The following is a 57,671-nucleotide window of genomic DNA, read 5'->3' on the forward strand; positions in this document are numbered from 1 at the left end:
TTAAGCTATTGAACCCTTACCAGTTTAAAACAAAGGGTGAGATGATAGTAGACTGCCAAAATCAGACTTTACTGAAAAAAGCTGCCGTTGATACAGTTTCCTGTGGTAAATGGAAACGCTCAGGTACTCAATGCGGCAGATGTGTGCCATGCTTGATTAGGCGAGCTTCTTTTAATACAGCTACTTATAATGATACTACACCATACCAATTCCCAATTTTAAACGATGTCATCAAAAACCCTAATAATAGAGACGATTTGATGTCTATGATTGTCGCTATTCAGAGTTTAGAAAATGCTTCGAATAAAAATATTTGGGTGGCAAGGTCTGGTTCATTACCATTGGAGAAAACTGAACGTCAGAGCATTATCGATACTGTTTTAAGGGGAATGGGTGAAGTGAAAAATTATTTACAAACTCAAAATTTGGATGTAACTGTCTAATGTACCCATTGATTGATCTGCATTGCCATTTGGATTTATATGAAAATCCGCATAAAGTCGCTTCTTTATGCGATGCTTCAAGTTATATCCTATCAGTCACGACAACACCTAAAGCATGGTTCGGTACAAAGGAACTTGCAGAAAACCATCAAAGAATTCAAACAGCTCTTGGTTTGCATCCACAGATAGCTCATGAACGTAGTGAAGAACTAGATTTATTTGACCTATTAGTGGACGACACAAAATATATAGGTGAAATAGGATTAGATGGCTCGCGCTCACTAAAACAATTTCAACCGATTCAACAGAAAGTTTTTGAGCATATTGTTATACAATCGAATAAGTCTACTCCTAAAATTTTAACCATTCATAGTCTTCAGGCTGTGGATAGCGTACTTAACTGTTTAGAAAAACATTTTTCTAATGGAATACCTATCCTACATTGGTACACGGGAAATGAGATTCAATTAAATAGGGCGATAGCTAATGGTTGTTGGTTTTCAGTAAATCAGAAGATGCTTTCAAACAGCAAAGGAAAACAGCTCGTCAGCAAAATTCCCAAAAATCGAATCATCACTGAAACTGATGGCCCATTTATTAAAAATAAAAATCAGCCAATTTTTCCTGGCGAAGTTATGCCAGTGATGGATAATTTATCTAAGCTTTGGAATGAACCAAAAGAACAAGTTATCGCTAGAATCTTTGATAACTTTAAAATCCTTATAAGGCAGGTAAGTTAATAAACTATTAACTTAGTAATTCTGAAAAAGTAAAATGAAATTTCTCTTACTTAACTTGATTTGTTACTCTCAATAACTCAATAAATTTTCATAAATAGGATTTAATAATGAATAACATGGAAATTTCCTTAGCTAATTCACAACAAGATATCATAACTGCTATAAATAAACTTGAAACAATCGGCTATGTTACAGAGTTTGATAAAATATTAAATAATTTAGCAATCGAACATTGGCACAACGGATATCTTGATTTATTAAGAGAAAATAGCTATCAAGGCAAAGTTCAAAATATAGGTGGCTTTCATGAAAAATATGGGGCATATTACGCATTATATAATCCAAATTTAGTTGTTATTTCCGAAGTCCAAGACTGCTTAAATAAACAACTTAGGTCATGGATTGATGATTTCTATAACTCGAAATAACTTTCTTATTAGCACTATATGACATTTCTTACATAGATTAGCACAGAACTTGAATCATATTAAAATCTAAGGAATTCCGTCAATTTGCGCGATAATCAAAGTGAACTATGTAAAAAAAGTAGTTTTAGAGTTTCAAAATTTTTTAGTTTATGAATTTAAAAATGGTAATTTAAAACATGTCTATCTTTGATAAAGTCTTTGAAAATAATTCTCTAAAGCAGATTAATAGCATAAACGAACTATATAATTCTCTTGATGCAAAAAACTCACATGCAGTATTGTATTTACGCCAGTTTGATACCGTTAGCCAAGCTAGAGCTGGTTTGAAAGACTATTTTGAGTTTTATAATTATGAGCGGTTGCATCAGTCGCTCGATTATCATACACCTGCACAGGTTTATTTAAACAATAGTTCGGTTAATCCTGTGTTTTATCAACTCAATTCTATCTTAATTTTGTGATTATTTGGTCTAGACATTGGGGAGTACCTTAGTGCTTCGCTTATCCCTCCTCATTTAAAATATCTCGCTCTAGTTTAAGCTGGGTGATTTCTTTTTTTAGTCGCTGTATTTCTCGTTGTTCTTCTGTTAGGGCGTTGCCTTTGACTAATGGGTTGCCTTGTTGTTCTGCTCGGTAGCGTTTAAGCCACTTTTCCAAAGTTGATTTGCCAACATTGTATTGACTGGCAACATCAGGAACTTTCTGTCCTTGCTCTTCAATCAGTTTCACGAGTTCAAGTTTAAATTCTGCTGAGTATTGATTTCTTACTTTTGTCATGAGATTATCCCTCTACTTAAGGCATTATAATCTCTTATTAACTGTCTAGGTTTGTTATACCACTACAGGGTTTATTAGACGCTATTTAATAGACAAGTTAATTGACAAAAATAGTGGCAGTTTGCCCCTGTCCTTCGTCTAAATGGAAGTGACCAAAAAACCGACGTTTTTTAGACAAGTAAAGGATACTTAAAAATACTCGACAAAAGTCCTTAACGCCCTATTTTTTCCGTTTTCTGTGCTAACCCCTTTTAATGCTTTAATCATCATATTTTTTTAGAAACTTAAAAATGAATTAATTAAGGAAAAATATCCCACTTAAAAAGTGATATATTTTATAGATAAATTTGAGTCGAAATAATATTGAGCGCATGTGAATCTTTATTAAGATAGCTCCCAAAAAATTAAATTTACGGATAGCTTTTAATCTACTATGCAAAAACTAAAAATTTTAATCGCCAAGAGTAGTGAATTCCTAAAAAACCTAGGAAATCAACACGCATCAGAAAACCAAAAAAATCAATTCGCAGGTACATCCAATTCAAGTAGTCATTCTCGGCCCATTGTCCAAGATGATGACTTTGCTAATTTTACAATTTCATCGCATTCTACGCATCATCAGTCTGAGATTGACCAACCCAATGAATTTAATTCCATGCCTGTTCAACTTTATCCCCGACCGACTCGCAGTGAACCACAATCTCAAGCTCAATGGTTAACATACGACGCTTCTTTAACCATCCAAGGTCGGACGATTAAAAAGGGGTTGATTTATCATACTTGGTCAATGCCAAGAAGTGGGCGGTTTACTATTGAACCTTCATTATTAATTAATAATATGGGGGTGAGTGGACATACAAATTTCACCGTGTCTTCTCAAAACGTCTATCAAGATGATACGCTAGGCTATTGGCCGAGTTACGTAGAACTATCTGCACAATGCAAAGGCGTGTATTTAGATTGGTTGGCGTCAAAACGGGACTATCCTAATATGCCAATCGGTTATGTATTCATCTATTTTTATGGACTTGAGTATCGGATTATCACCAATTTAGAGAATGATAACGTAAGCATTGATGAATTTGCTCAAATTTATGAGGAAGTCGAGCGTCTATTAGCGATTTACAGCCATAACCAGTCGTTTAAATACTATGCTACCAACTTCTTAACGCTCATGCAGTTTAGCCGTCCGCATTTATTTTCCGTGGACGAGAGTGAAGATGACGAGAATATGAATGCCGAATCATTTCGGTTTGAATTAGCCAAAACGGTCGTAGAAAAACGCCCTATTCCTGCTTCATTAGCCTTAGCATGGCTGAAATTCTCAGAAAATTATTCGTTAAAAACGCCCGCAAGACGCTGTGAAATTGAGTTTAAGCAATTATTTAACCACAGATATAAACAAGCTTTTGGCAGAGGTCTTGAAGTCAGTGAAAATAAAACTCGCCTTAAATTTGATTATCGTCCTGCTAGCAGACTCATGCAAAATGTCAATATCAATGTAGGTGACTTGCCAGACCCTAGTAGACTAACAACACCTATTAAACGACTGGCTGAAATTGCTGATGGCTGCACCGAGCTGTTAAATCCGCTCAGTCGTTATTTAGCCAAGGAAGGTAATCAAAAAACCGATTTATCGGCTTTGTTATTGATGCCTGAAGATCTTGTCGATGCCAAGCAACAGCCGATTTTAAAAGAATTTAGCCAATGGGCTAGGCAAATCATAGAACAAGGAGAAGGCTTGGTATGGGTGTCGGATTTTTGGGAACATGTGGGAAGAGATTTACCCAAAACGCTTGGCAAAAAAGACATTGATTTTATGCAAGCCATAGCCAATAAGGCAGGTTTTGCCATTGCGCCCGATGTCAATTTACACCAACAAAAACTTAAGACTGACGGTTATATCGTGCTATATCAGCCTATGCCAGATTTTATCAAACCAAGTACTACTTTTAACCAAGTCCTTGTGATGCTTAGAATCGGGGCATTGGTTGCTGTAAACGATAATCAAGTGTCAGAAAAAGAAGTGCTGACGGTGGTCAGTCTGATTGACCAACAAGAGCGTTTAACTGACAATGAAAAAATGAGCTTAAGAGCTTATTTACTTTGGCAACTGAATACACCCAATAATGCCCAAGGTTTAAAATCTCGTCTGACCGCATTGCCTACTAATGCTTTAGACATTGTCAAACGTTATATTTTGCGTATTGCAATGGCAGAAGGTCAAGTCGATAACGCAAAAATCAAACGATTAGAGAAACTTTATACCAGTTTAGGTTTTGACAGATCACAACTGACCAGTGATATCCACCAAATGCAAACTAATACATCTGGAAGTGCTGAAACCACTCTCAATGAGCAGGCTAAAATGCCACAGGCAGGGGGGATTAATCAGGATGTATTAGCCAAACATGAGCAAGATACCTTACACGCTCAAACTCTACTGGCCCAAATTTTTGCGAGCCAAGACAGTGAAGAGACTCTAGAGGCGATACCTCAACCAGAATCGGGTAGTAAACCTGTCCATGCTAACCAAACCTACAATGCTAACGGGCTTGAGAGCAGTTATGAACAATTATTCCAACAACTCATCAGCAAAGAAAAATGGTCATATGAAGAATTTACGGAGTTATGTAGACCCGCCAATATGATGCCTGATGCGGTCATTGAAGTGTTAAATGATTGGGCTTACGACAGCGTTGATGCCCCTGTCATTGATGCTGAAGAAATGATTTATATTGATTTTGAGATCGTTGAAGAATTACAAGCACTGTAAAACTAAAAATGAAGGATAGCCCATGAGCGAAAAACGTATACGCAGTAAAGAACGAGATGCCATTATCCAATCGTTAAAATCAGGGGTCACCCCAAAGATTGGCATTCAGCACATTCAAGTCGGACGAGTCAATGAGCTATCAGCACTCATCAAAGACATTGACCGTATTGCAGACGGTGGCTCGGCATTTCGCTTGATTATTGGTGAATATGGCTCTGGCAAAACGTTTTTTTTAAGCGTGATTCGTACCATTGCCCTTGAGCGAAAACTGGTGACGGTCAATGCTGATTTATCACCCGACCGCCGTCTGCATGCTTCTGCAGGACAAGCTCGCAATCTATACGCTGAGCTCATGAAAAATCTTGCCACTCGTAATAAACCCGATGGCAATGCTTTAACCAGTGTCGTTGAAAAATTTATTACCGAAGCACGCAAACAAGCCGATAGCCAAGGGCAAAATGTCGCTCAAGTCATTCAGCAACGATTAAACGCCTTAACTGACATGGTCGGCGGTTACGATTTCGCTCAAGTGATTGAAGCCTACTGGTATGGTCATGAGCAAGATAATGAAATCCTTAAAAATAATGCCATCAAATGGCTAAGAGCCGAATACACAACTAAAACCGATGCCAAAAACGACTTGGGTGTGCGTACTATTATCTCAGACAACTCTTTTTATGACAGTCTAAAGTTATTAAGTTTATTTGTGCGTCAAGCGGGTTATGCAGGGTTATTAGTCAATCTTGATGAAATGGTCAATCTTTATAAATTAAACAGTAGCCAGGCTCGCATGTCAAACTATGAGCAAATCCTGCGTATGCTTAATGACTGTTTGCAAGGCACTGCCGAGCACTTAGGGTTTTTGCTTGGTGGTACGCCTGAATTTTTACTTGACCCTCGAAAAGGACTATATAGCTATGAAGCCTTACAATCTCGTTTGGCACAAAATAACTTTGCCAAGCAAGCAGGAGTGATTGACTACTCATCGCCTGCGTTGCATTTAGCCAATTTAACACCCGAAGAACTCTATATCTTGTTAAAAAACATCCGTCATGTCTTTTCAGAAGGCGATGAAGGCAACTATTTAGTGCCTGATGAAGCGATTCAGCAGTTTTTAGCTCATTGCCAACAAACCATTGGTGAAGCGTATTTTAGAACCCCTCGTAATACCATTAAAGCATTTTTAGATATGTTAGCCGTGATTGAACAAAACCCACAAATCAGTTGGCAACAATTAGTTGGCGATATCCATATTGAAGAAGAAAAGCCTTCGGATATGGATATAGCGATTGATGATGAAGATTTGGATGATGATTTTGCTGACTTTAAACTGTGATGCTAGAAGATAGAGATAGCCATGTCATCTTATCAATGCCTTGATAGACGGATTCAGCAATGGATTTTTAAACAGGGTTGGTCAGATTTACGTCCCATCCAACAGGATGCGATTGACCCTATTCTCTCGAAGAATACTGACGTACTTATCAGTGCATCAACTGCCTCGGGAAAAACTGAAGCCTTCTTTTTGCCTGCTTGCTCCGCTATTGTTGATAATCAAGAGGGCATTGGTATTTTATATATCAGTCCATTAAAAGCCTTGATTAATGACCAATATCGCCGTTTAGAGAGCTTATCTGAAATCACCCAAATCCCTGTCACGCCATGGCACGGGGATAGCTCACAGAGTCATAAAGGCAAACTGAGAAGAAATCCAAGTGGTATATTACTTATCACCCCAGAATCGCTAGAATCGTTAATGATGCGCCAATCTGGTTGGGTAAAAACAGCATTTGCCAATTTAACGTATATTTGTATTGATGAATTTCATGCTTTCATCGGTATGGAGCGGGGACAACAGTTATTATCCTTGCTCACTCGTTTAGAGCATCTACTGGGACGCTTGGATAGACCAATCCCTAGAGTCGCCTTAAGTGCAACATTAGGTAATTTAGAAGCCATTCCTGATATTTTGCGTCCCAACCAAAATCAGTATTTCCCATGTAAAACAATCAAAGACGACAAAACATCTAGTCAGCTTCAGCTACAAGTGCGTGGTTATCTCATCAAAGAGCCTACTAGAGAGCTAAATCCATCAGAAAATACTCAACAAATCCTTCCGATTTCTTTAGACAAATTTGCTGAAAATACATCCGAAGCAATTATAGAAGACCCCGATTTATTGATTTCTGACTTATATAAATTCTGTCGTAAAGGCAATCATTTGGTGTTTGCCAATAGTCGTGGTAGAACTGAGTATCTATCAGCCAAGCTAAGTGATATGTGTGAAGTGAACCATGTACCCAATGAATTTTTTCCACATCATGGTTCTTTAGCAAAAGAATTGCGAGAGACGCTTGAGCATCGGCTGCAACAAGAAAAAATTCCAACCACCGCACTTTGTACCATGACGCTTGAGCTGGGTATTGATATCGGTAAAGTAGATTCTGTCATACAAGTGACGCCCCCGCACTCGGTTGCCAGCTTACGTCAACGTATGGGTCGTGCAGGGCGAAGGGGCGACCCTGCAAAACTTAGGATGCTAATCTCTGAGCGTGAGATTACCGTAGATACCGCTATCCCAGACCGTCTACGTTTGGGTTTAATTCAATCACTGGCTATGGTTGGCTTATTGATTAATCAATGGTATGAACCCGCTGATACATCACTATACCATTTCTCTACCCTAATTCATCAGATATTAGCCACCATTGCTCAGTGGGGCGGTATTCGGGCGGAGCAACTTTATAAATTACTTTGCCAATTAGGCATATTCCAAAATATTAATACGCAACACTTTAAACAATTACTGACTCATATGGGTCAAATGCAACTGATAACTCAACTTGGCAGTGGTGAAATAACGCTTGGTATCGTTGGTGAAAAACTAACTAGCCATTATAGTTTTTATGCCGCCTTTAAAACACCTGAAGAATATCAAATCATTTATCAAGGTAAACCTTTAGGTACGCTCCCTATTGATTCAATGATTGTTGAACAGCAATATATTGTTTTTGGGGGTAGAAAGTGGTTAGTAACATTCATTGATAGTGACAAAAGAATTGTCATCGTTGAACGTGCTAAAGGGGGTGTTCCGCCTTTATTTGGCGGTGGTAGTCTAAGTGTGCATACAATTGTTCGTCAAGAGATGCTGAAAATTTTTATGCAGCGGGATTACTGCATTGTGGTAAATGGGGAAAAAAGGGATTATATTAATCCAACTGCTAAAGAATTATTCAACGAAAGTATCGAGAATTTTTACCAACTTGGTTTGAATAACAATTGGCTAATTGAAGCAGGCTCAACGGTTTATATTTTTACTTGGTTAGGTGATAAAGCAAATAATGCCTTGGTCGCGTTACTAGCGCAATCTGGTTATATGGTTGGTAATGATGGTGGTGTAATTGATATACGTAAATCTGCAAATGATGAAGATAAAATTTCTGCCGCTGAAATCCAAAGGTGTTTAAAACGTATATTGAGGCAGGGACTGCCAACCGCTGAACAGCTAGCAAAACAAGTGCCGCTAAAGTCTCTTGAAAAATTTGATGACTTTTTACCTGAAAGTTTACTTTGTTTGAGCTATAGCGCAATTGCATTTGATTTAGATGAATTAAAACAGTGGCTAGAATTGGTTTGTAACGCTTAATAGCTTCATCTATAATTTCGCACAATTTATTTTATGTTAAATAATTTTTTAAAATCAAATAGTTACTGACTATCTTCTAAATATTAACAAGTGTTGTTATTGATAGTCATCAATGAATATTGCTATCTGCTTTAAGATAGTTTATTTAAGTTCTTCTCTAAATAATCTGCTAAAAAATTAACTAACAAATTTAGTTTGGCAGAGTTCGATGGTCGTTGAGTAAATACTGCCCAAATATCTGCGGGTTGATACCACTCGGGCAATAATTGAACGAGTTGTTCTGACGTTAAGTAAGGTTGGACATGCCACTGCGACCGCAGTAAGACACCCTTGCCTTGTAAGGCCCAGTCTAACGCAATATTGCCACTGTTAGTGGTATATTGATAACTCACAGGCACATTAATTTGCTCACTACCATTAGTCAGTAACCAATTGCCAATGGCTTGATTCCTTTCTTGAATCACTAAACAGTGATGAGATGCCAGCTCATTGATAGAATTAGGCGAAGCGTATTGAGCGATATAACTGGGGGACGCACATAGAATTCGGCGATTACTCTCGGGCAGCTTGCGAGAAACTGCCGTGTCTGACTACACTGATAAATATATACAAATCATTGGCATTGGGCCAAGGTAGCTCGGTATAGGGTAAATTGGACGTAAGAAAAGATTGATTGAGTAAGCTAGTTGACATTTGATTTAGTTTTGTTGCAAAAATTTCTGTAAGTGTAGCAAAAACTCATCGGCAATTTCTTCTTGAGGTGAATGGCCACAATCTAAAGCCATTCCTTCCACATTGACTGCCTTTTGCTGCCAGATTGCTAATACATCATACAGTTGACCCACAGTACCTTTACTACCCCACAGTACTAATAAGGGACATTGAATTAACTTGTCTTGGTCACTATCATCATCTGATAAATCAATAGTTGCTGCCGCTCGATAATCTTCACAAACGGCATGAATCATCTTTGGATTTTCATAACAACGTAAATAATCTTTGAAAATCTCATCCGATAAAGCATTGGGTGTTTTCAACTGCCCATCAATATGTTTTCTTAAGAAAAACTCAGGGTCTGCCCCAATTAGCTTTTCAGGTAGCGGCTGTGGCTGGATCAAGAAAAACCACCAAAAGTAACGAGTGGCGAATTCTTTATTTGTCATCGCATACATAGTAGCGGTGGGAGCAATATCTAAGAACACCGCTTTGGTCAATTGGCTCGGGTAATCTAGAGCTAGCCGATGCCCGACTCTAGCACCACGGTCATGCCCGACAAAGTAAAAATTGGTAATTTGCAGCTCATCCATTAGTAAAATGATATCGTGCGCCATAACCCTTTTTGAATACGCTCGATGCGTATTATCACTGGGCGGTCTGTCACTATCACCATAACCTCGAATATCTGGTAGGATAACGTAATACTGCTTGGCTAATATCGGGGCGACTTTATGCCAAGTTGCGTGATTTTGCGGGTGTCCATGTAATAACACTAGTGTCTCACCTTGACCGGCAGCAGCGAAACGCAGCGTAATCCCATTAGACAAATGGGCATCATATTCGGTAAAGCCCTTCACCAATGAAGGAGTATCAACTTGTTGAATTGTCACAGTTTGCTCACTTAAAATTAGTCAATCAGCCTAAACACGTTTTAGCCAAGGGTTAGCCATATAATGCTGGTGTTCAAACTGCTCAATGCTGGATAAATCAGTTAAGGTCCAGTTTATAAGGTCTTCGCCACTCATTAAGATATTCTTTTTAACCTGACTTATCTCAAATAACAAACTATCCTCGCAGGTTTGGATTTCACACGATTCTAATGAAACCGTAATTTGGTTTTTATTAGGATTGTTGGCAATGTGGGTTAATTTATCCAAAGTAGTTGGATCCAAGCTTACGGTTAAAATCCCATTTCGCAAACAATTATCATCAAAAATCCCTGCAAACGTCGTTCCAAATAATGCTCGAATGCCTAATTGCTGTAACCCCCATACGGCATGTTCACGGCTTGAGCCACACCCAAAATTCTTACCAACCACTAAAAAAGTAGCTGGCTGGTATTCGGGCTGATTTAAGATAAAGCAGGGATTCATACGTCCATCAGTTAGAAATCTGCGGTCATAAAACACACCTTTGTCCAATCCTTGACGATCAATGCCCTTTAAAAACTGTTTGGGCATAATAACATCGGTATCAATATTTGATTCAAGTAAGGGGGCAATAATACCTGTCAATCGATTAAATGTTTGCATAAGATTCTTCCATCCACATAAAAATACGCACGTCTTCTAGATGTCCTGCAATAGCAGCGGCAGCCACCATGGCAGGGCTCATCAAATGAGTTCTAGCCCCTGCCCCTTGTCGTCCTGGAAAATTACGGTTGGTACTTGATGCACAACGATCACCCGGCGCTAACACATCTTCATTCATGGCTAAACACATTGAGCAGCCTGACTGTCGCCATTCAAAGCCAGCTTTCATAAAGATGTCAGCTAAGCCCTCTCGCTCCGCTTGCAGACGCACTTGGGTCGAACCCGGCACAACCATCCCTCTGACATGCGGGGCAATTTTTCTGTCTTTTAATATAGATGCAGCTGATCTTAAATCTTCAATCCGTCCATTGGTACAAGACCCAATAAAAGCATGCGTGATTTTAATAGTTCGCAGGGGTGTATTTGGCTTTAAATCCATATAAGCTAGCGCCTTTTGCATTGCTAAACGCTTGACAGCCTCAGTCTCATGCTGTGGATCAGGAATTTGCTCATTGATTGACAAGGCTTGGTCTGGACTGATACCCCAAGTGACTTTGGGTTCAAGAGATTGGCAATTTAGTTCAATGGTTTTGTCATACTTGGCATCAGCATCACTTGCAAGCTGTTGCCAATGGGCAACAGCTTGATCCCATAATTTTCCTGTCGGCATTTGTGGTTTATCTTTAATATAGCTAAATACTTTGTTGTCAGGGGCAATGATTGCACCTCGAGCACCCGCTTCGACCGCCATATTGCATAGGGTCATTCGCCCCTCAATGCTAAGATTGCGTATAGTATCGCCAGTAAATTCAATAGCATAACCCGTCGCACCGGATGCACCGATTTGTTTAATCAAAGCCATGACGATATCCTTGGCAGTACAGCCAAAAGCCAATTCGCCTGTTACGGTCACCATCATGGTTTTTAAACAACGATATATCAGGGTTTGTGTCGCCAATAAATGCTCTATTTCAGACGTACCTATGCCAAATCCTAATGCCCCAAAGGCACCGTAAGTCGTGGTATGACTGTCGCCTGCGGCAATCACCATCCCCGGCATTACAAGTCCTTGCTCCGGTGCGACCACATGCTCTATGCCTTGTCTGACATCTAAGACATCAAATAGTTCGATGTTAAAGTCAGCAGCATTTTGTCTAAAATAATCAACTTGTTTTTGCCCACTAGCATCGCGCATGACTTTATCTCGTACAGGTTTAGTAGGATTCACATGATCGATATTGAGCAGAAAGTTTTTAGGATGGCGAACAGCTCGGTTTTTTTCTCTTAACCCCGTGAATGCTTGTGGACTGGTATATTCATTTAAAATAGAGCGGTCAATATACAATAGAACATGATCATCCCCGAGCTCTTTGATAATGTGAGATGATAAAATTTTTTCATATAGGGTTTGTGCCATCATAATTAGCCCTTTTACTGTTTGAATATCTTGTATATCAATATTTTCATAGTCAACGGGCTTATTCAATAATTTAAGTATTTACGAATTGGAAAAGCAAGTTTTCCATTTCAGATATAATATTGATGTATGCTGAAAAAAACAGACAAAAATATTTGGTAAACTAATAACCTAAACAGGAGTTTACCATGAGTAAGAAAAGAGTAGAATACAGCGACACCTTCAAAGCTGAAGCCATCGCTAAAATCAAAGAAAATAACGGCAACATCAGCCAAACGACTAAAGAACTTGGCATTCTTATGAACACACTAGCAAACTGGCACAGAAAAGCTGAAAGTGGTACGCTTACAGGCATACAAAATTATAGTCCTGAACTCATAGCTGCCTTCGATAAAATTAAAGACCTTAAAAAACAACTAAAAATCGCTCAAGAAGGGGTTAGAACAGAATTCGGAAAAAATAGTATGCTAAGGAATTTTGTCGAGTTTTAAGTCTTTTTAATCCTCATTATCTCGGAAGGGGGTAGTGTTCAAAAAACTGTGTCATTCCCATAAACTGTCAAATAAAACAGGAATGACAACATGCAAAACTTTGACTTTAACGAAGCCTTAAAAGCTATTCAATCTGGTAAACCCATCACAGGCAGTGATGGTGTCCTTGCCCCGCTCATAAAGCAACTCACCGAAGCGGCACTATCGGCTGAGATAGACAGCCACCTTGAGCAAAACCCAAGTAACAATCGCCGTAACGGCTACAGCAAAAAGACCGTCAAATCAGCCGTTGGCAGCTTTGAGCTTGAAACACCACGTGACCGTAATGGGGAATTTGAACCTGAGCGAGGAAATAGCGAAGCATCGCTTCGCCCGAGCGCAAGACGAAGGCTATGCCTGAGTGACTGGTTAAAAAGCATCAGACTAAGCTCACCCCTGAAATTGATAACCGCATTCTCTCTCTATTCTCGCATGGCATGAGCTATGGGGCAATCAAAGACCACATCTCTGAGATTTACCAATTGGAAGTCTCTGAAGCCACCATTAGCAATATTACTGATAGTCTTATCCCACAGCTTAAAGCCTGGCAATCAAGACCACTCGATAGCGTTTATCCGTTTGTCTGGCTCGATGCCGTCCACTACAAGGTTAAAGACGAAGGACGCTATGTTAATAAAGCTGTTTACACGCTGTTAGCACTGAATACCGAGGGTCACAAAGAACTCATTGGTTTGTACTGCTCCGAAAGCGAAGGATCTAATTACTGGCTATCGGTGCTCACTGACTTACACAATCGTGGCTTACAAGATATTCTGATTGCCTGTGTCGATGGGCTTAAAGGCTTCCCTGAAGCGATACAGGCTATCTTTCCTAATACCGAGGTACAACTATGTGTGATTCACCAAATCCGTAACAGTATTCGTTATGTCGCAAGTAAAGATCAGAAAGCTTTCATGCGTGATTTAAAGCCTGTCTATAAGGCAATCAATAAAGATTCGGCTGAACTGGCTTTAGATGAGCTTGATAGACTCTGGGGCAGTAAGTACCCTGCTGTGATTGCTTCTTGGCGAGACAAATGGCATTTGCTTTCTGCTTATTTCAAGTACCCCGATGCGGTCAGAAAGCCGATTTATACAACCAATGCGGTTGAAGCGGTACATCGCCAATTTCGTAAGCTAACTAAAACTAAAGGGGCTTTCCCTAATGAAACCAGCTTGCTTAAACTTTTATATGTTGGTATGTTAAATGCGTCGGAGAAATGGACAATGCCAATTAACAATTGGGGACAAACCATGATGCAGTTGTCTATCCATTTCCCTGGTCGGTTAGATGATGTGATTAATCTTTAATTCACTTGACACAGAGTTTTGAACGCCCTCGGTTGATGCCGTTGTCTCTGGCTATGCTGGCAATAGACCGTCCTGAGCTTATCGCTTCTTGGACTAGAAATTCTTTGAATTCGTCCCTGTAGGTCTTGCGTCTGGGTTTGTTGGTTGCCATTTTAATGTCCATTTACTGAAAATCATGGACATTATCTCGCTTTAGTTTACGGTGAAATAGGTGGGATGGTCGGGGGCTTACGGAGTGTCTAAAAAACCAGGGTTTAATAGACATTTTACTTTCACAGTTTTTAAATAGCTATTCTAGCGATTTTTTGTATAACAACTCATCTATTAAATATCTTACAATAAAGCCTTATACTTTGCTTTATAAACAATCGCAAGGGCACTTATGAAAATCGGCTATGCTCGCACATTGACGATTGACCAACACCCCCTTGATTTACAACTCGACGCACTAACTACCTGTGGTTGTGAAAAAATCTTTCAAGAGTAAATATCCTCAGTAAAAGATAAACGTCCTCAACTAGAAAACTGCCTTCAAGCTTTGCGAGCTGGTGATATGCTCTACATATGGCGACCTAATGGAATCTAAATTGATTTAAAAATACTCAAAGTCAGTAAGTCTTTGTTTTAGAAGGTGTTAAAATTCGATAAAATTCCTTACCGCCCTATTTTTTCCGTTTTCTGTGGTGACCCCTGTAAGCAGGTTTTTGAAGTTCGAATTATCAATCAAAAATTACGCCTTCATTTAAACGCAATTGCAAGCTATCAGTAAAGCTGACTGAAAAAGGTGTCGCGCCATTTAACTCAAGGCTATTGAGCCTTTGTGTCATTGGGTGACTGTTCGTTGAATCAACACTTAGCTTAAGATTACCTTTAGTGGCAATTTTAGCGCCATTTAATGTACGTGTATCTGCGGTTGCCCGTATTAACGCATCGTTTAACATTGAATATAAAACTAAGTCTGCCCAAGGGGCGGTAACTGAGACGCCGATCGTACCTGATAATGACAAGATGGATGTTTGAGGATTCTCTGGATGTTTGACAGAACTACTAAAATCCTTATCGTTTAAATTAAAATCAATATCGGTGACGAATTTCGGGTAGCCCCATAATTCTTTACCTGCACGACACGCAGTTTCAGTGGTTACCGGTAAATCACAAATCCACATACCGGTATTGCGTCGATCTGGTGGTAATGTCATTTCCATCAATGGATGAGCAGGTGTGTCTTGGTCTGCAGGATAGACAAGCATACTTGATGCAACTTCGTGATAAGGCTCACCATCAGTTAATTCACGATAATCATAGAAAGCTAGACTAAATAGCGCTTTATTGCCTATAAGCTTGGCAACCTTTAACTTTGGATTGTCCAATACACTGACTGCTTTGTCATAATCCACCATAAAAAAAGCAATCAGGCTTGACGCATCAAAGTACTTAATCGGCAGCTGAGCTTGACCTTGAGACATCTGTCTTGTGTGGGTGGCTTGTTGAAAAATGGGTCAGCATGCCATTTATTATTCACGTTTTTATTCATTATCATAGGTTAAGTACCTTTTTTATTATCAGATTGTTTTTAAGCGGTTTTATTTAAACATGACAATAGGAAAGTATAAAGTATTGTTGTGTAAAGCAATGCGTTCTACTCAATTAATTTAAAGTTTGGTAGGCATAACTAAATCTGATTGATGCATGCTGAAAAAAACGGAAGAAAATATTTGGTAACCTAGAATACTAAACAGAAGTTTATCGTGACTAAGAAAAGAATACAGTTAAACATTCAAAGCTGAAGCCATCGTCAAAGTCAAATAAAATAACATCAATCTACCAAGTTTTTTTCTCCATTGTTGACAGCAGAGGTCACTAGTTACCCCATACCTCATCGGCAATCTCTTTAATTAAATCGAGTTTTGCCCATTGAGCTTCTTCAGTCAAAATATTACCTTCTTCGGTTGAGGCAAAACCACATTGGGGGCTTATACATAACTGGTTAATATCTACAAACTGGGCTGCTTCTTTAATCCGCTCAATAATAACGTTTTTGTCTTCCAAGTCGCCTGTTTTTGACGTAACTAGACCTAGTACAACTTGCTGATTTTTGATATGTTGTAACGGTGCAAAATCTCCCGCGCGTTCACTATCATATTCCAAGAAAAAACCATCTACTCTGCAGGTACCAAACAACACCTCAGCAATAGGAGCATAACCACCTTCAGAAAACCAAGTTGAACGAAAATTACCACGACAAATATGCATGGTAATTTGCATATCGTCAGGTTTGGCATCTACAATACGATTGAGTACCGTCACATAATTTTTAGCAACCTTATCCAAATCAATACCACGAGTCTCGAATTCCGCTCGTTTATCGAGCGAGCAAAACTGCCCCCAACTTGTGTCATCAAGTTGTAAATTACGTAGACCTAACGCATAAAATTTGTTTAACGCTTTAATGTATGTGTTAGCAATGTCATCAAATAGCTGGCTTTCTTCTTGATAAAGGTCAATCGGCTGGTAATTTTCATCACGTATACAAGCCAATAAATGCAGCATACTGGGTGATGGGATGGTGAATTTGGTTGGGTAATTACCCGCACAATCCTTTAAAAGTTGATAGGCTTTGACAAAGGGATGGTCGTCACTAAAGTCGATTTTACCCACAATGGCAATGGTGTTACCCTTAGGTTTCGCACCCTTAAACGCAACAGGAAATTTTTCAAGGCTAATCATCTCAATGCCATTTAGTCCTGCTAAAAAATCTAAATGCCACCACACGCGGCTCAATTCACCATCGGTCACGGCGTGCAGTCCATGGCGTTTTTGTAGATTCACAAGATTTTAGATTTCGTCTTTTAGGATTTTGTCAAATGCCGCTTGGTTGATTTTGCCAGTTTGCAATTCGGTTTTGGCATTTTTTAGCGCGTCAGTGCGTAAAAATGACCCTACTACATCGTTACGGTATGGCGCTTGGGTTCGTGGAGTTGCCTGCGCAAATATTTGGCTCATAGTTGATTCGCTTTTGTTAAAAAACTTGAGGCGTGACTATAAGAGTTTTTAGCTAATCAGACAAACGCTGATTTTTCAAGGTAAAATGAATTGCGTTTAATGTTTTGACTACTAAACTGTGGGTTTGGTAATACATTTTAAGCATCCGTGCAGTTTTACTTAGCGTAGTCACTGGCTTGTTTTAGATTCAAGGAATTATATTTTATCCTATTACGACAGCACTATTGTTAACTGATTCATCTTCAAACTCAACCTGCCCAATACTTGTTATGTTAAAATAATATTTTTAAAATCAATTAGTTGCCTACTCCAATTTCAATATTATTAAGTGTTCTAATGAAAAATAACCTTATAAATTCCTCCGTTTTCTTCAGCATATATCAGTCAAGTCGTTGTAGCCATGTTAATACCGTATGGTTAAACAGTGTGGGCTTATCGACAGTAACCCAATGTGATGTCTTAAACCCGCTCACCTGATTGTTAGGTTGCTGCGTAATTTTAACAAGCCAAGCTTCAGAGTGAAACATGGTAGGTTTTTGTGTGCCATAGACGAACAGGTAAGGACAGGTAAAGTTAATCGATTGTAAGTTTTTAAAACCACCCTTTGCCTTTGTCCACGCCACATAATAAGGGTAGCCCATATTCGCATGGATCGTCTGAGATGCCGCAGGTGCTCCTAGGACTTTGCCTACTGTTCTGGCTATTTTATTACCAATGCTACCATTTAAACGAAAACCAATCACTAATGGCAGCTGATAGCCTGCAATCACCAGCTTATCTTTAACCGTTAAACTAGCATTAAACTCTTCACTATAGGCATCACCCACATCAATGCCAATTAAGCGGCTGACTTTCTTTGGATAACGTACCACATATTGATAGCCATAAATAGCACCCCAATCATGTACCATCAATATCACCGGCTTGTCAGGGCTGACATAGTCAATCACTTGACGAATGGTATCAATAATGTCTTCTAATGAAAACACCTTGGGGCGAGCCTGTGGCTCATCAAATAGAGGCAGCGTAAAGGTGACGCAACGATAGTCATTTTTAAAGAAAGCCACTTGGTTTTGCCACAGTGCTTGGGTATCGGGCCAACCATGTATCATCACCAAAGTTTGTTCGCCATTGCCCTCAATGCTACCGTTGACACCTGCTATATGAAAAGTCGTTGCCATAATTTTCCTAATTTATTGAATAGGTTAAAGTTTTTATGTACTGACCATACAAACACAAATAAAGGAAATAAACAAATTTTTGAATGTCTTTATGAACATTTTAGACTTAGAACTTAATTCAATTTGACTTCACCCATCATTCATTATGTTAAATACCAATCTTTCTTGTCTCACATTATCTCATTCTAAATCTTGGTACGTTATCATTTTTGCGCTCTTTTGGCAGTGTTTTAACTTCATCTTTGAGCTCATTATACCAGCCCAAACTCTGTGGACGGCTATTAACATAATCGGTTTTCTGTTGAGGCGATAATGGCTGCTTGGTCTCAGTATTGATTTTAACCACATTGCTAAATTGATTGCTTAGGCTATTAAATAATCGCTTGAGTAAATTGATGATCAACTCAATAATTGCTTTAACTGCATTGTGTAACTGGTTAAATCCGACTGCAACTTTGTTAATTCGCTCACTTTGTCCACTAAATCCGTTTTTAACGTTTCCAGCTCGCTGATTAAGCTTTCTAAGCTTTGCTGCTCGCTGTTGCTCTGCGATATACTGCTCTGTAATGTCTTTATCGAAGCCTCTAAATCTGTCAGTGACTTTTCGAACTCGCTTTCGTCGACGATTTGTATAACATCCAAGCGGGTCAAGGTTGATTGGATCTTGTCTTGCAAGTTTTGAAATTCTTCTTGTCCTTTTTTCAGTGTTTCTATCTCGGCGGTCTGAAGCTTGTCTAATTCGTTCAAGTACTCGTTGATTTGCTGGTTGTGTTGCTGGGTTTTTTGCTGTATCTGTTGGTCGAGGTGTACTAACAGTTGTTGATATAAGCTGGGCAACATCAATGCCAGATGTTTTTGTACCATCTTGTCGATTGTCTGCGGTTGCTGCTCTTTGAGTTGGTTGAGCGTCTGGCTCACTTGGCTGTACAAATCGCTCGACAGCTTGTTTAAGCTTTCGGTAATGAGTTGCTGGGTGGTAATGGGTTGCATGGTTATTTTTCTCTAATTGGGACGGTAATACGGGTTTTGGCTGATAAATAAAGTCGGATAGCCAAAACTGTTGTTCTGACACACGGCGTTTTTTGGATTTTTGGGAGTGATATTGATACCACCACCATACACCGCCTGGATATCCGTAAGGGCTTGGGCTTGATATTGAAGTGGTGTACGATTGATTTGTTGATTGAGTAAGCTTAGCTCCTTTTGACTTTGGTCGACCAAGATCTTGGTCTCTTGCCAATCCTTGTACTGGCTGTAATTCATCAGAGTCAGAATCAGCATCAGCAGTATCAATCCCCCCAATAGGCTGCCCATTACGATTCCTAGGCGCAGTTTGTTGCGTGCCATTTGCCCAATCAGCGCCCTGCTCTGTTGTTGGCTGTCCTCGATAGCTTCGATATCCGCTTGATGATTCGCCTCCATCTGCACCCGTAGGATTTGTTGCTGCTGTTGGTGATGCTGCAGGGTGGTTTGTGTTTCGTTGGTTATGGCTTGACGCAGTTGATTGCCCTGCTCCGTCAGGTGAGTTTGAATGTGCTGATAATCGTCGCTCGTCTGCTGCTTGAGCTGATCCATTTGCTCCAACATCCCAAGCAAGGCCTGTTTGGCGCTCTCCAAGGTCTGACAGGTCTGATTGAGCCAGCTTTGATGCTGCTTTAGATGACTGTCGCTTAAGCTTCGACTGCTCTTTTGATACTGCTCGAGCAGCTCGCAAATTTTCGTCATACCGCTGATAATATCGTTCTCGACGTTTTTCAAGCTCGCTTGGAAAAATTGTTTCTGCTGTTCTAAGCTGGTCTTCTCTTGTTCCTGCTGGGATTGGATTTGCTGCTTGGTTTGGGCCTGTGCGTTGTGCAATGTAGCTAATAATGGATTGGGTGATGTCTCGCTCATAAATGACACCTTTAAGTTTTATATTTTTTTTGGTGGGGTCAGGGTTTTTAATACTGATACTGTCTTTGCCTCTGCGAGAGATTTCGAAACCGAAGTCTTCAAGCAATTTTGCAACGTCATCTTGACAGGTTAAAGGCTCATCGGTTTGTTGTCGCAATGCCGCTTGAGTTAGTACCACATCGGTGAGTTGTTGTTTAAAATCCTCAATGCTTTGGTAGTGTTTGAGCTTATCGATAATTTTTTGCTTATTCGACTGATCCCAGTCTTTCAACAGATTTGGACCAATACTGGGAGTCACATCCCGACGGTTTTCTAAATCAGAAGGATTGATAAAACCATACTTATCATTGGTCAAATTTTTCCAGCTATTAACAAGGTTCAAATCACGATTGTGATAATAGACTTGTAGATGATTGCCCGATATCAACTCGACATTCGGAAAGACAAAGTTAAGCTCGACCCGACCTTTATCGGTATGTTCAACCCAATAACTGGTGTATTGATGCGGTTCAAGACCAACAAACATCATGGCTTCAAAGTCGGCCATGATGTCAAACTTTTGAGCTTCGGTGAGTTTGTCATCTTCATGAAAGCTTAGACAGCCTGAGGTATAAACTTTGGCAAATGGCAAGCCATTAATAATCTCAGTGACTTCATCAGCATCACCCAATAGTAAACGCGCTTTTTTACGAGGTTGATCGTTGGTACCCAGTAGATAATTTTTAACGGCACTGCCACCTAAGGTGCGTCTATCATCATCAGTGCCGCCTCGTTTAAAGAATTTCAATAGCACAGTATCACCCAGTCACGAGGTTATTTAGCTTGCCCTTTTTTAGCGTGAAACTTCCATTGGCATAGCAATAGAATCATCAATGTCTTCAGTCGCATGATCCTCACCTTCCCCCGCATTAAAGTAATTTTTTTTAATTTGATACTGGGCTTTTAACCCAGCCAATTGTTCAGCCATATTATCAATGGCTAGTGCTAAATTTAGGGTATCAATCGGACGTTTGGCATTGGCTTGCTCATGGGTATAGCGGACGAGTTGATTTAAATTTTTACCCATAGCGTGCAGTTGTTGTAATAGTCTTGGGTCAATCGTCGGAAAATCCCGTTCACGTCTTGTCACCTTTCCCTTAGTTAAAATTGCACGAGCATAGCGAGCCAAACTCATCCCTTCAGCTTTGGCTTCGAGCATAGAAAATTCTTCGTCACTAAAGCGAATATTAAGCCGCTTATCTCGTAGTTTTTTTGATGATTTTTTTACCGATACTTTGTCATGGCTTTGCTTTTTTTCGGCTGATTGTTGTGCCATTTTTAGTGCCTATCTATTTTTTATGAAGTCCATTTTTGGTTAAAGGGGGTTTGGGGTCTCCCCAATAAGCACCCATTTTAATCGCAACTATGTGAAGAGATAAATGGGTGCTGGGGGTTTCAAAAGGGGGTAAGCCCCCTTTTCCAGAACGCAGAGACAACCAATTTACGTTAGGAAATTTGGTGTCTCTGCATGTGCTGGCTATATTGATTTTTGCTCCTTTATATTGGTTAGGTTAGCATACTAATTTTTGGTTGTCATCTCATGAAATTGATGCGGTTTTGTATCTAAAGAAATGATAGTTTTTTAGTGGGTGATGATATTGTTTTGATAATAGCGGTTGATGTTTGATAGGTACCACTCTAGCATTTTATTTTTGATAGGGATGAGTAATTGGCGAAAATGAGCAGGATGCTTTTAGTGAGTTTGACTAAGCTGCTGAGTTTTTTTTGAGATTCTTAACGTGATTTTTCTGTTGGTGAATATTTTTTGGGATGATTTTTAATTTTTTAGTGATGTTTTTTTTGAAAAAGACAGCCAGTTCATTTTCGTTAGCTGTCTTTTTTAAGCAAGATATTTATGTTTTTTTATGATGGCATTCATAAAATGATTTTGACCGATAAGATTTTAGAAGGGACAATCATAGTCTTCATTATAGAATTGTTCTGCTGAAAAATTGATGTCAAATGGCTGTTGGATAAATTGGTGACAGTCATCGCATATCCAATTGAATTTTTGGTTCTGATAGTTATAGTTCGGTTCGTAGATTTGTCGCATGATGTTGCACTCTCTACAGTGGGTTTGGGTGTCATAGATTTTGAAGTGGCTGAACATTTCGCTAAGTAACGGTGCACTGATGTGATTTTTTGCTAGGTATTTGTAGTCCATATGATTTTCCTTTCTTTAGGTTAGGCTTGTGGTTTTAGCGGTTGTTAAGGGGACTTGTTCTATGCTATTTCTGGCATAAGTTTTAGAAATTTATGTTCAAGCTGGTGGTATTTTTCTTGGTCGTCGTTTACGTCTATGTCGTCTAATATTTCTGAAATCCATGTTTGAATGGCTTGGGTGTTGTTGCAGCGTTTGATGAGTCCTAGAAACAGGTAAAGGTTGTTACCTGGTTGTATCCGCTGTTCTTTGATTAGTTGGCTTGTAAGCTTATTAATTTGCTGTAGGCGGTTCTTTCTTTGGTCAAGTTGGTCATAGATGTGTTGGATGACGGGGTTCGGGTGCATTTTTGTGCTCCTTGAATTTTTTGTTGTTCGATTGGAAAATTATCTCAAGTATGGGATAATAGTTGAAATTGGGAATTTATATCTAAAAATAAAATTTATTCCCTAATTTAGGAACTATGTTAATATTATTTTATTCCTAAATCAAGTATTTATTTTCATTTTTAGGGATTTTATTGTGATAAAGATAAATTTGCCTGTTTTATTGGCACAACGTGGTCTTAAAGTTGCCGATATTGATAGAGATTTGGATATAAGTCGTTCGACCCTTTATCGTTTGTATAACAATGATGTGATAAAAATTGATATCGATGCCATTGATAAATTATGTAAGTATTTAGATTGCGCACCAGGTGATATTATTTTGTATGTAGATGATGACGAATCCCAGCACAATAAAAAAGAGCAACCCTATTAATTAGGTTGCTCTGTTCCCTACTACATAGCTGTATTTCAGTATCATACGCCATTCAATAATCCCAATGATGACTTCCCATCATTCCCTCCCACACCTTCACACACGCGAGTGCGTCGGTCGCTGCTCGGTGCGCATTGCTATGTTCTACTCCAAAGTGAGCCATAGCCTTGCTTAGGCTAAAATAGCGATTGGCTTTGAAATACGGTGAGTATTGCCCGATAAAATCAGCAAACTGCTTACACAGGCATTTTACTTCAGCTTGTTGCAAGCGAAGTTTATGCCCAGATTGTCGCATCATACGTACATCGAAGTTGGCATTGTAAGCATACAGGGTTCTTCCTTTGAGCAACTGTACAATCGCGGGTTGAATATTAATAAAGGTAGGTTTACCTATCAGCTCATGAGGATAAATCCCATGCTCCTTAAATGCGCCTGGGCTAGACGGTCTATCGGTGTAGATCAGCGTGTCGATAATCACATGTCGATCACTATCACAAAACGCAATTTCAATGATTTGATCCTCCCTGCTGCCACCGGTGGTTTCGGTATCAAAGAACAAGGGTTTACTGGTATCGTGCCGTTGGTTGTACTCTTCTACTTGCTTAAAGATGGCATCGATTTGAGATTGCGTATCTGCTGTCATTGGTGTTGAAGTCATTAAATTAATCAATCATGGGTGTAATTCAGTCATATAACTGCTACCCTAGCCATTAAACACATCCATTTGCGCCGTTTTAAGCGGTTTTTTCGGCTTTGGCCGATGTTCTGCTACATACCCAGCACCCATCGGTTTAAGTAGCTCAAACGCGTCCTCATGATGCATATTGAGCCAATCCTGGCGATGCTCAGGTTCGATCACCACAATCGAGCGTTTTTCATCTTCAGGCTTATGAAATTGTGATATGAAAGGATGATTATCGGCATTGATGGTCAGCATGGTCATGGAGCGAACGATTTGCTCCCCTATCTCAACAATTTCATATAAAGTGGCTACGGTAAATAGCTCACCATCCTCGCGTTCAATGCCATAATGTTAACCTTTACCATCGATATATTTGGGTTCAAAGATGGTTTGCACCGGAATGAGCGCAAACTGGTTGTTATACCAAGCGCGTTTAAAGCTTGGTTTATCCATGACCGTTTGACTACGGGCATTGTAGGTGTATTTGGCAATAGCAGTATCTTTCGCCCATTTAGGCACCATTCCAAACATGGCTGATCGCCACTCGTATTTGATAAGAGGTTAGCAAACAGTAAGGGGGCTTCATAGCCTGGGTAAATATCCTGTTTGACGTCAAAGCTGAGCTGTTAATTGGTAAATAACGGCGCTTGCGTAGGACTAATGGGTTGAAAGTTAGCACACATCAGGGTTTCTCTTTTAACATGGGTTTATTAACAGCCGTTAGCAAACTCGCACTAATGCACTTTAAGCAGATCTGATAGCTTGGTGGTATAGCTGGGGCTTAAAAACGCTCGATTCATCTGCCAATCTTGCTGCTTGGCTATTCCACTTACAGGAATTTCAACGTTTAAATGTATAAAAGTTTAAAAACAAAAAAAATTCTTTTTTAGGTTTTTATAGTTTTTAAAGGTTTATAGACCATCTGTATGCCTGATGTAGCCCGGTTTTGGAGAACATAAATAGGACGGATTGACTACTTTAATGGGACGGATTGACTACTTTAATGGGACGGATTGACTACTTTAATGGGACGGATTGACTACTTTAATGGGACTATGATATTTTGTGTCCTATTAATTATTGGAATTTTGCCATGAGTAATGATCTAATTGTGAAATCTAATGTAGTTATCACTGCCAGTTATCACTTAACTGCAAATGAACAACGCTTGATTCTTTCTGCAATTTCTCAAATACCTAAAGGTGTGGAAGTTCAAGATGAAGAGGTTTATACCGTCGAAGTCAGCGATTTTATTGAAATGGGTGTGCATCCTAAAACTGCATATAGAGAAATGCGTGAAGCGGCTGAACGTTTGTATGAACGTTCTATTGTATTAAAAGTAGGTGACGATGTACTAAAAACTCGCTGGGTACAGGATATGGGAGTTGGAACTGGCGAAGGTATGATTAAACTTGCTCAAAGTTTAGGATTACAACCAACTAAAATGCCTAATAATCAGCATTTTGTGGTTCTTAGATTTAGTAAATCAATTTTGCCCTATTTGAGCAATTTATCAGCTAATTTTACCCAATATTTAAAACAAGATATTGCAGGGCTTAGTAGCTCGTATAGTATTAGATTCTTTGAATTACTCATGCAATTTAAAGATACAGGGTTTCGAAAAATCACAATTGAAGATTTAAGAGAGTTTCTTGATCTTGGTGACAAATACCCTGCAACCAAAGATTTGAAAGTACGAGTTATTGAAACTGCAGTCAATGAAATTAATGAAAAAACTAAAATTAATGTTGAATATAAACTTGTAAAAACGGGAAAAAAATTCACTCATCTTGAGCTAAAATTCAAATTAAAAGCTCAAGCTAAAAAAACTGCTCAACCTGTTGGTAAGACAATTGATATGTTTGAGTCAGAGAAAAAAAATCCTCTAGCACTATCATGGCAAATAAAAGGACTATCAGATGGTCAAATTAATAAATTGGCCAAATTTAAAAAGGAGTTTCTAGATGCTAATAGTAGTTTACTCGCAAGCAATGATAGTAGAAGTTATGATGAAGTTTTTAATAGTTGGCGTGTCTTACTAAAAGACCCTACTAGTGTTAAAAAATTTAAAAATATTCAAGAAATATTAGAAAGAAGTTGGTAGAAATACGTCCTATTTAATCATATAATTCATTACATAAGTTAATGCTAATGAGTAACTTGCGTAAGTAATTTCATTAAATAATATTACATCTATGTGAAAAATTAATTTAAATCAATAAATTATATATGATAAAATTTTGAATAAATTAATTAACTTACGTAACTTAAATATGTTAAAATGGTTATGTAACTTTAATAACTTAGATAAAAGGTGTAACTTATGATAGTTTTAATTGGCGGTGAAAAAGGTGGTTCAGGCAAGAGCTGCTTAGCTCAAAATATTGCAGTTTATTTGCAGAATAGAAATCGAGACATCTTATTGTTAGATGCTGACCCGCAGGGTACAACGACTGACTGGGTAAAAGAGCGGGAGCAAAACCAAATTTCTAAAACACTCCCATCAGTGCAATGCTCAGGTAATATTAGACAAACACTAATTGATTTGTCAAAGCGTTATCAAGATATTGTCATTGATGCAGGTGGTCAAGATTCTGAAGCCTTACGTTCTGCTATGACTGTTGCAACCCATATGTTGTTGCCTTTTAGACCTAAACGTCGGGATTTAAAAACACTGGCACACATGGAAAATCTGGTGAAAATGGCAAAAGCCATCAATCCTAATTTAAAAGCAAAAGCCGTCATGACACAATGTCCAACTTTGCCCAGTCAATTCCAGCGTATCACCGATGCTAAAGATGCTTGTGAATCCTTTAATATTCCAGCTCTTCAAAATTTCACCAGTAATCGTAATATTTATGATGACGCTGATGAAAACGGATTTACAGTATTTGAAGCCAAAGGTGATACAGATGGTAAAGCCAGTGCAGAAATTGTAGCGATTGCCGAAGAGTTTTTAGGAGAAGTATAATGGGTTTAGGTGATTTAAAGAAAAAAGGTTATAACGCTGATATCTCTGTCGATAGTTTTATTGGGGGGGCGAATACCCATTCGCTACAAAAAGAATCGAAGGCTAAATATATTCGCCAAACTTTTTCACTTACTCAAGAAGTCAGTGATCAAATTGATGAATTACTTGTAAAAAGTAGGGTCGCTCGTGCTAATCGTTCGATAATTGTCAAAACAGCGATTCAGCAGCTAAGCTTTCTTTCAGAAGAACAATTAAATTTAGCAGTTCTTGCAACAAAAAATGAAGAAAGTTAAATAACTTAAGTAAGTTATATATTTTAGTAAATGTTATAACTTACTTTTTATGGATAACTTACATAACTTACTCTTGGGAAATAAGTTTATTAAGTTATTAAAATTATCTTGTGATTCTTAGTGGGGATCTAATAAATGGTAAAAAAACAATTTCCTATCGGCATCCAAAATTTAGCCGAACTAAGACAAGGTAACTATTATTACGTCGATAAAACGGCCAAAATCATTGAACTAATTAATACTAGTAAATATATTTTTTTATCAAGACCTAGACGGTTTGGCAAAAGCCTGACCCTTGATACTATTGCTGAAATATTTGCCGGTAACAAGGCGCTATTCACTGGATTATATGCTGAACATCACTGGCAATGGGAGCAATCCTATCCTGTTATTCGCATTAGCTTTGATGGCGGTATAGAAGGTTACGATGACTTATCTCTTGCTTTATCGGACATTTTAACGGCTTTAGAAGAAAGATGGCGTATTACTAATAGCTTAAAAACGATTAGTGGTAGGTTTCAAGCACTCATTCAGCATTGCCATGAAACAACAGGGCAAAAAGTTGTCATATTGATAGATGAATACGATAAGCCGATTTTAGACAGTTTGCAGAATTCAGAAAAATCTATTATTGTCCGTAATCAATTAAGGGATTTTTATTCCGTTATTAAAGGTCAAGATGCCCATATACAATTTGCCATGCTCACAGGCGTTTCTAAATTTAGTAAAATCAATCTATTTTCAGGTTTAAATAATCTATACGATGTTACCTTAGATGAAAGATTCTCAGCACTTTGTGGTTACACCCAATCTGAGCTTGAAAACGTATTCGCTGTAGAATTAGATAAAGTGGATCTTGAAGAGTTAAAAAAATGGTATAACGGCTATAATTGGACAGGTGAAGCAGTCTATAACCCCTTTGACGTCTTACTGTTTTTAAGTAACCCACAAAAGCTCTATAAAAACTACTGGGTAGAAACAGGTAATGCAACCTTCTTAATGGATAAGCTATTAAATGAAAACATCCATATCCATCAACTGATTGGTAGACTTATTGATAGTCAAAACCTATCACAATTTGAAATAAGCGATATCAGTATCATCGCTTTACTATTTCAAACGGGTTATCTCACCATTGATAAAATGCTGTTAAAACCCAGTGTACGTTATACCCTAAAATTTCCCAACATTGAAGTACAACAAAGCTTATCGGAATCACTGCTATTAAAATACATCGCCCATGCCAAAGATGATATGTTACTCAAACAAAGTGAACTTTACGAAGCGATTGTTCAGCATAATCTTGATGGCATTGAAAGCATCATCCAAGCATTTTTTAGTAGCATTCCCCATAACTGGCACAGAAATAATCCGATTGCCAATTACGAAGGCTATTGGGCCAGCGTCTTCTACGCACTGTTTGCCAGTTTAGGCTTTCAAACCATCACAGAAGACGCAACAAGTCTTGGTAACATCGACATGACACTCATCATTGGAGACCACGTTTACATTTTTGAATTTAAAGTCGTGAATGGTAAAAACGCTCAACCACAAGGAACCGCCTTAGCTCAAATACAACAGAAGCGTTATGCTGACAAATACACAACACCCAGTCGTATCATTCATCAGATAGGTATAGAATTCCATAGAGAAACGCATGCTGTAATATTTGATAGGGGAGAAGGGTAAACTAAATATACTTAGCCTAAGCTAAAAATTTTACATCACCTAGGCTATGCTAATCGTAGCGATTTTTATTAAAAACTCATCACTGTTTATCTTCCGTTGCCGTAAAACCACCGACTTCAGGCGGTGGATATAAGGCAACTCCGCAATCATGCTTACACACAGATGGTATTTAGTGCGGTGTATTCTGCTGTTCAATGTACTGGCGTATAATTTCAATTGGAGCACCGCCACAACTACCTGCAAAATAACTAGGCGACCACAACGCTTCTCCCCATAACTGCTCTTTAATAGACGGATATTCTTTTTTACGCAATAACCGACTAGACACGCCTTTCAAGCTATTCACCAAACTAGAAATAGCCACTTTGGGCGGATAAACCACCAGTAAATGCACATGGTCACTTTCACCGTCAAACTCTACTAGTTGCGCCTTAAACTTTGAACAAACTTTCTCAAAGATAACCTGCATGTCGTCTAAAATCTCTTTAGTGAATACTTTTTTGCGGTATTTAGCCACAAAGACCAAATGCACATGAAGATTGTAAACAACGTGCCTACCAAGTCTTAAATCGTTTGACATATATTTAGACCAACTATAGAATATAAAAATCTAATTATACTTGAACCCATGAAAACACTCAAGCTACGCATACGAGATAAACACGCAGACCAATTAAACCGCCTAAGCGGTTCGGTCAATTTCGTGTGGAATTATGTCAATGATTTGAGTTACAGACACCTACAAAAAACTGGCAAATTCTTTAGTGCTTATGACCTAAACGACTACACCAAAGGTAGCGGTGAGTTACTTGGTTTACATTCTCAAACTATTCAAGCCATCAATGAAACCCACACCAAAAGCCGTAAGCAATCCAAAAAAGCTAAATTATCATGGCGAACCAACAACCCAAAATCAAAGCGTAAAAACTTAGGTTGGCTACCATTCAAACAATCCGCCATTAAGCACATTGCCACACACCAAACTGGTAAAAAGGGCTTAAAATCTACCTTACAACTATCTTTAGCCAAAGGGCAAAAGCTAGTCATTGATCTATGGGACAGCTACAACCTTAGCCTATATCAAATCAACACGCTGGAAATTGTCCAAGACAGCCGTAACCGTTGGTATGCCTGTATTACCGTCAAACAATACCCTAAAACTACTTGCGGAATGGGTAGCGTTGGGATTGATTTAGGCTTAAAAGACAGTGCCACCGCCTCAAATGGCGATAAACTACAAATCAAGCAAACGCTCAAATATGCCAAAGCGTTAGCCACCGCCCAACGTGCCAAAAACAAACAGCGTGTCAAAGCGATCCATGCCAAAATCAAACATACACGGCAAGACCTAATCCACAAATTCACCACTCAATTAGTCAAAGACAATGCCCTAATCGTGGTAGGTGACGTTAGAACTACCCAATTTAACAGTAAAAAAGGCAAACTAGCCAAATCGGTTTACGATGCAGGTTGGTTTGAACTCAAAAGGCAACTGAATTACAAATGCGAGAACGCAGGTTGCCGTTTTGAAATCGTGAATGAGAAATACACTACCCAAACTTGCTCGTGCTGTGGCGATATGTCCAGTAGTCCGAAAGGTAGAGCAGGTTTGCGAATAAGAGAATGGACTTGTGCAACGTGTGGCACACGGCATGATAGAGATATTAACGCCAGTCAGAACATTCTTGCGGTTGGGCTTAACCGTCTTGTAGAAGGAATCCCCTCACTTTAGGGAGGGGAGGAAGTCAATAAAGCATAGAATCAATGCATAAACTCTGTTAAGTATTAAACTACTATAAATTTGCTTGATAATCCCGACAACCTATTGTTTTTCGTGAAATTGTAAATCAGCGCCAATTCGGCGCTTTTTTATTTCATTTATTTCACGATAAAGCCAAATAAATCTAAATATGATAAGATATGATAATTATCATTTATCGTGAGAAATTTATCATGAGTTTAATCGGTTATGCTCGAGTATCCACATCGGAAGGAAAACAACTCCTTGACCGTCAAGTTGATGCGTTAACAGAAATCGGCTGTGAGCGAATTTTTGAAGACAAAGCATCAGGCAGTAATTCCCAACGTAAAGGATTGGATGATTGTCTCAACTATTTAAGAAAGGGCGATGTGTTGGTTGTTTTGGATTTGGATAGGTTAGGGCGGTTAGCCAGCGACCTAATCAAACTCATTGATGAACTGGCTGAGAAAGATATTGGTTTTAAAGCCATCAATTCACCGATGGATACCACCACCCCTGCAGGTCGGGCGTTTTTACAAATTCAAGCCGCATTTGCTGAGATGGAACGTAATATTATCCGCCAACGAGTGAAAGAGGGCATTGCTGCAGCTCGGGCTCGCGGACGTAAAGGCGGAAGACCTAGAATCATGACGGCTGAGAAACTTCGCTATACCCAGCATTTAATGGCTGACCAAACTAAAAGTATTCCGGCGATTTGTAGGGAGCTGGGCGATATTCCCAGCAGTACGCTATATCATTATGTAACGGCGAAAGGGGAGTTGAAAAAGGCAGGGTTAGATTTGTTAGCACATGAATAATTATCAGTAAGCATGAGCAAGTTATCTTGACGATTTGGCATTTTACTACTAAGATTTACAAAAATGTATTTACAATACTAAATAGATTGATTTAAAGTAGGCTTAAATGAATTTTTCTTGGGATGAGAATAAGGCTGCCAGTAACTTTGAAAAACATAGTATTAGCTTTGAAGAAGCCATGCTCGTATTTGCTGACCCTTTTCTTTTGATGAGCCAAGATAGAATCGAAAATGGTGAAATGCGATGGCAGAGTATAGGAGAAATTGAAGGCATTGCTGTTATTCTGGTTGCCCATACTTGGTTTGATGATGACGGTGAGGAGTATATCCGTATTATTTCAGCCCGTCCTGCAGATAAAAAGGAGAAAAGACGTTATGAGCAAAATCGTTACTCGAAGTATTGATTTAACCAATCCGCCTAAATTAAGCAAAGAAGCAAAGGCTCGTCTTGCTAAATTAAATGAGGCAGACATTGACTATTATGATATCCCACCGTTGACGGATGAATTTTGGGCGAACGCTGTTAGCAATCCGCTTTATAAGCCAACCAAACAAATCGCCACGGTACGCATAGACAGTGACGTATTGCTATGGCTCAAGTCTCCAGGCAAGGGCTATCAAACTCGGATGAATGCTATTTTAAGACAGGCCATGTTGACTGAGTTGGCAGAAACGCATTAGTCGCCTATGATATCGGCTAGCCCAAGTTTTTGCTTTAAAGCTAGATTTATAAGTTTGTTAGACGCTGTGTAAGCATCCGACCATCCCATCTTTTCCACACATAAGAAATTAGAGATAGTGTCCATGATTAAACAATCGTGGACACGAAGATGATACAAGACACACTAAAAAAACCCAAACGTAAGAACTACAGCGACGAATTCAAAGAATTTCTTGTGCAAGAAGCAATAAGCTCAGGGCGGTCGATAGCGAGTATAGCCAGAGACAATGGCATCAACCAAAACCTATTGCATAACTGGAAACGGCAAAATCGAGCCAAGATAATACAAGCACCCGAGAATACCTTACCTGCTATTACTCACGAGCCTAGCACTCCGTCAAATTTTATTCCCATTACGTTAGACTCACAGCAGAGCTTCAACTCAGCATCACTAGCAATAGCCACCATTCAAAGCGTTCAGCTCCAAATACCCACACGAGACACCTCACCGATTAGACTTAGCATCGAACAAATCGACACCCGTAGTCTTATTGAACTACTGCGGGGCTTACAATGATACAAATCACCCAAATCTGGCTATCGACTACAGCCATGGACATGCGAAGTGGCAGCAACAAACTCATTGCCCACATCATCAAACACCACCAAGGCATCAAGCCGCACTGTGCCTACCTGTTTTACAACAAAACAGGCACACGGCTAAAAGTGCTAGTACATGACGGACTGGGAGTTTGGCTATGTACCCGTCAGCTTGATGACAGCAAATTTCACGGACTTGGTAAACAGCTTAACTTAGCATCTGCTCAAACAGGACTGACTATCAACCAAGAACAATTCAACGCTCTCATTAATGGACTACCTTGGCACAATCTGGGCAAAGACCTACTCACACCCCTAATATAAACAACAGGTGACAGCCTACCCAAACTATGGCAACATACTGCCATGACTGATGCCCATTCACCCGACTTAGCCTACCAACTAGCGCAAGCACTGGCTAAAATTGCCCTGCTTGAGCAACAAAGCGAAGAGATACGTCAGCAAGTGCGTCAACAAGAGCGACAACGATACGAACAACAACTGCGTCAGCTCCAAATCCAAATTGCCCAACTCATCGAAAAACAAAAGCTGCTGATTCATCACTTATTTGGGCAAAAGAGTGAAGGCTTAACCCCAAAGCAAGCACGTCTCAACCAAGAAACTGCCCTAGAAGACCTATCTGCCCTAGAACAAACCCAAAACAACATTCAACATGACCTAAGCCAAGGCCAATCTACCCAATTACAGACTGATGAAACCCCTGACGCTGAAACGTTAGCCACGCAGAGCCAAGCAGAGAACGATAGCAATCAAACTGATACGCCTAAAGCTAAAATCAAACGCGGGCGGCGGATAGTTATCCCTGACAACCTAGAAGTCAGAACTGTCATTCACAAGCCTAAATCAATCACTTGCGATTGTGGCTGTCAAATGCAGCAAATTGGGGAAGACATACAGGACAAACTAGGCTTTATTCCCAAACAGTTTTACCGTGAACGCCATATTTATCCCAAATACACCTGCAAGGATTGCCAATCCCACAATCAAACTCTGGTACAAGCATCGACGCCCGCTCAAATCATTGATAAAAGCATCGCCACCCCTGAGTTACTGGCGCATATCTTGATTAGCAAGTATGCTGACCATCAGCCACTATATCGACAAAACCTTATCTATCAGCGAAGTGGGGTTTATCTATCGGATTCCACCATGGCAGATTGGGTGGGACGCTGTGGTGTAGCACTTGAGCCATTAGTCATGCGTTTACATGACATCCTGTTATCACAGCCAATTCTACATGCGGATGAAACCCCTGTGACGATTATGAAGGTGAATGGTAAATCACCCAAGCAAGGCTATGTGTGGGCGTATGTAACGCCACAGCACAGTAAACTTAAAGCAGTGGTTTATGACTTTGCCGAAAGCAGACGAAATGAGCATCCCAAAGCCTTTTTATCTAAGTGGCAGGGTAAGCTCATTTGCGATGATTACAACGGCTATAAGTTTCTATTTAGTCCATCAAGACAGCAAGGTGTGATTGAAGTCGGTTGTATGGCGCATGCACGGCGTAAGTTTCATGAGCTGCATGTGACAGGGCAAAGTATTGTCAGTGAAGAGGCATTAAACTTCTTTCAACGCTTGTATGCCATAGAGCGTGAAATTGATGAGCTATTTGAGAAAAATGCGCTACCTTCACCCAGAAATGCTCAAACCGTATGGCAAATTAGACAAGCTAAGGCAAAACCCATTGCTGATGCTTTACATCAGTGGCTACTGGAAAACAGGCCGTTAGCTTCTAAGAATTCAGCGATTGCTCGCGCGATTGATTATTGTTTGAAACGTTGGAAAGCGCTTATCCAATACTTGAATGATGGCAGTTTGCCGATTGATAATAACTGGGCTGAGAATCAGATGCGTCCGTGGGCTTTAGGTCGAAAAAATTGGTTGTTCGCTGGTTCTTTGCGAAGTGGTCAGCGCGCAGCGGTGATTATGTCGTTAATTCAGTCAGCTAAGTTAAATGGGTTGGATGCGTTTGCTTATCTGTCTGATGTGCTTAGACGGCTGCCAACCCATAAAGATAAGGATATTGATGAGCTGCTGCCTCATGTGTGGCAATCCCCACAATAGGGAATGGTCGGATGCTTACGACGCTGTTTGATATACGGGTTAATATATGAAAACAGGGGCTTTTTGCGTAAGCATCCGACCATCCCATCTACCACCATTCTAAAAAATACGAGATAGTGCCCACTAAAAAATGAAGTGGGCACTAGAATGGCACAAATAGACATAACCAAACCGAAGCGACGAACGTACAGCAAAGAGCTCAAAGCCTATCTCGTAGAACAAGCCTTAACAGGCGAACGCTCGATAGCGAGGCTAGCTCAAGGTCATGGCATTAACCCAAACTTATTGCAGAAATGGATAAAAGCTGCCAGAGACGAGAAAATCGCAGCAACTCAACCATTAGCCAACCCAAACTTCGATATTAACCTCATTGAACATGAGCCTGTCTTTCTGCCTATCACCCTGCAATCTAGAAGCCATCACGAACAAACACCACAAGCAACTGCCTTAGCTCAAACCATCACAGGCGTAGAACTACAAATTCCCAGCCATAACGGGACGCCCATAAAACTCACCATCGACTAAATTGACAATTACAGCCTTATTGAATTACTGCGGGGGCTACAATGAACCCCCTTATCAACCCCCAACAAATTTGGCTATCCACCACTCCCATGGACATGCGAAGTGGCAGTAATAAACTACTCGCCTTCATCCTACAGCACCACCCAGGCATCCGCCCAAACTGTGCCTACCTATTTTACAACAAAGCAGGCACCCGGCTAAAAATACTCATCCATGACGGCCTGGGCATATGGCTATGCACCCGAGCACTGGATGATGGCAAATTTCACGGACTTGGCGAACGTCTCATGCGACATCACAGCCTAACCAACCCAACCACAGGACTTACCATTAGTCATGAGCAATTTAACGCCTTGGTTAGTGGACTGTCTTGGCATAACCTAGGCAAAGATATACTCACCCCGCTTACCTGACTTTAGCATAAAGCCGCTAAATCTCAACTATCACCGCCTATTTACTGACAATGCAGAGCGGTTATGGCAAACTCATACCATGACCACCGCCCACCCATCCGACCCAACTGCGCCAAGCTATGCTGATTTATTAGCCCAAAACGCTCGGCTTCAACAGCAGCTTGACGCACAAAAACAACATTACCAACAGCAAGCAGCGCAACTCAAACAGCAATACCAACAACAAATGGACGCTCAAAGGCAGCAATACGAAGCTAAGCTTGCTCGCATTAACCAAGAGCTCACTGACGCCATCACCAAACAGCAACGTCTTATCCATCGGCTGTTTGGGCAAAAAAGCGAAGGCTTAACCCCCAAACAAGACCACCTAAACAAAGAAACCGCCCTAGAAGACCTAGCCTTGCTTGAACAAGCCCATGACAACTTCTTAGCCAATCTTAGCGATGACGAGCGAGCCAAACTGGTTGCTAGCAAGCCGATTGATACGCAAGAAAAAGGCACACAATCAGAAACACCAACCAAACCCAAACGACAAAAACGCCTCGTTATCCCTGACAACCTCGACATTCACACCATCATCCACGAACCACCGTCAACCACCTGTGAATGTGGCTGTCAAATGACGCAAATTGGTCAAGATGTTCAAGACAAACTCGGCTTTAAGCCAAAGCAGTTTTACCGAGAGCGTCATGTTTATCCTAAATACATTTGCCGTAACGCTGAGTGTAACCGTGAAAAGCTGGTTCAAGCCAAAACCGACGCCCAAATCATCGATAAAAGCATTGCCACGCCTGCGCTACTGGCTCATGTGCTTATCAGTAAATACGCTGACCATTTACCCCTGTATCGCCAAAGCCTGATTTATCACCGTAGCGGGGTGTATTTATCTGATTCAACCTTGGCAGATTGGGTGGGACGTTGTGGGGTACAGCTTGGGTTTTTAGTTAATCGCTTACGCCAGATGATACTTACCCAACCGATTCTGCATGCCGATGAAACCCCAATAAAGGTGTTAAATGGCTATGGGGTAAAAGACGTGAAAGGCAAACTAAAGCAAGGCTATGTGTGGGCGTATGTGACCCCAAAGCACAGCCCAATCAAAGCGGTGGTGTATGATTTTGCCCAAGGTCGGGGTAGTGAGTATCCCAATGCTTTTCTGCAGGGCTTTAAGGGCAAGCTTGTTTGCGACGGCTATAACGGCTATAAGCCATTATTTGGGCGAGGGGTGATTGAAGTGGGTTGTATGGCCCATGCTAGGCGTAAGTTTCATGAGCTTCATGTGACAGGGCAGAGTCTTATTAGCATTGAGGCATTAGAACTGTTTCAAACCCTGTATGCCGTTGAACGGGAGATTGATGAGCGGTTTGAGAAAAACCAAACCCCACTGCCCAGAGATGCTCAAATAGTTAGGCAAGTCAGGCAAGAGAAGGCAAAACCAGTTGCGGATAAACTTTATGCGTGGTTACAACAGAAACGCTTAGGCACGACTAAGAATGCCAGTATTACTAAGGCAATTGAGTATTGTTTGAAACGCTGGACGGCGTTAACTCACTATTTGGATGATGGCAATTTGCCGATTGATAATAATTGGGCAGAGAATCAGATGCGCCCTTGGGCTCTCGGGCGTAAGAATTGGTTGTTCGCAGGGTCGCTTGAGAGCGGTCAGCGGGCGGCTAGTATTATGTCGCTTATCCAGTCAGCTAGATTGAATGGTCTTGACCCGTATGCGTATTTGGCAGATGTGTTGAGTCGTCTGCCGACGCATCCTGATAGCCAGATTGATGAGCTGCTACCACATGTCTGGATACCACCTCAATAGGGGTATGGTCGGGGGCTTACCTTTTTGCCCCTGTTTTTTTGCTCAAAATAAAAGGTCTAAAAAACCAACGTTTTTTAGACACCTTGACCTTTATCAATTTTAAAAATACTCGACTAAATTCCTTAACGTACTATTTTCTCCGAATTCTGGGGTAACCCCTAACATAGGTATTAATTCTGCAAATGGAATGTATCTTGTTAGAACTGCATTTATATTTATTTGTTCATGCACCTCGATACTTATTTCTAATATGCAGACTGCTTACCCCAATCATAAATACCGCGTTTGTAAGCATAAATCAGCATGATTAAGCCGGCGATAATCATCGGCGCGCTTAAGATTTGCCCTTTGGTCATCCAACCTAATAATATGAATCCTTGGTCAGCATCTGGCTGGCGGAAGAATTCAATGATAAAGCGGCTGATGCCATAGCCTAGTAAGAATACAGCGGAGGCAGCCATACGTGGACGTGGTTTTGATGAATACCACCATAAGAATATAAATAGCAGCAGACCTTCGGCAAAGGCTTCATATAGCTGTGATGGATGACGAGGCAATATGTATTGACCATTGACTTCAATCATCAATTCTTGCAATTGTGGATTGCTCTGTAATTGCTCCATATCAAACGCCGCGGCTTGCGGAAAGTAGGTCAGCCAGTTATAGCCACCGTCTGAGACACGACCCCATAATTCGCCATTGATATAGTTGCCGATACGCCCAAACAGTAAGCCGGTTGGTACACAAGGAACGATAAAATCGAATACTTGAAAGGTAGTCTTTTTATATTTACGGGCAAAGAACCACATACCTAGCATGACGCCGATAAAGCCGCCGTGGAAAGACATACCGCCTTCCCAGACTTTTAATATATAGGCAGGGTTTTGGAGTAATTCACCGAACTGATAAAACAGCACATAGCCAATACGACCGCCTAAGATGACACCAAGCGCGCCATAAAAGACTAAGTCAGAGACCATGTCGGTGGTCCAATTGTCGCGTTTGGTACTGCGATACCAAGCCAAACCGTAAGCGGCAGCAAAGGCTAGCAAATACATTAGCCCATACCAGTGCACTTCCAATGGACCCAAGGAAAGCGCTACGGGATCATACTGAGGATGAATCATCATAAAGGCATCATAATTATTGGTAATAGAATGTATGAAATAGGCTTATATAAGAAATTTTTTGTCCAACAATTGAAAAGTACAACTATCGCAAGTCAGAATCTCATCTTATGGATAGAGAGACCTTCCAAGTAAACTCGCCTTCGACCTAATCTGAGCGGTTCATAGACAGTATGAAGGTATTTACTACCTGGCAATCAACAACTTTACAGCAACCTCAAAAAGACACTCATCTTTGATAGTAATACTAACTTTGCCATTATGAGCATTGGCGATAGCTTGCACAATAGATAAGCCTAAGCCTGTTCCTGAATGCATCGTATTCGTTTTATCATGACGATAGAATCGCTCAAACAGTTTATCGGCTTCAATCTGATTTAATGGTTTGTCTAGACGGTTGGTCATAGTTATTCTTAACCAGAGCTGCTCTGGGGATTGAATATCGTCTTTTGGCGCATTAAGCGAGGTGCTTGAAGTGAGGACAGTAGCGGATATCATAATAGTGCTATTACTAGCCGCATAATAAATCGCATTTGACATCAGGTTGGCAAACAGCCGTTGCAATAAGCCTTTATCACCTAGTACTGTTTTAAAATCACCCGATTTTTCAAAGATTATCTCACGATCCTCAGCAATCATCTCATAATAATCTATAAGCTTTGTGATCAAGCTCTCTATATCGACATGACTGATTTGCGAATCACTCAGCTCTTTTTGAGTTTTTGCCAGTAATAACATATCGTTAATCATGGCGGATAACTGCTTTAACGTATCATGCTGATGATGCAATTGCTCAATGTATTCGTCGTTTTCTCTTGGCTTAGTTAACATGACTTGCGTTTGCGTACTCAGCGTCGCTATTGGCGTACGTAGCTCATGGGCGATATTGTCTGAAAACCGTGATAATGATTCAAAGTTACTTTCAAGCTTGACCATCATAGAATTATAAGACTCCGTTAGTGGACGTAATTCTAACGGCATATCGCCAACCACAATTCTTTCATCTAACCTTTGAAGATTAATGCCTTTCATCTTTTGTACGATAGTAGCTAGGGGAGCAAAACCCCAGTGTACACTTAGTGCTGCTACTGAAACCAATAATAAGGTAATGGCGATAAGTATCAAGCTCAGCTGGCGATTAAACTGGACAAGATATTGATGATGCACATCGATAGGTAGAGCAATAAATGCCAAAACCTCTTGATGTGTAACGATAATGGCTCGGTAATGCCTATTATTTATCTTGATCATAAACTGCTGATCGCGATAGTCCTGCAATAGTTGTAACAAGCTAAAATCTGCCGGTAGATCATTGATGAAATTACTGGGATTGCTGGACAATAAATTGCCGTTTTTGTCTGATATTAACGTTTTTAAATCATAGTCTAACCAAGAAGAATGTGGATGATTGACATCAATTAGCGCTTGCGACTTTGACACTGTAAAAGGTTCTATGTGATCGTTAAAATTCACCATGCGTTTACGCAGGTTAAAAGCTGCATGGGTAATAATCTCTGAGTCCATTTGCTCAAAGTGCTCGTTAACAGAGCGCTGAACCCATATATAAATAACAACTTGAGAGATAACAACAAATATTGTCAGTAAAAAAACAGTACGCCATAACAAAGGCCAGCGTCGATTCTTAAATTTATCTCTCATTTTATTTTAGATCATCTTTGTTGGTGTCATCGTCGCCCATGCTACTGTCTGCTCCGACATTCAGTGGCTCTAATCGATAGCCCATACCGCGTACTGTGTGAATAAGCTTGGTGTCAAAACCATCATCGATTTTTATCCGTAGCCGCCTTATAGCGACGTCAATGACATTTGTATCACTGTCAAAATTTATGTCCCATACTTGTGAGGCAATCACAGTGCGTGGCAGTACCTCACCTTGACGTTCTAAGAAAAATTGTAATAAAGCAAATTCTTTAGCAGTCAATTTTATATTAGTGTTGCCTCTATATACAGTGCGTTTAGCAATATCCATTTTTAGGTCAGCTATATGTATGACAGAGCTTTTATAGTCTGATTGATTGGCACGCCGCAATAGGCTTTTTATTCGGACAATTAGCTCGGCAAAAGCAAAAGGTTTGGTCAGATAATCATCGCCACCAATTTCAATGCCCTTAATCCGATCGCTTAAATCATCTTTAGCGGTTAAAAATAAAACAGGCGTATGCTTTCCAGCAGCACGGTAGCGCTGTATCAGCTCAAAGCCGCTGACGTCAGGCAGCATCACATCCATCACCACCACACTAAAATCTTCAGTCATTAACGCATGATAGCCATCTAAACCTGTCATGTGATGATCCACGATGAAACCGGCCTCAGTTAAGCCTTTCTTAATATATTCTCCAAGGTTTTTCTCATCTTCTACTAACAGTACTTTCATCGTTGCTTACCTTTATATCATTATAGTTGTCAACAGCGTATCACTAACATTGTTAGCTTATCAGCCATATATTTATCAGGAACCCTTGTTATAACAGTGTTCTTTGGATAGAGACAGATGCTGGTATTTGGTTTTAATGACAAGAAGATGACAATATTAGGCTGTCCCTAACAAACTTGTAATATCCGTGCCATCTAGCTGTCAGCCACCATTTAGTATTCTAAATCAACACCGCATAGAGGTTTGTCTCTGATACAGACCATCTCTACGAGCAACATTTGCAGTCTGAAAAGTATTTTTTGAAAAAATATGGTAGCGATCGTGATACAAATGCTGAAGCCATATTAAATGAATATATCGCGCATTAAAATCTAAAGCGGTGAGAATGACAGCATTGTAATCTTAACGTCATCTACCAGTCAGAATGATTAATATATCATTTAGGCTAGTTTAACAGCTATTGAACTCAATAGTCTTTAATCCAAACAATAGGAGTTAATCATGTCACAATTTAAATTACTGTCTAAATCAATCGCAATGACGGCCATCGCTCTTGTCGTATCGACCTCAGCTATGGCGCATGATCCAAAAATGCATGCTAAAGAAGATCAAATGAACTGTGAAAAGATGAAAAAGCATATGGATATGATGGGAAAAATGGATCATAGCAAGATGGATATGAAAGATCCTGCTATGAAAGCAATGATGGCTAACATGGGTAAAATGAAGCAAATGTACCAAAAACACTGCGTTACTAACGACAGTAAATCTTAAAAATTTTAGCTCTGTTAAATAGCAGTCAACACTTAACGGAAATAAATTTTTAGGAAAACATATGAAATTTTTATTGGGTGCGCTCTTTACTGTATTTGTGGCAATCGTTAGCGTGTTTGCGATTGTTACCAGTGGCGTTGTCTATGTGGGAGCTGACCAAGAGCATAGCCCAATGATTTTTAGCTTTTTGGAAACCGCTCGCAATCGTTCCATAGCAAATGCCAGTAAAGATATTGTGGTACCAGATTTAGAGAAGGTCGATATCAGCTCTGGGGGCGCGGACTATAAGGATATGTGTGCAGGCTGTCACTTATCTCCGGGAGTGGACAAAACTGACTTTAGCGAAGGCTTATATCCAAAGCCACCTAACTTCACTAAGGCTGAGATCGTCAAACGTTATCAAACAGAAGACGGTGCAAAGCAAAGCTTTTGGGCAATCAAACACGGAATTATGGCTTCGGGAATGCCTGCATGGGGCGCCTCTCATGATGACGCTAGAATGTGGGCAATGGTTGCTTTTATCAGATCGTTACCTAAATTAGATGAAGCTCAGTACACGATGCTAACCACTAGGATAGATGACGATATGATGGACGTGTCATTTGATGGTGATATGAATATGTCGGATGATGGATCTGGAATGCAGCATTAATACTTTCTAGATATGAAAGCCTCCTAACTCACGGTTGTCGCTATCACCAATGTAGTACTAAACAGTGCTACATTTAATGTTTTTAGTTAAGTACATAAGAATTCAAATATAGGGTGTAAGTTTTTAGAATAGCGAGCATAACAATAGACGTTTAGGATTAATTTAATGAGACATTACACACATGTGTTTTCTAATGGACATAACTGGTTATCCGGTCGTGTCCTTTTATTGGTGGTGACATCGTCACTCTCGTTAACGCTAGCCGCTTGCAGCCAATCTAATATCAGTGGCTCTGATTCTCAACCAGTAAAGGTTGAACAGTCTGCTGCCCAGAATGCACAAGTACAGAATGAAAGTTCTGCTCCTGCAAATGCTCCCGTTAACAGCTCGTCATCATTACTCAAAAACGTCTCAGCCACGGTTTATAAAGATGCCAACTGCGGCTGCTGCAAAGAGTGGGTAGGCTATGCAGAAGGTAATGGATTAAACGCAACCACGCACGATGTTGCAGATCTATCCTTATTTAAGGAGCGTTATGGCGTACCACAGCAAATGCGTTCTTGTCATACCACCGTTACCACCGACGGTTTTGTCTTTGAAGGGCATGTCCCTGCTAAACACATGGCTGAATTCTTAGCAAATCCTCCTGCACAAGCTATTGGACTTGCTGTACCGAGTATGCCGGTTGGTAGCCCCGGTATGGAGTATGAAGGTAAATTCATGCCTTATAAGGTAATGCAACTTAACAAAGACGGCACCACAGAAGTCTATGCTGCTATTGAGTCTCCTCAGCAGCAGCTGTAGTGTTGGCTTAGATGTGAATAGATTCTATTAAATATCGAAATATTATAACTATAAGCTTAACCACCATCTCTCAAATTAAATTAGGTCATCATTATGAATAAACAGAACATACTGAACCGCCGACGTTTTTTAACCGGATCCTCTGCTGTCCTTGGTGCCTCCTTGATGCCGACTATTGCTAGTAGCGCATTGGGACAATCGAGTCGCTCAGGCAGTCAGGGCGCTACTATTAATAGTGATCAAAACGTTCATAAAGTACCTGTATTGACAGGGAAAGAGTTTGATTTATACGTCAGTAAACAGTCCGCTATTGTGAACGGCAAAAAGAGCATGGCGACGCTCATCAATGATTCACTACCAGCACCGACGCTAAAAATGCGTGAAGGCGATACGGTGGTGATACGTGTTCATAATCAGATGGATGAATCAACCTCTATCCATTGGCATGGACTACTAGTACCGTTTGAGATGGATGGGGTGCCGGGCATTAGCTTTGATGGCATTCCTGCGAACAGCACCTTTACTTATAAATTCAAATTAAAACAATCAGGCACTTATTGGTATCACTCACACAGTGGGTTCCAAGAACAAACCGGTATGCTGGGTGCCATTGTGATTGAACCTAAAGGGCGTGAGCGTCATCCTATCGACGAAGACCATGTGATCGTGCTTAGTGATTGGACCAGCCGCAACCCGCATAATCTCTTGAAGCTGCTCAAACAGCGCGCCGACTTTGATAACTATCATCTACCAGACTTCAAAAAACTGCTTGCTGATATTGCTAAAACAGATCTGAAAACCGCGTTTGATGAGCGCAAAATGTGGAATCAGATGCGCATGATGCCCACTGATTTTACGGACTTGTCGGGTGAAAAAACCTTTACCTACCTTATCAATGGCAAAACGACCGCAGCTAATTGGGCACAAATCGTCAAAGCAGGACAGCGCGTTAAATTACGCTTTATCAATGCCTCAGCACAAACTATCTTTGATGTGCGCATACCCGGTCTCAAAATGACTGTGGTGGCAACCGATGGCATTGATGTCGCCCCAGTTGCGATTGATGACTTTCGCATTGGCGTGGCTGAAACCTATGATGTCATTGTCACCCCGACCAAAGATGCGCATACCATATTTGCCCAAAACATAGACCGTTCGGGCTATGTCGCAGCAACGCTTGCCACCAAAGAAGGTGCTCGTGCGGCAACGCCTGCTATGGACAAAATTGAATGGCTCACCATGGCAGATATGATGGGTGCTATGGGTGCTAATGGTTATAAAGCTAAGCACGCTAAAACAGAATATGACTTTAAGTCTGATATGCGTGTGGACAGTCCACGTATGAACCTTGACGATCCAGGTATCAACCTGCGCAATATTAATAGAGAGGTATTGAATTATAGTCAGCTACGCTCTGTCGATGAGGCAATATTTGCGGAGCAGCGCAAGCCTACCCGAGAGATCGAGCTACATTTAACCGGTAACATGGAGCGCTATATTTGGGCGTTTGATGGGGTTAAGTTCAGTGAGGCCACGCCGGTCAATATCAAGCCGGGTGAGCGCGTGCGTATTACCTTAGTCAATGACACGATGATGAATCATCCGATGCATTTACATGGGATGTGGAGCGATTTGCGCATGCCTAACGGTGAGTTTCAGGTGCGCAAGCATACTATGATGGTGCAACCAGCTCAAAAAATTAGCTTTGATGTCACAGGAGAAGCTGGTCGATGGGCATGGCATTGTCATCTGCTCTATCATATGGAAGCCGGTATGTTCAGAGAAGTGGCGGTCGTTTAAGCAAATCTTTGGTTGATAGGTGAGAGATGAGATGAAAATACATAAAGTGGGTTTACGGTTCGCTGGGGTATCATCATTGGTATTACTAGCATCATCATTTGCTAGTGCTGCTGACCCTGCCACTGCTAAAAAAGACATGACTATGTCAGATATGGACCATAGTAGTATGGACATGTCGGATATGGATCATAGCAAAATGGATATGTCTGGTATGGACATGTCGGATATGGATCACAGTGGCATGGATATGTCAGGTATGGACCATGGCAGCATGGATATGTCAGGTATGGACCATGGCAGTATGGATATGTCAGGCATGGACCATGGCAGTATGGATATGTCAGGCATGGACCATGGCAGTATGGATATGTCAGGTATGGACCATGGCAGTATGGATATGTCAGGCATGGACCATGGCAGTATGGATATGTCAGGCATGGACCATGGCAGTATGGATATGTCAGGTATGCAAGGTGGTAAAGCTCCAGCTGATGCTCGCAGTCCTGACTATTCAAACGGCGTTCCCTATGGACGCTATGGTCAGCCTATGATGATGGATGATATGCCGTTATGGGGTGTTTCTGTACAACAGTTGGGCTATCAGTTTGATGACGATCAGATTAACTATGAGGTGGATGCTTGGTATGGAAAAGATGAGCGACGCCTAGCTGTACGCAGCGAAGGTAGTGTTCAGACTAAGGACGATAAAAAAATTGATAGTCTGACCTCACTGGCTTATTGGAAGCCGCTAAGTATTTTTTGGAATGGTGAAGCAGGTGTCGCTTATGATACCAAAAACGATAAGGCTGCCCTTATGGCGGGTATCGTAGGTACTGCACCATACTTTGTTGAAACAGATGCAAGAGCCTATCTCTATACTGATGGTCAAGTACGTCTTGACTTAGGTACGGCATATGAGTGGCGTTTGACTCAGCGTTGGGTTGTCAGACCAGAAGTAGGGCTGAAAGCCTTTAGTAAAGACGATACTGATAACGGTATTGCTAAAGGGTTCAATGATTTTGACGCTGAAGTTAGATTAATGTACGAGACTTTAAATCGTCAACTTGCACCTTACGTCGGTGTGAGCTATGAGACGGCTTTAGGCGATGCTCGAGATTTGCGCCGTCAAGAAAATAAATCGGTTGATAGCAGTAGTTTGACTGCGGGGGTTACATTCTGGTTCTAACATTATTAAAATAATAAGGGGTATATTATGAATACTTCAAATCAAGGTAACATGAATCATCAACAGGGCATGAATCCTTATGTGAAGTTCACTTTGATGATTCTGACGTCTACGATTGTAATGTTTATCATGATGTATTTTAATACCTATCAGCTGGATCATGTTTATTTTAGTGAGACCCGAGCTTATATGGCATTATATATGGGCGCAGTCATGGCGATTATCATGCTCGCCTTTATGAGCAATATGTATAAAAAGACTAAGATTAATTTACTGGTTTATGGAATAAGTGTAGTAATGTTTGCTGTAGGTATTTGGGGCGTGCGCTCTCAAGCAACGGTTGATCAAGTCGATTGGATGCAAGCCATGATACCTCATCACTCGATTGCCATTTTGACGAGCTCAAGAGCAGATATTGAAGACCCTAGAGTACAACAGCTCGCTGACGATATTATTAAAGCGCAAAAGCGTGAAATCGCTGAGATGCAAGCGCTTATTGAAGAGCTCGAATAGACGGCTATATATAGAGGTATGGCAAGCTAAGAAATTGATTATGAAAAAATGGTGATACCTAGTATCAGCGCTATAGTCTTCGCTGGTATCTTTACCTTAAAAGGACAGATTGCACAGATAATTAATGTGATTTTTTACCTACCCCTTCAACTGCAGTAACTGCTCTTTGTTTTACTGTTCTTATTTCAAAACCTCTTATTCCTATATCGAAATGTTCAATATCTGTCGATTGCTATTTTTGAGTGATAGTGCTTTAAGAGTTGTACTTATTATCAATATTTATTGTCTTCAAGGAGTGGTTTTATGAAACATATTGCCGATGAAAAATCTATCAAAGGTGGTCAGTACGATAAAGTACCGGAAAATTATAGCGGTACGGTCTATATTTGTCCTATGCATCCAGAAGTAAGAGATGTTGAAAAAAGTGACTGCCCAATATGTGGCATGTTTCTTAAACCTGAAGACGAGGTTGCTGAATCCAACAACCATGAAGATAGTCATGCGCATTGTCATGGAGCGGATGCTAATAATAGTAATGAGGTAAATTCTGTCGAAGACGATAAGTACGACAAGATACCGGAAAATTATAGCGGTACGGTCTATATTTGTCCTATGCATCCAGAAGTAAGAGATGTTGAAAAAAGTGACTGCCCAATATGTGGCATGTTTCTTAAACCTGAAGACGAAGTTGCTAAAGATGATAGTCACGCTAGCTGTCATGGAAAGGATACTGATAGTAGCGGAGTAAAATCTGTTAAAGGCGGTAAATACGATAAAGTACCTGCTGATTACGATGGCACGGTATATACCTGTCCTATGCATCCTGAAGTGAGAGACGTTAGAAATAGCGGTTGTCCGATATGTGGTATGGCGCTTGAGCCCGAAACGCTTACTATCGGTGAAGAGGACACCTCAGAGCTTGACGACATGACTCGTCGTTTTTGGATATGTACCGTGTTGACTGTACCGCTATTAATATATGTTATGAGCGGTATGTTTGGAGTTGACTTTAGTCAGTATGGTATACCTTCACAGGTTTTACAATGGGCTGAGTTGGTGCTTGCGACACCTGTAGTGCTTTGGGGGGCCGCCCCGTTTTTCGTTCGTGGCTGGCAGTCTATAAAAAGCCGCAATCTAAATATGTTTACCTTGATTGCGATAGGCGTAGGCGCTGCTTATGTTTTTAGTATTGTCGCGACCTTTTTTCCCAATATTTTCCCAGACAGTTTTAGAGACGCTAGTGGTCAAGTCGGAGTCTACTATGAAGCAGCAGCTGTCATTGTAACCTTAGTATTGTTGGGTCAAGTATTAGAGCTCAAAGCCAGAAGCCAAACTTCAGGTGCGATTCGAGCATTGCTTGAGCTAGCTCCACCGACTGCAAGACGTGTTGACGAAAACGGAGAAGAGATCGAAGTCTCGCTTGATGAGGTTGTCAGTGGCGATAAGTTACGGGTTAGACCAGGTGAGAAGTTGCCCGTAGACGGTACAGTGATCGATGGTAATAGTAATGTTGATGAATCAATGGTAACGGGTGAACCAATCCCTGTATCAAAAGTAGCAGGAGATACAGTGACTGGTGGTACGGTAAATGGCACCGGAACGCTATTAGTCGAAGCGGTCAATGTTGGAGCAGATTCAGTATTATCTAAAATTGTACAAATGGTTGCTGAAGCCCAGCGTAGCCGCGCACCTATACAGAAATTGGTAGATAAGGTAGCTGGGTGGTTCGTACCGATCGTGCTTATTTGCTCCGTCATTACCTTTATTGTCTGGGCGATATTTGGCCCTGAGCCCGCTATGGCCTATGCTTTGGTTAACGCGATTGCGGTACTGATTATTGCTTGTCCTTGTGCCCTTGGTCTAGCCACGCCGATGTCCATTATGGTTGGTACCGGCAAAGGCGCGCAAAACGGCGTCCTCATCAAAAATGCTGAAGCGTTAGAGAGTATGGAAAAAGTCGATACCATTGTCGTCGACAAGACCGGAACACTGACCGCTGGTAAGCCCGAGCTTACCGCAATTGATGCGCAGGTAGGTCAAGATGAAGACGAGTTCCTCGCATTGGTAGCCTCAGTAGAAAGCGCTAGCGAGCATCCTTTAGCAGAAGCTATCGTTAGAGCAGCTCAAGAAAGATCACTCATTATTCCTAAAGCTACTGACTTTAATTCGACTACTGGCGAAGGCGTACAAGCCGTGGTCGATGGTAAGAAAGTCGCTATTGGTAACTCTAAGCTTATGGAAAGCCTAAATAGTTTTGATAATGAGCTGTCCACTAAAGCTGATGTCCGTAGAAAAGACGGTGAAACGGTAATGTTTGTGGCTATAGACGGTAAAGCTGCTGGTATTATTTCAGTTGCTGACCCTATTAAACCAAGCACTAAAGAGGCTATTTCACTGCTTCATGACGCAGGTTTAAAAGTTGTGATGCTAACCGGTGACAACGAAAAAACCGCGCAGGCAGTCGCCAATAAACTAGGTATTGATGAAGTTTATGCGGATGTCTCACCAGAGGATAAAAACCGTATCGTCAAAGAAATGCAAGACAGCGGTAAATTGGTCGCTATGGCGGGTGATGGTATCAACGACGCACCAGCGCTAGCGCAAGCTAATGTTGGTATCGCTATGGGAACCGGTACCGATGTGGCGATGGAGAGTGCGGGCATTACCCTGCTAAGAGGTGATTTAATGGGCATTGCCAAAGCTTATAAGCTTAGCCACGCCACCATGCGCAATATCAGACAGAATCTGTTTTTTGCCTTTATCTACAATGCACTTGGTGTCCCTATTGCCGCAGGTGTGCTCTATCCCATATTTGGGATTCTGCTCAGTCCGATGATAGCAGCGGCAGCGATGAGCTTGTCGTCATTCTCGGTGATTGCTAACGCGCTGCGATTGCGCCGTTTGAAACTATAATTCTGGTACGGTAAAAAGTGTTCTAAAGCACACTAACACATACTGGTCTAAACAAGATCACAAAATATAAGGATACCGTTATGGGCAGCTTTTCTATTACACATTGGCTGATTTTATTGGTCGTAGTGGTGGTCGTATTTGGTACTGCCAAGCTTAAAAATGCAGGTAAAGATTTAGGCGGTGCGGTGAAGGGTTTTAAAGAAGCGGTCAAAGATGAAGAACCCGAGAATGCTCGCAAAAATCATGTGCTTAGCCATGAAAATAGTACGCCAGCTGCAAGTAATGATTTAAATACGCGTGTAGGTAATCAGGCTGATGATATGGAAATCAGCCCTATTTCCACTGATGACCAGCCTAAAGTATGAAGCGCGCCGCTTATAAATAGCGGCACTAAGTAGTCTATTAATATATGTGACTGTTATGTTTGATATTGGGTTTTCCGAATTACTCTTGTTTGGCGTCATTGCTTTAATCGTATTGGGCCCAGAAAAACTGCCGCAAGCCGCACGTACCGCTGGGCAATGGTATGCCAAACTGCGCCGTACAGTATCCACCCTACAATCTGAAATAGAAGCTGAGCTTGATCTAGCTGAAACACGTCAACAAATGCAAAATGAACTTGCGAAAATCCGTCAGACCGAGTCGGATATGAAGCGCGAATTAGCAGAAATGCGTGGCAGTATGCAAAAGTTTGAGCAGTCACAGAACCAAAGCCTAGACGCTTCACATCAGTCAATCACCCCTTATGATAAAGACCATCAACAGAATACTACCTCCTCGTTCATTAAACAGGAGGCGGATCAGTGAGCCTATTTAAACGGCAAAAAAGTCGACAAGAAAAAATAACAGATATAGAGTTTGAGGCGCCAACAGATACAACACAGAATAGTGAGTCTGGAGATACGTTAGGTACGCTTGGCGATATGCCTATTACCGGACATTTAATCGAGCTGCGTACGCACTTAATAAGAATATGCGTGGTCGTCTTAATTATATTCTTAGTATTGGTGGGATTTTCACGCGAGCTTTATAATCTTTTATCAGACCCATTAGTGGCGCAGTTACCCATCAATTCGACCATGATTGCCACTGATATAACGTCAAACTTTATGGCACCCATTCGCTTAACGATATTCGTCGCCGCATTTTTAGCAATGCCTTATATCCTGTATCAAATTTGGTCATTTGTAGCTTCCGGCTTATATAAAAAAGAGAAGAAAATTGCCATTCCTGTACTGCTATCTTCGATATTTCTATTTTATGCGGGTGTTGCTTTTTCCTACTTTGTCGTACTCAAAGGGGTATTGAAATTTTTTATTATGTTCGCTCCGCAGAACGTTATACCAATGACCGATATTGACAGTTATCTGAGCTTTACCCTCAAGCTATTTATGGTGTTTGGACTGACTTTTGAGATTCCAGTGGTTACCTTATTGCTGATAATGGCCGGAATCGTTTCTACTCAAATTTTAGAAGATAAGCGTCGTTATATCATAGTCGGCTGTTTTGGGATCGCCGCGGTAGTGACACCGCCTGATGGTGTATCAATGCTGTTGTTGGCGATTCCTATGTGGCTATTATTTGAGCTGGGTTTACTCTTAGCAAAGATATTAATTAAAAATGAACGAAATAATGATTTAGTCTCAGGGAATGAAACATTAGAAAGTAGCTAGCACTACTTAAACACGCCAAGAACCTTTTTTACTTTTTACTTTTTACTAGAGTATGTCAGCGTGAGTACTCTACTTAGCGACGGACTCTAAATGGAACACCCAACTAATAACAACGAAAAAAATGACGGTCTTGCAAATCGACTTAACCAAGAGTGCTACTGCATTACCCTTGATCGTAAAGCGCTTAATACAAGCCTTCAAGATCAATTGGTAGAAACTAGAAACAATCCAATAGGAGCGAACGAGCTTAATAAGCTTTTTTCAGCAACACCCGTGTTCGTTCCCAAAACAGAGATAGAGGCGATGGAGCGAATCGTCAGGGCTATCGAGTCAGCTGCCGAACTGCCATTGTATCAAGAGCAAGTGCTGTCGTGGGCACCAGAAATAGCTGCTTTCGACCCAGGCCCAATAGGGGCCCTCATGGGTTATGACTTTCACTTGGGTAGCGATGGACCTCAGCTCATCGAGGTCAATACTAATGCCGGTGGCGCATTTCTGAATGTGTTGCTCGCTCGCGCACAAAAACGCTGTTGCAACCCCTCAGAGCAAAGCGCTGCAACCAATCAAATGCTAGATAGGTTCGAGGAAGCAGTGTTTGACATGTTCAAACAGGAATGGCAGCGACAGTCCGCTGTTGCTATGCCCAATCGGATAGCCATTGTGGACAATGACCCCGAGAGTCAGTTCATGTTCTTAGAGTTTGAGTTAGCCTGTCAACTGCTCCAAGCTAGAGGTATTGATACTGTGATACTTGATCCCTCTGAACTCGAGTATATCGACGGTACGTTAACAGCCCATGGCCAGAAAATCGATATGATTTACAATCGGCTTGTCGACTTTGCATTTGAGGACCCTGACCATGTATTGCTTAAGCAGGCTTATTTAGAGGGTGCTGTGGTAGTGACACCCAATCCCCGCGTACATGCTATGTTGGCCAATAAGCAAAACCTGACATTGCTATCAGACTCCCAAATATTGCGCTCTTGGGGTCTGGATGAGGCTGCAGTGGAGTGCCTCGAAAGGTCTGTACCGAGGACTAAGATTGTATCAAGAGACGATGCAGCAGAGTTGTGGCTTACTCGGCGGCAACTGTTTTTTAAGCCAGTTGCTGGTCATGGAAGCAAAGGCGTTTATCGCGGTAGCAAACTGACTCGACGCGTCTTCGAAAACATTCTGGATGAAGATTATATCGCACAGACCTTTGTCCCTGCAGGAGAGAGATCACTCAAAATTGATGACATCGTAACAACAAGAAAGGTAGATATACGTCTTTATACGTATGGCGGAAAACTGTTACTACCTGCTGCGCGTGTGTATCAAGGTCAGGTGACTAACTTCCGTACGCCAGGCGGTGGATTCGCGCCTGTCTTTCAGGTGTGATCGTCTAGGTCTTATTTAGATGGCATTAGGCTGTTATAAGTCCGGTTAACTAATTCAATATTCTTCTTACCTAACAAAAGATGGTTGTATATTTATGATTGTCTATTACTTTCGGCACGCTTTTCAAAACACTTCGAAAACAATTGGAGCTAGAGATAGCAGTAAATGGGGTCAGCACAGAATTCGGAGAAAATAGTACGCTAAGGAATTTTGTTTATTAATAAGTTTATTAAAATCAAAGACTTATTTTTTACCCTTTGCCTTTTTAATAGAGATGAATAATATGCAATTTAATTAAGAGTATTTTCATAAATTTATTAAACAACAAACACATAAAATTCAATAAATGTACCTAGCGTACAATATGAACCGAATTACGTGCTGACCCCTTTTACCATCAGGCTGCCTGACATAATCTACCAAGTGTTTTTCTCCGTTCTTGACAGCAGAGGTCAGTTGTTCCAATGATGAGTTTTACCTATCACAGTAATTTAAATACTAAACAAATGTACTTACCACCCTATATGGTCCGTTTTCTGTGCTGACCCCAAAGAAAGCTAAATCAAAGGCTTTAAAGTGATTTTCCAGCTTTTTAGGAAAGTTACAACTTCGCCTAAATGCTCGCCTTACTCGATGTCTGATAATGCAATTATTACCTTCAATGCCTTTTGCAGTCTTTGTATTTATAGTTTCGCTTACCATAGCTTTTGAAACCATTTTTCTTTATATTGTCACTTAGACAGGCTGGGCATTTGATGTATAGTGTCATTTGCATTTCACTATTTATCAATTTCTCAGCCTGTTTTTTCCAGCCTACTTTTTGAACCACCACCCGGATATAAATGTAGCTATGAATAAAACAACTTTTAAAATATCGAAGATGGACTGCCCTTCGGAGGAAAACCTAATCCGAATGAAATTAGAGGGCCACTCGAATATTGAACATCTTGAGTTCGACATTCCTAACCGTCAATTAACTGTGTTTCATCATGACAATATAGAAGGGATAGAGACTGCTATTCATGACCTAAAATTAGGAGACACCTTACTCTCGACCGAAACCATTGACCCCTCTGATCCCAACAATAATTTTAAAGTTGATGCTGACTCTAGTCACAAAAAAGATGCTGAGCAAAGAAAGCTACTATGGATAGTGCTGGTCATTAACTTTGCTTTCTTTATTATTGAAATGAGCACGGGACTGATTTCTCGTTCGATGGGGTTGGTCGCCGACAGCTTAGATATGTTAGCAGATAGCTTCGTGTATGGAATTAGCTTATTTGCGGTCGGTGGAACGGTCATTAAGAAAAAACGGATTGCTAGAATTGCCGGATATTTTCAAATTACGCTGGCGATTCTTGGTTTTTTAGAAGTACTAAGACGTTTCTTTGGCAATGAGCAGTTACCTGACTTTTCTACCATGATAGTCATATCGATTCTTGCGCTAATTGCAAACTCGATTTGCCTCTATTTACTACAAAAATCGAAAAGCAAAGAAGAAGCCCATATGCAAGCCAGTACGATTTTCACTTCAAACGATGTGATTATCAATTTAGGGGTAATTGTTGCAGGGATTTTGGTTAATTGGTTACACTCTAGTACGCCTGATTTGATTATTGGTAGCATCGTATTTGCTTTAGTTATTCAGGGCGCCTTTAGAATATTGAAGTTGAGTAAGTAGCCAAGCCTAATAACTGAAGCAAATAGCTCAAGTAAGTAGCTTAATTAAACCGCTAAGTATAAAGTAACTGGGTTTGAAGCAAATAAACATCATAAGGATATGAGACCTCAAGCAATGATTGAACAAACTTTAAATCTAGTCACCACCAAAGACCATCAGCAAGTTGCCGTTTGGCGAATAATAGATGATGAAGTCTTTGATAAGAATCTGGTGGTGGTCAACTAATTTAGGACACTAATAAAATTCAAACCTACATGGGGTCAGCACAGAATTTGGAGAAAATAGCACGCTAAGGAAATTTGTTTGGTCTTTTTATGATTGAAAATACCGGCGTTCGTCTCATTTACTTTAATGTATTAGAAGATGGGCTGATTGTGATGTCTTACTTCTACGCAAAAAATGAACAAGAAAATATATCGCCAAGTGAGCTTCAAAAGCTAAAAAGATAACCGATGAAAACAAATTTTCCTAAAGACTTCGATATTGAAGCGGCTGTTCAAGCGATTATTGATGATGAACCTGATTTAGTTGCAGAGCGAGACAATTTGATTGAAGCATTGAACCAAACCAAAGCAGGCATCTTTGCACGTACGACAGACATATCAGATACGGCTCAAGTCCGTCATCAAGCAGGTTTGTCACAAAGTCAATTTGCCAAAGCCTTAGGTATTTCTGTCAATACGTTAAAATCTTGGGAACAAGGACAACGTAAACCCAGCGGTTCAGCTCAAGTTTTACTTAAATTATTGGGTAAAAAGCCTGAGTTAATTGATGAGATTGCTCATTTGGCGTAGTACTTGAAGCCTTTTAGTAACTACCCTTCGTTGATTTTAATTAAAATTTTCTAATAGGGCCTATCTATATATTTATTGGATGCTGATTTGTAGACAAGTTAATTGATAAAAATAGGGGCGATTTGCCCCTGTTTTTTCGCCTAAATAAAATTGTTTAAAAAACCCTCGTTTTTTGGACAAATTGAATCGTATCAACTTGGGGTCAGCACGTAATTCGGTTCATATTGTACGCTAGGTACATTTATTGAATTTTATGTGTTTGTTGTTTAATAAATTTATGAAAATACTCTTAATTAAATTGCATATTATTCATCTCTATTAAAAAGGCAAAGGGTAAAAAATAAGTCTTTGATTTTAATAAACTTATTAATAAACAAAATTCCTTAGCGTACTATTTTCTCCGAATTCTATGCTGACCCCTTCTATAATTATTTATATGCAACATATTGACTAATGATGTTGCTTAAAGTAAGCTAGCGTTACTCAAGGGGAGTAACTTCTCACTTTATTAAGTTTGTGGCTTATCGTCATTACATAAGGCATTGTTCAATTATTAGCCCTTATCGGTAAGTCAGCTATTGTCACAATAGTTAGCCAGACCTTGACTCGTTGTTAATCATTTGTGGTTAGCATGGGTCAAGGTTTTTCTGTTTTAGGCTAACCTTTTTCCATCGCTTCCACGACACTATCAATTTTTTGATGAGACGTTTAAGGAGCGATAATGTTACTTGCGAGTTTACCTGCCAACACCGAAGCGATAGCTATCGGCAGTCCGATGTTATACGCCGTGTTTTTTGCCATTGTGGCAACATTACTGTTAGTCGATTTTTTTACTTTTAAGACTCCGCCGCCAGGCGAATCCGTATCCATGAAACAGGCAGGGATTTGGAGTGCGATTTGGGTTGGTGTCTCTGTACTGTTTGCAGGTGGCTTATGGTGGTATCTAAACGGGTCGTTTGGCTCGGCAATCGCCAATCAAAAAGTCGGTGAATTCTTCACGGGTTATTTACTCGAAAAGTCACTCGCCATTGATAACGTGTTTGTGTGGCTTATGATTTTTGCGGCGTTTGCGGTGTCGCCTGCGATGCAGCGTAAAATTCTACTGTATGGCGTGATTGGTGCCATTGTCATGCGTACCGTGATGATTTTTGCGGGTGCGTGGCTGGTAAGTGAGTTTAGCTGGATTTTATATATATTTGGTGCCTTTTTGCTGTACACGGGTATCAAGATGTGGCAAAACCATGATGAACAAGAAGACCCAAAACAGTCAGGTTTGTATAAGTTTTTACAAAAACATTTGCGAATCAGTGATGATAGCCATGATGCATCGGGTCAAGAGCGATTTGTACTGGTTAAAAACGGCGTTAAGTATTTCACCCCATTAGCGGTGGTGCTGATTTTGGTGGAATTGTCGGATGTGATTTTTGCGGTGGATTCGATTCCCGCGATTTTTGCGGTAACCACCGACCCGTTTATTGTATTGACAGCAAATTTACTGGCGATTTTGGGTTTACGTGCGATGTTCTTCTTGTTGTCAGGCTTGGCGGATAAGTTCCATTTACTGCCGTATGCATTAAGCGTGATTTTGGTGTTTATCGGTGCCAAGATGCTACTGCTTGAGGTGTTTCACGTGCCGATGGCTATTTCACTCGGCTTTATCGCTACGGTATTAACGATAACGGCGATTTTGTCAGTGAAATTTCCGAATTTGGGTAAAGCATAGACCCGACGGTAATTACCGATTGCTAATGATCATGTTTAACTGTGATAAAATAAGCCTTTTTTACAAAGGCTTATTTTTTTTATGATGGAAAAGCTGTTTAAAAATAGCCGTTATTTGGTGTTTCTCACGATTATTGTGAGCCTACTCTCTTCAGTAACGCTGTATGTTGCTTCATTAAATATTATTTTTCATGTGCTATCCGACTTTATTACCAATCCCGCGGTTAAACCCCTTGATGGGCAGATTTTGGCGGTTAATCTGCTAAAGACGTTGGATATTTTATTGATTGCATTAAGTTTTCAGATGATTGCGATTGCCTATTACCGTTTATTTATCTCCAACAAACCTGCCCAAGAATCTCGTTTTTTAACTGTACTTGGCATTCATGATTTTCATGACTTAAAAATTAATTTGATGCAAGTATCGATGATCATTTTGGTGATTTTATTTTTGGAGCAAGCCGTTGAAAGTGGCGCTAATTTTAATACTTTTCTTTATGGAGCTGCCATTGCGATGGTGGTTGGGGCGATTGTGTTAGCGATTAAAAGTTTACGACATTAATAGTCGAACTGTTTAGTTACAAATTGCTTTAATTAATTTAA

General features: G+C 40.4%; 58 protein-coding genes and 4 pseudogenes. 40 read left to right on the forward strand and 22 right to left on the reverse strand.

Annotation, left to right across the window (positions count from 1 at the left end; genetic code table 11):
* From H9W84_RS11095 to H9W84_RS12150, 4 genes and pseudogenes are all read left to right on the forward strand, one after another.
* Positions 1-443, forward strand: a pseudogene (locus tag H9W84_RS11095) (Qat anti-phage system QueC-like protein QatC); the annotation flags it as partial.
* Positions 443-1,183 carry a Qat anti-phage system TatD family nuclease QatD gene (gene qatD / locus H9W84_RS11100; RefSeq protein ID WP_239743862.1) on the forward strand — a complete coding sequence of 247 codons (741 nt, stop codon included), beginning with the start codon at positions 443-445 and terminating at the stop codon, positions 1,181-1,183. The pseudogene H9W84_RS11095 and the gene qatD, both read left to right, overlap by 1 nt.
* A gap of 107 nt (positions 1,184-1,290) precedes the next feature.
* Positions 1,291-1,611, forward strand: coding sequence for a hypothetical protein (locus H9W84_RS11105; protein ID WP_239743864.1), 321 nt, complete (start codon positions 1,291-1,293; stop codon positions 1,609-1,611).
* Positions 1,612-1,787: 176 nt separating this feature from the next.
* Positions 1,788-2,072: an integrase core domain-containing protein gene (locus H9W84_RS12150; protein ID WP_256999136.1), complete on the forward strand. Its 285-nt coding sequence runs from the start codon at positions 1,788-1,790 to the stop codon at positions 2,070-2,072.
* 40 nt (positions 2,073-2,112) lie between these two features.
* On the opposite strand, the gene H9W84_RS11115 is transcribed toward H9W84_RS12150, so the two are convergent.
* On the reverse strand, positions 2,113-2,388 hold the full coding sequence (locus H9W84_RS11115) for a transposase (RefSeq protein WP_095356957.1): 276 nt from the start codon (positions 2,386-2,388) through the stop codon (positions 2,113-2,115).
* Between the two features lie 433 nt (positions 2,389-2,821).
* Between H9W84_RS11115 and H9W84_RS11120 the strand changes: the two genes are divergently transcribed.
* The 3 genes from H9W84_RS11120 to H9W84_RS11130 are packed head-to-tail and all read left to right on the forward strand — an operon-like array spanning position 2,822 to position 8,810.
* Entirely contained in the window at positions 2,822-5,164 is a 2,343-nt protein-coding gene (locus tag H9W84_RS11120) for a tellurite resistance TerB family protein (protein WP_239743866.1), read from the forward strand.
* 22 nt (positions 5,165-5,186) lie between these two features.
* Positions 5,187-6,500, forward strand: a complete 1,314-nt coding sequence (locus H9W84_RS11125) for an ATP-binding protein (RefSeq protein ID WP_095356959.1) — start codon at positions 5,187-5,189, stop codon at positions 6,498-6,500.
* 21 nt (positions 6,501-6,521) lie between these two features.
* The gene (locus H9W84_RS11130; protein WP_144918832.1) at positions 6,522-8,810 is read left to right on the forward strand and encodes a DEAD/DEAH box helicase; all 2,289 of its coding nucleotides are present in this window, start codon (positions 6,522-6,524) and stop codon (positions 8,808-8,810) included.
* Between the two features lie 131 nt (positions 8,811-8,941).
* Here H9W84_RS11130 and H9W84_RS11135 read toward each other — a convergent pair whose 3' ends face one another.
* The 5 genes from H9W84_RS11135 to leuC are packed head-to-tail and all read right to left on the reverse strand — an operon-like array spanning position 8,942 to position 12,479.
* Positions 8,942-9,376: a LysR substrate-binding domain-containing protein gene (locus tag H9W84_RS11135; RefSeq protein WP_095356961.1), complete on the reverse strand. Its 435-nt coding sequence runs from the start codon at positions 9,374-9,376 to the stop codon at positions 8,942-8,944.
* Entirely contained in the window at positions 9,363-9,503 is a 141-nt protein-coding gene (locus H9W84_RS11140; RefSeq protein WP_143822855.1) for a helix-turn-helix domain-containing protein, read from the reverse strand. Before H9W84_RS11140 ends, H9W84_RS11135 begins: the two co-directional genes overlap by 14 nt.
* 5 nt (positions 9,504-9,508) lie before the next feature.
* Positions 9,509-10,417, reverse strand: coding sequence for an alpha/beta fold hydrolase (locus tag H9W84_RS11145; RefSeq protein WP_095356962.1), 909 nt, complete (start codon positions 10,415-10,417; stop codon positions 9,509-9,511).
* A gap of 30 nt (positions 10,418-10,447) precedes the next feature.
* Positions 10,448-11,059: a 3-isopropylmalate dehydratase small subunit gene (gene leuD / locus H9W84_RS11150; protein WP_239743868.1), complete on the reverse strand. Its 612-nt coding sequence runs from the start codon at positions 11,057-11,059 to the stop codon at positions 10,448-10,450.
* On the reverse strand, positions 11,046-12,479 hold the full coding sequence (gene leuC, locus H9W84_RS11155) for a 3-isopropylmalate dehydratase large subunit (RefSeq protein WP_095356964.1): 1,434 nt from the start codon (positions 12,477-12,479) through the stop codon (positions 11,046-11,048). The genes leuD and leuC overlap by 14 nt, the downstream gene beginning before the upstream one ends.
* A 185-nt stretch (positions 12,480-12,664) precedes the next feature.
* Here leuC and H9W84_RS11160 point away from each other — a divergent pair.
* Together H9W84_RS11160 and H9W84_RS11165 are read left to right on the forward strand one after the other, a co-directional pair.
* A pseudogene (locus tag H9W84_RS11160) lies at positions 12,665-12,910 on the forward strand (transposase); the annotation flags it as partial.
* A gap of 147 nt (positions 12,911-13,057) precedes the next feature.
* Positions 13,058-14,316: pseudogene (locus H9W84_RS11165) on the forward strand (IS256 family transposase).
* Position 14,317: 1 nt separating this feature from the next.
* Here the strand turns inward: H9W84_RS11165 and H9W84_RS12210 are convergent.
* The 8 genes from H9W84_RS12210 to H9W84_RS11200 all read right to left on the reverse strand — a co-directional run bounded on the left by H9W84_RS12210 (position 14,318) and on the right by H9W84_RS11200 (position 22,940).
* The gene (locus tag H9W84_RS12210) at positions 14,318-14,479 is read right to left on the reverse strand and encodes a transposase (protein ID WP_095356956.1); all 162 of its coding nucleotides are present in this window, start codon (positions 14,477-14,479) and stop codon (positions 14,318-14,320) included.
* 556 nt (positions 14,480-15,035) lie between these two features.
* Positions 15,036-15,782 (reverse strand): acetoacetate decarboxylase family protein, encoded by a 747-nt coding sequence (locus tag H9W84_RS11170; protein WP_239743870.1) that lies wholly within the window; start codon positions 15,780-15,782, stop codon positions 15,036-15,038.
* 394 nt (positions 15,783-16,176) lie between these two features.
* Positions 16,177-17,145, reverse strand: a complete 969-nt coding sequence (locus H9W84_RS11175; RefSeq protein ID WP_239743872.1) for a 5-methyltetrahydropteroyltriglutamate--homocysteine S-methyltransferase — start codon at positions 17,143-17,145, stop codon at positions 16,177-16,179.
* Between the two features lie 6 nt (positions 17,146-17,151).
* A complete protein-coding gene (locus H9W84_RS11180) occupies positions 17,152-17,319 on the reverse strand; it encodes a hypothetical protein (RefSeq protein ID WP_239743874.1) in 168 nt (55 codons plus the stop codon).
* Between the two features lie 380 nt (positions 17,320-17,699).
* The gene (locus H9W84_RS11185; protein WP_076777044.1) at positions 17,700-18,500 is read right to left on the reverse strand and encodes an alpha/beta fold hydrolase; all 801 of its coding nucleotides are present in this window, start codon (positions 18,498-18,500) and stop codon (positions 17,700-17,702) included.
* A 175-nt stretch (positions 18,501-18,675) separates the two neighbouring features.
* Complete coding sequence (locus tag H9W84_RS11190; RefSeq protein WP_239743876.1) at positions 18,676-21,186, reverse strand: relaxase family protein; 2,511 nt, start codon at positions 21,184-21,186, stop codon at positions 18,676-18,678.
* A gap of 39 nt (positions 21,187-21,225) precedes the next feature.
* Positions 21,226-21,708 carry a plasmid mobilization protein gene (locus H9W84_RS11195; RefSeq protein WP_239743878.1) on the reverse strand — a complete coding sequence of 161 codons (483 nt, stop codon included), beginning with the start codon at positions 21,706-21,708 and terminating at the stop codon, positions 21,226-21,228.
* A 947-nt stretch (positions 21,709-22,655) separates the two neighbouring features.
* Positions 22,656-22,940 (reverse strand): hypothetical protein, encoded by a 285-nt coding sequence (locus H9W84_RS11200; RefSeq protein WP_239743880.1) that lies wholly within the window; start codon positions 22,938-22,940, stop codon positions 22,656-22,658.
* 175 nt (positions 22,941-23,115) lie between these two features.
* Here H9W84_RS11200 and H9W84_RS11205 point away from each other — a divergent pair, with 175 nt between their 5' ends.
* Positions 23,116-23,355, forward strand: a complete 240-nt coding sequence (locus H9W84_RS11205) for a helix-turn-helix domain-containing protein (protein WP_040403339.1) — start codon at positions 23,116-23,118, stop codon at positions 23,353-23,355.
* Between the two features lie 52 nt (positions 23,356-23,407).
* Here the strand turns inward: H9W84_RS11205 and H9W84_RS11210 are convergent, their stop codons facing one another.
* The 3 genes and pseudogenes from H9W84_RS11210 to H9W84_RS12215 form a co-directional block, all read right to left on the reverse strand.
* Positions 23,408-24,013: a 3'-5' exonuclease gene (locus H9W84_RS11210; protein WP_239743882.1), complete on the reverse strand. Its 606-nt coding sequence runs from the start codon at positions 24,011-24,013 to the stop codon at positions 23,408-23,410.
* Positions 24,014-24,058: 45 nt separating this feature from the next.
* A pseudogene (locus tag H9W84_RS11215) lies at positions 24,059-24,720 on the reverse strand (SOS response-associated peptidase family protein).
* Positions 24,721-24,771: 51 nt separating this feature from the next.
* Positions 24,772-24,894, reverse strand: coding sequence for a DUF4113 domain-containing protein (locus H9W84_RS12215; protein ID WP_404935909.1), 123 nt, complete (start codon positions 24,892-24,894; stop codon positions 24,772-24,774).
* Positions 24,895-25,130: 236 nt separating this feature from the next.
* On the opposite strand from H9W84_RS12215, the gene H9W84_RS11220 reads away from it, so the two are divergent.
* The 4 genes from H9W84_RS11220 (at position 25,131) to H9W84_RS11235 (ending at position 28,990) form a co-directional block, all read left to right on the forward strand.
* Positions 25,131-26,141 carry a replication initiation protein gene (locus H9W84_RS11220; protein ID WP_060996129.1) on the forward strand — a complete coding sequence of 337 codons (1,011 nt, stop codon included), beginning with the start codon at positions 25,131-25,133 and terminating at the stop codon, positions 26,139-26,141.
* 219 nt (positions 26,142-26,360) lie between these two features.
* Entirely contained in the window at positions 26,361-27,008 is a 648-nt protein-coding gene (locus tag H9W84_RS11225) for an AAA family ATPase (RefSeq protein ID WP_239743884.1), read from the forward strand.
* Positions 27,008-27,301, forward strand: coding sequence for a hypothetical protein (locus H9W84_RS11230; RefSeq protein ID WP_095356949.1), 294 nt, complete (start codon positions 27,008-27,010; stop codon positions 27,299-27,301). Before H9W84_RS11225 ends, H9W84_RS11230 begins: the two co-directional genes overlap by 1 nt.
* A gap of 135 nt (positions 27,302-27,436) precedes the next feature.
* Positions 27,437-28,990, forward strand: coding sequence for an ATP-binding protein (locus tag H9W84_RS11235; RefSeq protein ID WP_099808664.1), 1,554 nt, complete (start codon positions 27,437-27,439; stop codon positions 28,988-28,990).
* A 169-nt stretch (positions 28,991-29,159) separates the two neighbouring features.
* On the opposite strand, the gene tnpA is transcribed toward H9W84_RS11235, so the two are convergent.
* Positions 29,160-29,570 carry an IS200/IS605 family transposase gene (gene tnpA, locus H9W84_RS11240; RefSeq protein ID WP_239742470.1) on the reverse strand — a complete coding sequence of 137 codons (411 nt, stop codon included), beginning with the start codon at positions 29,568-29,570 and terminating at the stop codon, positions 29,160-29,162.
* 48 nt (positions 29,571-29,618) lie between these two features.
* Between tnpA and H9W84_RS11245 the strand changes: the two genes are divergently transcribed.
* From H9W84_RS11245 to tnpC (H9W84_RS11290), 10 genes are all read left to right on the forward strand, one after another.
* Entirely contained in the window at positions 29,619-30,722 is a 1,104-nt protein-coding gene (locus H9W84_RS11245) for an RNA-guided endonuclease InsQ/TnpB family protein (RefSeq protein ID WP_239742468.1), read from the forward strand.
* 188 nt (positions 30,723-30,910) lie between these two features.
* The gene (locus tag H9W84_RS11250; protein WP_239743886.1) at positions 30,911-31,549 is read left to right on the forward strand and encodes a recombinase family protein; all 639 of its coding nucleotides are present in this window, start codon (positions 30,911-30,913) and stop codon (positions 31,547-31,549) included.
* 106 nt (positions 31,550-31,655) lie between these two features.
* Complete coding sequence (locus H9W84_RS11255; RefSeq protein ID WP_050326027.1) at positions 31,656-31,952, forward strand: BrnT family toxin; 297 nt, start codon at positions 31,656-31,658, stop codon at positions 31,950-31,952.
* A complete protein-coding gene (locus H9W84_RS11260) occupies positions 31,924-32,229 on the forward strand; it encodes a BrnA antitoxin family protein (RefSeq protein ID WP_239743888.1) in 306 nt (101 codons plus the stop codon). The genes H9W84_RS11255 and H9W84_RS11260 overlap by 29 nt, the downstream gene beginning before the upstream one ends.
* 149 nt (positions 32,230-32,378) lie before the next feature.
* Positions 32,379-32,786 carry a transposase gene (locus tag H9W84_RS11265; protein WP_050326029.1) on the forward strand — a complete coding sequence of 136 codons (408 nt, stop codon included), beginning with the start codon at positions 32,379-32,381 and terminating at the stop codon, positions 32,784-32,786.
* Positions 32,783-33,133, forward strand: a complete 351-nt coding sequence (gene tnpB / locus H9W84_RS11270) for an IS66 family insertion sequence element accessory protein TnpB (protein ID WP_050326030.1) — start codon at positions 32,783-32,785, stop codon at positions 33,131-33,133. Before H9W84_RS11265 ends, tnpB (H9W84_RS11270) begins: the two co-directional genes overlap by 4 nt.
* Before the next feature lie 42 nt (positions 33,134-33,175).
* Positions 33,176-34,897 carry an IS66 family transposase gene (tnpC, locus tag H9W84_RS11275; protein WP_050326031.1) on the forward strand — a complete coding sequence of 574 codons (1,722 nt, stop codon included), beginning with the start codon at positions 33,176-33,178 and terminating at the stop codon, positions 34,895-34,897.
* 147 nt (positions 34,898-35,044) lie between these two features.
* Positions 35,045-35,422 (forward strand): transposase, encoded by a 378-nt coding sequence (locus H9W84_RS11280; protein WP_239743825.1) that lies wholly within the window; start codon positions 35,045-35,047, stop codon positions 35,420-35,422.
* Between the two features lie 41 nt (positions 35,423-35,463).
* Entirely contained in the window at positions 35,464-35,835 is a 372-nt protein-coding gene (gene tnpB, locus H9W84_RS11285; RefSeq protein WP_050325883.1) for an IS66 family insertion sequence element accessory protein TnpB, read from the forward strand.
* A 79-nt stretch (positions 35,836-35,914) separates the two neighbouring features.
* Positions 35,915-37,654 carry an IS66 family transposase gene (gene tnpC / locus H9W84_RS11290; RefSeq protein WP_050325882.1) on the forward strand — a complete coding sequence of 580 codons (1,740 nt, stop codon included), beginning with the start codon at positions 35,915-35,917 and terminating at the stop codon, positions 37,652-37,654.
* A 245-nt stretch (positions 37,655-37,899) separates the two neighbouring features.
* Here the strand turns inward: tnpC (H9W84_RS11290) and lgt are convergent, their stop codons facing one another.
* The 3 genes from lgt to H9W84_RS11305 form a co-directional block, all read right to left on the reverse strand.
* Complete coding sequence (gene lgt / locus H9W84_RS11295) at positions 37,900-38,784, reverse strand: prolipoprotein diacylglyceryl transferase (protein WP_011959981.1); 885 nt, start codon at positions 38,782-38,784, stop codon at positions 37,900-37,902.
* 183 nt (positions 38,785-38,967) lie between these two features.
* Complete coding sequence (locus H9W84_RS11300; protein WP_007117300.1) at positions 38,968-40,440, reverse strand: ATP-binding protein; 1,473 nt, start codon at positions 40,438-40,440, stop codon at positions 38,968-38,970.
* A 1-nt stretch (position 40,441) separates the two neighbouring features.
* Entirely contained in the window at positions 40,442-41,176 is a 735-nt protein-coding gene (locus H9W84_RS11305; protein ID WP_007117299.1) for a heavy metal response regulator transcription factor, read from the reverse strand.
* 501 nt (positions 41,177-41,677) lie between these two features.
* Between H9W84_RS11305 and H9W84_RS11310 the strand changes: the two genes are divergently transcribed.
* From H9W84_RS11310 to H9W84_RS11360, 11 genes are all read left to right on the forward strand, one after another.
* Complete coding sequence (locus H9W84_RS11310; protein ID WP_219300493.1) at positions 41,678-41,950, forward strand: hypothetical protein; 273 nt, start codon at positions 41,678-41,680, stop codon at positions 41,948-41,950.
* A gap of 61 nt (positions 41,951-42,011) precedes the next feature.
* Positions 42,012-42,602, forward strand: coding sequence for a c-type cytochrome (locus H9W84_RS11315; RefSeq protein ID WP_239743890.1), 591 nt, complete (start codon positions 42,012-42,014; stop codon positions 42,600-42,602).
* Between the two features lie 165 nt (positions 42,603-42,767).
* Entirely contained in the window at positions 42,768-43,406 is a 639-nt protein-coding gene (locus H9W84_RS11320; RefSeq protein ID WP_065253221.1) for a DUF411 domain-containing protein, read from the forward strand.
* 93 nt (positions 43,407-43,499) lie between these two features.
* Positions 43,500-45,206: a copper resistance system multicopper oxidase gene (locus H9W84_RS11325; RefSeq protein ID WP_239743892.1), complete on the forward strand. Its 1,707-nt coding sequence runs from the start codon at positions 43,500-43,502 to the stop codon at positions 45,204-45,206.
* A gap of 31 nt (positions 45,207-45,237) precedes the next feature.
* Positions 45,238-46,392 carry a copper resistance protein B gene (locus H9W84_RS11330; RefSeq protein WP_239743894.1) on the forward strand — a complete coding sequence of 385 codons (1,155 nt, stop codon included), beginning with the start codon at positions 45,238-45,240 and terminating at the stop codon, positions 46,390-46,392.
* Between the two features lie 27 nt (positions 46,393-46,419).
* A complete protein-coding gene (locus tag H9W84_RS11335; RefSeq protein WP_060995563.1) occupies positions 46,420-46,905 on the forward strand; it encodes a DUF305 domain-containing protein in 486 nt (161 codons plus the stop codon).
* Between the two features lie 303 nt (positions 46,906-47,208).
* On the forward strand, positions 47,209-49,818 hold the full coding sequence (locus H9W84_RS11340) for a copper-transporting P-type ATPase (protein WP_239743897.1): 2,610 nt from the start codon (positions 47,209-47,211) through the stop codon (positions 49,816-49,818).
* Positions 49,819-49,898: 80 nt separating this feature from the next.
* Positions 49,899-50,183, forward strand: a complete 285-nt coding sequence (tatA, locus tag H9W84_RS11345) for a Sec-independent protein translocase subunit TatA (RefSeq protein WP_011959992.1) — start codon at positions 49,899-49,901, stop codon at positions 50,181-50,183.
* A 55-nt stretch (positions 50,184-50,238) separates the two neighbouring features.
* Complete coding sequence (gene tatB, locus H9W84_RS11350) at positions 50,239-50,625, forward strand: Sec-independent protein translocase protein TatB (RefSeq protein ID WP_036599454.1); 387 nt, start codon at positions 50,239-50,241, stop codon at positions 50,623-50,625.
* Positions 50,622-51,491, forward strand: coding sequence for a twin-arginine translocase subunit TatC (tatC, locus tag H9W84_RS11355; RefSeq protein ID WP_239743899.1), 870 nt, complete (start codon positions 50,622-50,624; stop codon positions 51,489-51,491). Before tatB ends, tatC begins: the two co-directional genes overlap by 4 nt.
* A gap of 90 nt (positions 51,492-51,581) precedes the next feature.
* On the forward strand, positions 51,582-52,871 hold the full coding sequence (locus H9W84_RS11360) for an ATP-grasp domain-containing protein (protein WP_036599449.1): 1,290 nt from the start codon (positions 51,582-51,584) through the stop codon (positions 52,869-52,871).
* 658 nt (positions 52,872-53,529) lie between these two features.
* On the opposite strand, the gene H9W84_RS12220 is transcribed toward H9W84_RS11360, so the two are convergent.
* Positions 53,530-53,646, reverse strand: coding sequence for a transposase-like zinc-binding domain-containing protein (locus H9W84_RS12220; protein ID WP_418001145.1), 117 nt, complete (start codon positions 53,644-53,646; stop codon positions 53,530-53,532).
* Between the two features lie 75 nt (positions 53,647-53,721).
* Between H9W84_RS12220 and H9W84_RS11370 the strand changes: the two genes are divergently transcribed.
* From H9W84_RS11370 to H9W84_RS11385, 5 genes are all read left to right on the forward strand, one after another.
* On the forward strand, positions 53,722-54,552 hold the full coding sequence (locus tag H9W84_RS11370) for a cation efflux transmembrane domain-containing protein (RefSeq protein WP_065263206.1): 831 nt from the start codon (positions 53,722-53,724) through the stop codon (positions 54,550-54,552).
* 314 nt (positions 54,553-54,866) lie between these two features.
* Positions 54,867-55,001: a hypothetical protein gene (locus H9W84_RS12155; protein ID WP_257619763.1), complete on the forward strand. Its 135-nt coding sequence runs from the start codon at positions 54,867-54,869 to the stop codon at positions 54,999-55,001.
* Between the two features lie 3 nt (positions 55,002-55,004).
* On the forward strand, positions 55,005-55,346 hold the full coding sequence (locus tag H9W84_RS11375; protein ID WP_201666671.1) for a helix-turn-helix domain-containing protein: 342 nt from the start codon (positions 55,005-55,007) through the stop codon (positions 55,344-55,346).
* Positions 55,347-56,067: 721 nt separating this feature from the next.
* On the forward strand, positions 56,068-57,069 hold the full coding sequence (locus tag H9W84_RS11380) for a TerC family protein (protein WP_060994617.1): 1,002 nt from the start codon (positions 56,068-56,070) through the stop codon (positions 57,067-57,069).
* 81 nt (positions 57,070-57,150) lie between these two features.
* Positions 57,151-57,630, forward strand: a complete 480-nt coding sequence (locus H9W84_RS11385; RefSeq protein WP_095356921.1) for a YqhA family protein — start codon at positions 57,151-57,153, stop codon at positions 57,628-57,630.
* Positions 57,631-57,671 lie beyond the last annotated feature (41 nt).

The organism is Moraxella tetraodonis, from assembly GCF_022359095.1.
In the GTDB taxonomy this organism is placed as follows: Bacteria; Pseudomonadota; Gammaproteobacteria; order Pseudomonadales; family Moraxellaceae; genus Faucicola; species Faucicola tetraodonis.

Excerpts from the sequence above, each read along its gene's own strand:
- H9W84_RS11230 (WP_095356949.1), top strand. The coding sequence starts at position 27,008 with ATGGGTTTAGGTGATTTAAAGAAAAAAGGTTATAACGCTGATATCTCT.
- tatB (WP_036599454.1), top strand. The coding sequence starts at position 50,239 with ATGTTTGATATTGGGTTTTCCGAATTACTCTTGTTTGGCGTCATTGCT.
- H9W84_RS11115 (WP_095356957.1), bottom strand. The coding sequence starts at position 2,388 with ATGACAAAAGTAAGAAATCAATACTCAGCAGAATTTAAACTTGAACTC.
- tnpC (WP_050325882.1), top strand. The coding sequence starts at position 35,915 with ATGACCACCGCCCACCCATCCGACCCAACTGCGCCAAGCTATGCTGAT.
- lgt (WP_011959981.1), bottom strand. The coding sequence starts at position 38,784 with ATGATGATTCATCCTCAGTATGATCCCGTAGCGCTTTCCTTGGGTCCA.
- H9W84_RS11265 (WP_050326029.1), top strand. The coding sequence starts at position 32,379 with ATGATACAAGACACACTAAAAAAACCCAAACGTAAGAACTACAGCGAC.
- tnpA (WP_239742470.1), bottom strand. The coding sequence starts at position 29,570 with ATGTCAAACGATTTAAGACTTGGTAGGCACGTTGTTTACAATCTTCAT.
- H9W84_RS11180 (WP_239743874.1), bottom strand. The coding sequence starts at position 17,319 with ATGAGCCAAATATTTGCGCAGGCAACTCCACGAACCCAAGCGCCATAC.
- H9W84_RS11380 (WP_060994617.1), top strand. The coding sequence starts at position 56,068 with ATGTTACTTGCGAGTTTACCTGCCAACACCGAAGCGATAGCTATCGGC.
- H9W84_RS11305 (WP_007117299.1), bottom strand. The coding sequence starts at position 41,176 with ATGAAAGTACTGTTAGTAGAAGATGAGAAAAACCTTGGAGAATATATT.
- H9W84_RS11185 (WP_076777044.1), bottom strand. The coding sequence starts at position 18,500 with ATGGCAACGACTTTTCATATAGCAGGTGTCAACGGTAGCATTGAGGGC.
- H9W84_RS11245 (WP_239742468.1), top strand. The coding sequence starts at position 29,619 with ATGAAAACACTCAAGCTACGCATACGAGATAAACACGCAGACCAATTA.
- H9W84_RS12220 (WP_418001145.1), bottom strand. The coding sequence starts at position 53,646 with ATGCAAATGACACTATACATCAAATGCCCAGCCTGTCTAAGTGACAAT.
- H9W84_RS11375 (WP_201666671.1), top strand. The coding sequence starts at position 55,005 with ATGAAAACAAATTTTCCTAAAGACTTCGATATTGAAGCGGCTGTTCAA.
- H9W84_RS11330 (WP_239743894.1), top strand. The coding sequence starts at position 45,238 with ATGAAAATACATAAAGTGGGTTTACGGTTCGCTGGGGTATCATCATTG.
- H9W84_RS11325 (WP_239743892.1), top strand. The coding sequence starts at position 43,500 with ATGAATAAACAGAACATACTGAACCGCCGACGTTTTTTAACCGGATCC.
- H9W84_RS12155 (WP_257619763.1), top strand. The coding sequence starts at position 54,867 with ATGATTGAAAATACCGGCGTTCGTCTCATTTACTTTAATGTATTAGAA.
- H9W84_RS11315 (WP_239743890.1), top strand. The coding sequence starts at position 42,012 with ATGAAATTTTTATTGGGTGCGCTCTTTACTGTATTTGTGGCAATCGTT.
- H9W84_RS11125 (WP_095356959.1), top strand. The coding sequence starts at position 5,187 with ATGAGCGAAAAACGTATACGCAGTAAAGAACGAGATGCCATTATCCAA.
- H9W84_RS11225 (WP_239743884.1), top strand. The coding sequence starts at position 26,361 with ATGATAGTTTTAATTGGCGGTGAAAAAGGTGGTTCAGGCAAGAGCTGC.
- H9W84_RS11280 (WP_239743825.1), top strand. The coding sequence starts at position 35,045 with ATGGCACAAATAGACATAACCAAACCGAAGCGACGAACGTACAGCAAA.
- H9W84_RS11260 (WP_239743888.1), top strand. The coding sequence starts at position 31,924 with ATGAGCAAAATCGTTACTCGAAGTATTGATTTAACCAATCCGCCTAAA.
- H9W84_RS11300 (WP_007117300.1), bottom strand. The coding sequence starts at position 40,440 with ATGAGAGATAAATTTAAGAATCGACGCTGGCCTTTGTTATGGCGTACT.
- H9W84_RS11105 (WP_239743864.1), top strand. The coding sequence starts at position 1,291 with ATGAATAACATGGAAATTTCCTTAGCTAATTCACAACAAGATATCATA.
- H9W84_RS11120 (WP_239743866.1), top strand. The coding sequence starts at position 2,822 with ATGCAAAAACTAAAAATTTTAATCGCCAAGAGTAGTGAATTCCTAAAA.
- leuD (WP_239743868.1), bottom strand. The coding sequence starts at position 11,059 with ATGCAAACATTTAATCGATTGACAGGTATTATTGCCCCCTTACTTGAA.
- H9W84_RS11255 (WP_050326027.1), top strand. The coding sequence starts at position 31,656 with ATGAATTTTTCTTGGGATGAGAATAAGGCTGCCAGTAACTTTGAAAAA.
- H9W84_RS11235 (WP_099808664.1), top strand. The coding sequence starts at position 27,437 with ATGGTAAAAAAACAATTTCCTATCGGCATCCAAAATTTAGCCGAACTA.
- H9W84_RS11370 (WP_065263206.1), top strand. The coding sequence starts at position 53,722 with ATGAATAAAACAACTTTTAAAATATCGAAGATGGACTGCCCTTCGGAG.
- tatA (WP_011959992.1), top strand. The coding sequence starts at position 49,899 with ATGGGCAGCTTTTCTATTACACATTGGCTGATTTTATTGGTCGTAGTG.
- tnpB (WP_050325883.1), top strand. The coding sequence starts at position 35,464 with ATGAACCCCCTTATCAACCCCCAACAAATTTGGCTATCCACCACTCCC.
- H9W84_RS11360 (WP_036599449.1), top strand. The coding sequence starts at position 51,582 with ATGGAACACCCAACTAATAACAACGAAAAAAATGACGGTCTTGCAAAT.
- H9W84_RS11210 (WP_239743882.1), bottom strand. The coding sequence starts at position 24,013 with ATGACTTCAACACCAATGACAGCAGATACGCAATCTCAAATCGATGCC.
- tnpC (WP_050326031.1), top strand. The coding sequence starts at position 33,176 with ATGACTGATGCCCATTCACCCGACTTAGCCTACCAACTAGCGCAAGCA.
- H9W84_RS11310 (WP_219300493.1), top strand. The coding sequence starts at position 41,678 with ATGTCACAATTTAAATTACTGTCTAAATCAATCGCAATGACGGCCATC.
- H9W84_RS11200 (WP_239743880.1), bottom strand. The coding sequence starts at position 22,940 with ATGCACCCGAACCCCGTCATCCAACACATCTATGACCAACTTGACCAA.
- qatD (WP_239743862.1), top strand. The coding sequence starts at position 443 with ATGTACCCATTGATTGATCTGCATTGCCATTTGGATTTATATGAAAAT.
- H9W84_RS11170 (WP_239743870.1), bottom strand. The coding sequence starts at position 15,782 with ATGTCTCAAGGTCAAGCTCAGCTGCCGATTAAGTACTTTGATGCGTCA.
- H9W84_RS11220 (WP_060996129.1), top strand. The coding sequence starts at position 25,131 with ATGAGTAATGATCTAATTGTGAAATCTAATGTAGTTATCACTGCCAGT.
- tnpB (WP_050326030.1), top strand. The coding sequence starts at position 32,783 with ATGATACAAATCACCCAAATCTGGCTATCGACTACAGCCATGGACATG.
- H9W84_RS11130 (WP_144918832.1), top strand. The coding sequence starts at position 6,522 with ATGTCATCTTATCAATGCCTTGATAGACGGATTCAGCAATGGATTTTT.
- H9W84_RS11320 (WP_065253221.1), top strand. The coding sequence starts at position 42,768 with ATGAGACATTACACACATGTGTTTTCTAATGGACATAACTGGTTATCC.
- H9W84_RS12210 (WP_095356956.1), bottom strand. The coding sequence starts at position 14,479 with ATGGACATTAAAATGGCAACCAACAAACCCAGACGCAAGACCTACAGG.
- leuC (WP_095356964.1), bottom strand. The coding sequence starts at position 12,479 with ATGATGGCACAAACCCTATATGAAAAAATTTTATCATCTCACATTATC.
- H9W84_RS11385 (WP_095356921.1), top strand. The coding sequence starts at position 57,151 with ATGATGGAAAAGCTGTTTAAAAATAGCCGTTATTTGGTGTTTCTCACG.
- H9W84_RS11140 (WP_143822855.1), bottom strand. The coding sequence starts at position 9,503 with ATGTCAACTAGCTTACTCAATCAATCTTTTCTTACGTCCAATTTACCC.
- H9W84_RS12150 (WP_256999136.1), top strand. The coding sequence starts at position 1,788 with ATGTCTATCTTTGATAAAGTCTTTGAAAATAATTCTCTAAAGCAGATT.
- H9W84_RS11250 (WP_239743886.1), top strand. The coding sequence starts at position 30,911 with ATGATAATTATCATTTATCGTGAGAAATTTATCATGAGTTTAATCGGT.
- H9W84_RS11340 (WP_239743897.1), top strand. The coding sequence starts at position 47,209 with ATGAAACATATTGCCGATGAAAAATCTATCAAAGGTGGTCAGTACGAT.
- H9W84_RS11195 (WP_239743878.1), bottom strand. The coding sequence starts at position 21,708 with ATGGCACAACAATCAGCCGAAAAAAAGCAAAGCCATGACAAAGTATCG.
- H9W84_RS11335 (WP_060995563.1), top strand. The coding sequence starts at position 46,420 with ATGAATACTTCAAATCAAGGTAACATGAATCATCAACAGGGCATGAAT.